The sequence below is a fragment of the Bradyrhizobium mercantei genome, assembly GCF_001982635.1.
Taxonomy (GTDB): Bacteria; Pseudomonadota; Alphaproteobacteria; order Rhizobiales; family Xanthobacteraceae; genus Bradyrhizobium; species Bradyrhizobium mercantei.
The window spans coordinates 115,343-173,013 of the sequence record NZ_MKFI01000009.1 but is presented as its reverse complement, the minus strand read 5'-3'; the positions used below and the strand labels follow the sequence as shown (position 1 = coordinate 173,013).

Here is a 57,671-nt window from a genome sequence, read left to right as displayed (position 1 = left end):
TTATTGTTAGTGCTTGCGCAGCCGCATGGCGGATGCGGCGGGAATTGGTCAGCTTGCCAGACGCGCGCCGCCGCTCGCGCTATGCCCGAGCGCCTGGGCAAGCACACGGCCGAGCGTTCCGGCCTGTGCGGCACTGCCGCGCCAGGCCACGATCTGATCGGGACGGATGAGTGCGAGGTCGGCTTCGTAGAGGTCGCGCAGGGACTTCGGCAGCGTGACGAGCTTCACGTCGACGCCGAGCACGCGGGCGGCCTCACCGAGTTGCGCTTGAACGGACGCGACCTCGCCGAACTGGAGCAGCGTCCACTCGAACCCGAACAGATCGTACAAGGACACGCCGTCCTCCAGCCACGCATGCGGCGCACGGCCGCCGGGACAGGCACTCGGCACATAGACATTTGCAGCATCAGGCGGCGGCAGGCTGCCGTCGGACACGACGATCGGTGATCCGTCGTAACGTCCGCCGAATGTGACACCGGGAATGTTGAATTCGGCACGGGCGTGCTGCTCGAGATAGATCCCTGCCGTCCGTCTCGCGTCGCTGCCCGCGTCCGTGGCGTCTTCGATCTCCAACGCGGGGGCGAACAGGCCAAGGGAATCTGCGAAGCGGCGCGCATAATTGGTGTTGCGCAGCGCCACCGGACGCCGCTCGACCTCATAGCTGTCAAGGAGTGCAACAGGGCTCGTCCCTTTGACGGCGCTTGCGAGCTTCCAGCCGAGATTGACCGCATCCTCGATCGCGGTGTTGTAGCCGAGACCGCCCGTCGGCGTGAACAGATGCGCCGCATCGCCGCCAAGGAACACCCTGCCCCGCTGCATGCCATTCGCGACCAACGCGTGACCTGCGGTCCAGGTGAGGAACGAGAGCACCTCGCAGGCGATCGGCGCGCCGCAAGCGCGCTGGAACGCGGCCCTGGCTTCGTTGACGGTGATTGCACCCTCATCTTCGCCTGGCCGGAACTGGGTATGGAACGCGAATTCATCGCGGCCGTTCACGGATGCCATGAAGGCACGGCGGTCGCCGTTGAAGCAGTTGTACATCCACGCCTTGGCATGCGGGACGCTTGCGTAGAAATCAGGCGAGCGGAGATAGACCGCAAGCATCCTTCCGCCCATGAAATCGCGCTGCGTTCCCGTCTCGCCGCCGTAGACAATCCCAAGCGACTGCCGGACCGGCGAGCGCGGCCCGTCCGCCCCCACGAGAAAGTCGGCTCGGACCTGTATGCGGTGACCGTCCTCCAGACGCTCGATCTCGCCGACGACACCGTCATCGCCCTCAACGTAGCTGATCAGCCGATGGCCGTAGTTGAGCTTGATTCCAGGCAGCCGCTCGGCATGCCGGCGCAGCACTGCCTCGACATATTTCTGCGAGACGCGATGCGGCAGTTCGGCGGCGCTCCAGGAGCCGGACAGCCCCTTGATCAGTTCGCCTGCACGTGACGATGACGGCAATTGAAACCGTGCCAGCTCGTAGCCCGTGTAGCGGGTGAAATATGCGACGTCGGTCGGATAGTCGGCGGGCAGGCCTTCGCGTCTGATCTCGTCCGCGAACCCCAAGCGCCGATAGTGCTCCATCGAGCGGGCCTGCGTCGCATTGGCCTGCGGATTGAACGCCGTGCCCGGCTTTTCATCGACCAGGACGGCGGACACGCCACGGCGGCCAAGCTCGTTGGCCAACATCAGCCCACATGGCCCACCGCCCACGATGAGCACCGAGGCCGTCAGATGAGTCTCCAAGACGCTTCTCCCTACCAGCATTATCTTGCATGGTAAGGTCGCCTGACCATATCGTCAAGTAGCCTGACTAACTGAGGTCATCGAGCGTGTCGAACTGCGCGCCATAGACCACCAGTCCCTTCAGGATCGCGTCCATCGTTGGCTTGCCGAGCTCGGCGCGCATTTCCTGCTCGGCGATGTCGACCGCATCGCGGAAGGCGTCGAGCCACTTGCGGCCCGCCGGCGTGAACATGACGATGCGCGCGCGCCGATCGCTCGGGTCCGCCACGCGATCCACCAACCCAAGCTCGGCGCATTGATCGACCAGCTCGCCCATCGCCTGCTTGCTCATCGAAGCTCGCCGGGCGAGCTCGGTCAGCCGCGTCCCCTCCACGTCGAGATTGCGGGTCAGGCTGACATGGGCGATACGCGTCTCGACGTGTCCCCTCTCGCCCATCAGCTCGAGCACACGTGCCTCGAAACGCCGCACCGCATTGTTGAGCAGGCGACCGACATTGGCATGTCGCCACGCCGTACCGGATGTCTTGGTTCTCAAGGGTTCTGCTTTCGAATCGAACGGCCGGAATTGGAAGGAGTGTGCGTCGTCTGCCTCGTTGCGTCCATCCAGATCCTTGCGTGCGAGTGCTCGCGGATGTGATTGACCAGAAAATCGGAAAACACCCTGATCTTGGCGGGCAACCTGACGCGGTTCTGGTAGGCGATGTTCATGGTGAGCAAGGGCAGCTCCCAGTCCACCAGGAGCGGCATCAATTGTCCGGCCAGAATGTCGCCCTGCACGATATAAAGCGGCTGGATCAGGATGCCGAGGCCCGCAAGCGCGGCGGCGCGGATCACTTGGCCGTCATTGCTGTCGAGAGTCGGCGCAATGCGAACGGTCTCGGCCGCACTGCCCTTGCTGAGGCGCAGCGAATAAGGGTCATTGGCATGGTTATAAATCAGCATGTCGTGGCGGGCGAGATCGGCCGGATGCTCAGGCCGTCCACGCCTTGCTAGATAAGCGGGCGCCGCCGCGAGCACGCGCCGCATCTGACCGATGCGACGGACGACGATGCTGGAGTCCGGCTCCTGCTCGCGGGTGCGGATCGCGACATCGATCCCCGCTTCGATGAAATCGGGATAGCGATTGGCGGCGATGATCTGCACGGAGAGCTTCGGATAGAGCGCGCGGAAGGCTGGCAGCATCGGCGCCAGATAGATCATCGCAAAGGACAGCGAACTCGTGACGCGCAACATGCCGTTAGGCGACAGCGCGCGGTCCGAGACGGCGCCTTCGGCTTCGGCAAGTTCGTTCAGAAGCGTGCTGCAACGCTGCAAGAACTCGTGGCCCGCCTCCGTCAGCCATTGCCGGCGTGTATTGCGCTCGATCAGCCGGACCGCGAGCCGCTCCTCCAGCGCGCTGAGGTGTCGGCTCGCCGCCGCGTTCGACATCCGTAAGGTCTCGGCGGCCTTTGAGAGGCTGCCGAGCTCGGCCGTTTTCGAGAAGACCTCAAGTTGGAGAAGACGGTCCATTTTTGCACTAGGCGGAAAAGAGACTTGCGCCCTTTGGCCTTTATTTCCGATTTCTGCAAGGCAAAATGTTGGTCTCGGAGAGAACAAACAGGCGAGGAAATCGAAAATGTCGGCCCCGATCAGGCACATCGTGATGTGGCGGTTGCGCGGGGAAACCGCAGAGGAGCGCGCCGAAGCACGCTCGAGGGTCAAGACCCTGTTTGAAGATCTCAAGGGCCGGATCGATGGGCTTACTCATATCGAAGTCGGCATCGACGTTAGCAACGTCGACTATGCGTGTGACGTGGTACTGATCTCCGAATTCACCGACAGCGCGGCACTGAAGGCTTACGCCAACCATCCGGAACATCTGCGCGTGCGCGAGGCGTTGGGCGATTTGCGGATCGGCCGCTTCCAGGTCGACTACCCCTCGCAAGGGCCGGCACATGATCCCCTCGTTCACCCTTGAAACTCTGCCTTGCCGCGTCGTGTTCGGCAGCGGCGCGGTTGCCGATGCCAAGACTGAGGTCGAGCGGCTCGGCGGCAGGCGTGCCCTGGTGCTGACCACGCCGCAGCAGGAAGCGCAGGGCAAGAGCTTGGGCGCAACGCTCGGTCCGCTCTATGCCGGCTTGTTTTCCGGCGCCACCATGCACACACCGGTCGAGGTCACCGAACAGGCGCTCGCCGCGATGAAGGCGTGCGAGGCCGACTGTGTCGTCTCCCTCGGAGGCGGATCGACCACCGGTCTCGGCAAGGCGCTCGCCTTGCGGACCGGCGTCAATCAGCTCTGCATTCCTACAACCTATGCCGGCTCGGAGATGACGCCGATCCTCGGCCAGACCGAGAATGGCCTGAAGACCACGGTACGGAACTCGGCGGTGCTGCCGGAGACCGTGATCTACGACGTGGACCTTACGCTCACCCTGCCCGTCGCCCTGACCGTTACCTCCGGCATCAATGCGATCGCACATGCTGTAGAGGCCCTCTACGCACGCGACGCCAATCCCGTGACCTCGCTGATGGCGGAAGAAGGCATCCGCGCCCTCACCCATGCCCTGCCCGGCATCACCGAAAAGCCCGGCGATCGGGAAGCGCGCAGCGAGGCGCTCTATGGCGCCTGGCTTTGCGGCGTGTGCCTCGGCGCCGTCGGCATGGCGATGCATCACAAGCTCTGCCATACGCTCGGCGGTACGTTCGACCTGCCGCATGCGGAGACGCACAGCATCGTGCTTCCGCACGTACTGGCCTACAACGCGCCGGCCGCACCTGACGCGATGACGCGCATTGGGCGGGCGATGGGCTTGAGCGATGCAGCCCGCGGCCTCTACGATCTCGCACGACGGCTTGGCGCCAAGCTCACGCTTCGCGACCTCGGCATGCCCGAGGACGGCATCGACAAGGCGGCCGACCTCGCGGTGACGAACGCCTATTGGAATCCGCGCCCCCTCGAGCGCAACGCCATCCGCGACCTGATCGCCCGCGCCTGGTCGGGCGAACCGCCGACGACGGCCAGCACCGCCGTCTGAACCCCTGGACGCCCCCTTCCCCCCGACCTTTGTTCCGTGGAGGCCTCATGCGTAATTTCGACGAGAATACAATTACCGATGCGGTGCTGGCGCGGATCGCCGGCGCGAGCGATCCGCGCGTCAGGCAGATCAGCGAAGCCTTAGTTCGCCACCTCCATGCCTTTGTGCGCGAGGTGCGTCCGACCCAGAAGGAGTGGGAGTACGGCATCGATTTTCTCACCCGCACCGGCCACATGTGCGATGACAAGCGCCAGGAATTCATCCTGCTCTCGGATACGCTCGGGGTCTCCATGCTGGTTGACGCGATCAATCATCCCGTTCCCGAAGGCGCGACGGAGACCACCGTACTCGGCCCGTTCTTCGTGCAGGCGGCTCCCGAAAGACAGGTCGGCGACGACATCTCCGGCGGCATGGAAGGTGATCCGCTGCTCGTGACCGGGTCGGTCTCGGCGGTCGATGGTCGGCCCCTTGCCGATGCCGTGGTCGACGTCTGGCACTCCGACGATAATGGCTATTACGACGTGCAGCAGCTCGACAAGATCGGCGATCTCGCGATGCGGGCGCGGTTTCGTACTAATGCCGATGGCCGTTTCCATTTCTGGTCGATCAAGCCCGCCGCCTACCCGATCCCGCATAACGGCCCCGTCGGCGAAATGCTGGAAGCGCAAGGTCGGCATCCCTGGAGACCTGCCCATGTGCATTTCATGATCTCCGCGCCCGGGTTCGAACAACTGGTGACGCATGTGTTCGTCGATGGCGACAAGTACCTCGACTCCGACGTGGTGTTTGGCGTCAAGGACAGCCTGGTTCGCGAGTTCGTCCGCTATCCGGCCGGACGCGCAGCAGATGGCCGGGTCACGAACACCTCCCACTTTCACCTCAACTATGATTTTGGGCTGAAACGGATCGCCGCGGCCAAGCAGGAGTAGTTCGCATCCTAAAAAGGTGCAGAGCCGGGGAAGGTAATGGCCGAGGCGTCTGACAGTTACCGACGAAGGCGTTGTGCGCGGCTGTGTGGAAGATCGTTTGCGCCGGCGATGTCCCATCGAAACAGCTGAGCACGGATTACAAACTCAACTTATTGATGGCCAATGTATGCGCGCGAGATCAGATCTTCTCGGAGCGCCATTTGCTTGCCGCCGCCTGGTCCACAACGCAAGCATCCGACCGGTCGGCGGCACTTTCGCAGTTCGACAAGAACCACCTCTTGTGCGCGGTCTATCTAATATTGCTGAATATCGCCGAGCAGATCAAATGACGCTCCCAGATGAATGCAGCGCCACCAGCCGCAACCAAAATCCGAGCCGCGGGAGCGCGTATCCTTGGCAGATAGAGCCGCGCGACCCGCAGATCACCGATAGCCCTTCGTCTCCACCAGCTTCGACAGTTGGGTCTTGGTTTTCAGCAATTGCTTCGTGATGTTCACTTCTTCGTTTACAAACCTCGCAGTCGGTACCGGAACTGAGATCGCGTGAGGATTACCGAGGTGATCCTTCACGGCAACTCCCGCGGCGCAAATGCCAAGCGTGTGCTCTTCTCGGTCCATGGCAAAACCGCGGGTCCGGATCTCGGAGAGTTCGGACAGCAGTTCGTTGAGGTTGGTGATCGTAGTGGCGGTTCGCCGCTCGAACGAGCGGCCCAGCAGGTTTTCGACCTCGCTGTTCTCCAACGTTGCTAGATGCGCCTTTCCGTTTGCCGTACAGTACAACGGAAAGGATTCACCGATGGCCGAAACCGTACGCAAGCGCTGCGGACCAACAATCTGATCGATGAAGATTGCGCGGTCCTTGCGGATGGCAGCGAGGTCCACCGTTTCCTGAAGATCGCCCGACAGCTTAATGAGCTGAGGCCGTGCGATCTCCGCGAATTGAGGACCCGAGGTGCGCGCGAGCCGTAGCAGCGCAGGACCAAGCACCACGCTCCCGGCTGCGCCCGCCATAAACAGCAAGCCCTCAGCAACCAGCGCATTGACGATCCGCTGCACAGTCGAGCGCGCCAAGTCCACCCGGGTCGCGATTTGACCGAGACTAAGACCCGTCGCCTCCTCCTCCACAACGCGAAGGATGGCGGCCGCGCGGGAAATCACCTGGATCTGGTTCTTGTCAGCGGCGGGGATGCCGTGACGCTGGACAGCTTTCTTCTTCATGGTGCTTTCGTAACTGGATCGGACGCGAAAGAGAAGCGCCGCGGACCTTGCGAGCATAATCGCTGTATGATACATGTATACCGCATTACGGTACATGCGGATCAGGCGCCGGTTAAACAAGAGCGTCCTCGGAGGAGATGCGGAGAGGATCGAAGGATGGCTTGTCGCCTGATCCCTTGCGTTCAAACAGTCATCGACGCGGCACACCTCTCGCGTGCGGCGAACGGTGCCAGCGGATGCCTGCACAAGACCGAAAAGAAGATCTTCGACATCTGAGATCGACAATGTGACTCGCGGCCAACGCGAGCGAAATGACCGACTGGAGACGGCCTGCCCTGCAGGTATCGAGATCCAGAGTGTGGAAATGCAGGAGGATTAACATGCCAAGGGCTCCTTCTTCGTCGCTCGAGCTCTTCACCACTGACGCGCTGCTTGACCCGTTCCCGGTCTATCGGAAATTGCGCGATCTCGGGCCGGTGGTGTGGCTCGACGCCTACGGTATGTTCGTGCTGCCACGCTATGCCGAGGTGCGCGGCGCACTTGAGAACTGGGAAGTGTTCTCGTCGGCCGGTGGCGTGACGATGAACGATGAGATGAACGAGAAGCTGAAGGGCGGACTGCTCTGCAGCGATCCACCGAACCATGAAACACTGCGCAAGGTGATTGAGCGCCCTCTCACGCCAAAGGCGCTGTCTTCGCTGCGCGAGCGCGTGACGGCCGAAGCGGAGGCGATCGTGGAAAAGGTCGTCGCCAAGGGAACATTTGACGTCGCGTCCGAGCTTGCGCCGCACCTGCCCGTCTCCATCGTCTCCGAGTTGGTCGGCCTGCCCGAGGAAGGGCGCGAGCGCATGCTCGACTGGGCACCGGCCAATTTCGATTGCTTCGGGCCGATCAACGCGCGGACCACGGCCGCCTTCCCCGTCGTCGGCGAGATGGTTCATTACGCCTTCACCCAATGCGTTCCGGGCAAGCTCAAACCCGGCGGCTGGGCGCAGATGATCTGGGATGCGGCAGACCGCGGCGAGATCGATCCGACGATCTGCCCGTTCCTGATGAATGACTACATGGGCCCGTCGCTGGACACGACGATCTTCGCGACTATCAGCGCGATCTGGCTGTTCGCGCGGCATCCGGCGGAATGGGACATCGTGCGCGGCAATCCCGCTCTGCTGCCGCAGGCGATCAACGAGGCAATCCGGATCGAAAGCCCAATCCAGGCTTTTTCGCGCTACGTCGCGAAAGATCACGAGATGGACGGCGTGCGGCTGCCCAAGGGTTCGCGCGCCATCTTGCTGTTTGGCTCGGCCAACCGCGACGAGCGCAGGTGGGATGATGCCGACCATTTCCAGGTGAACCGCCGCGGCACCAACGAGCATCTGGGATTCGGGTTCGGCGAACATCAATGCGTCGGCAACAACCTCGCGCGCATGGAGATTCGGGCGCTGCTCAGCGCGCTTACCAAGCGCGTTAAGCGTTTCGAGCTGCTCGAGATGGAGCGCGGTGTCAACAACGTGCTGCGCGGCATCAGGAAGTGCGTCGTATCGGTGCATTGAAGACGCACGACCAGGATAAATAAATTGCAAGCGGTTGAGGAATCCATGAACCCTCGCACGACAGATGTGGGTGCCTTGATCGACGGGTCCCGCTTTAGCCCGCTTCAGATACGCATCGTCGCGCTGTGCGGGTTTACATCGATTATCGACGGCATCGACACGCAATCGATTGGGATTGCCGCACCCGAACTCGCCAAGTTGCTTTCGCTGACGCCGGCCGGCTTGGCACCAATCTTTTCGGCCGGCCTTCTTGGCGCGCTCACCGGGGCGCTGGGACTCGGTACACTGGCCGACCACATCGGTCGAAAGCTGACGATGATCCTTTCGGTGTTGATTTTCGGATTTTTTAGCCTCTTGACGGCCGCCTCGACCTCGTTCGAGACGCTGCTGGTATTGCGCTTTCTGGCGGGCCTCGGCCTTGGCGGCGCGGCGCCTTGCTTCACCGCGCTTGCAGCCGAATACACACCATCCCGCAAGCGATCGCTCGTCATAGGCCTGATGTGGGCCTGCTTCCCGCTTGGCGGCATGACCGGCGCCTTCCTCGGCTCCTGGCTGATCAAGGCCTATGGATGGTCGGCGATCTTCTATGTCGGCGGCATCGTTCCAGTTTTCCTTGCGTTCGTTCTAGCCTTTGCAATTCCAGATTCGCTGCGTTTCCTCGCCTTAAAAGGCAAGTCGCGGCAAACCGTACGCCGGATCGCCGAGCAGATCACGGCACGTCCGATCGGCGAGCGCGAGGAATTCACGGCGGTCGATCACACCCATGGACATGCCGGCGTGCGAAGCCTGTTTGCCGAAGGCCGGCTGACGACGACGCTTCTGCTCTGGGTCATCTTCTACATCGCGTTCACGATCCTTGTGTTCATCCCATTGTGGGTTCCGACACTGCTTGTGCAGCCGAACGGCCTTCAGCACTCGCAAGCTTTCACGACGGTTGCCCTGAACAATGGTGGCGCCGTCTTCGGCATGATGCTGTGCGGCGCCCTCATCTCCAAGATTGGACCATTCAAGCTGCTGACCGGCGCTTTCCTGCTCGCCACCATCTTCACTATGGCCGTCGGGCAGATGCCCGGCTATCCCGGGCCGACTAACGCCGCCGCCTTCCTCAGCGGCTTGTTCGTGGGTGTTGGGGGCGTGGGCGTAATCGCACTTGCAACGGTGTTCTACCCGACGCTCGTGCGATCGACCGGTCTCGGCTGGGCAATCGCCGTGGGACGGGGCGGACAGGTCTGCATGCCCTTGATCACCGGCGGGATGCTGCGTGGCGGATTGAAACCGAGCGAGATCTTCATTGTGCTGGGCTTGCTGCCCTTCCTGGCGGCCGTGGCAGTTGTCTTGCTCAGTCGTGACAAGAAGAGGCTGCCATGAACCCCGTCCTGAACGTCGTCGCGCACTGACAGAGCAAGATCGTTTCGAACAGACCCGAGCTGGAGGCAATAACTGATGCGCAAGATCGCCCTTGAGGAGCACTTCATGGCTCCGTCCTTCATTCCCTATTTTAGGAGCACCTCGGCGAATATCAGCCCCGATCTGTTCGACAAGGCGCTGGATGCGCTGGCCGATTTCGGAGAGCGGCGGCTTGCGGCAATGGATGCTAACGACATCTCGCATGTCATCCTTTCGCTTGCCGGACCCGGAGTTCAGATCGAGAAGGACACGGCGACTGCAGTGCGGCTCGCGCGGGAAGGCAACGATTACCTCGCCGAACAGATCAGACGCAACTCGAAGCGCTATGGCGGGTTCGCCCATCTCGCTCTTCAGGATCCAACGGAGGCGGCCGCCGAACTCGAGCGATGCGTCCGCGATCTCGGCTTCGTCGGCGCCATGATCAACGGCCAGACCAATGGCGCCTATCTGGATGATCCCCGGTATTTTGGCCTGTGGGAGCGCGCGGAAGCGCTCAACGCGCCGATCTACATCCATCCCGGCAATCCCACCGACAAGCCGGCGATGTATGCGGGCCATCCGGAACTTTGGGGGCCGGTCTGGAGCTGGGGCGTCGAGACGGCCAACCACGCTCTGCGCCTGGTGTTCTCCGGACTGTTCGACCGCTTTCCGAAGGCGACCTTGATCCTCGGCCATATGGGCGAGGCGCTTCCCTTCCAGCTATGGCGACTGGACAGCCGCTGGGAGATTTCAAACCGCGGCGCGAAGCGCCTGTCGCTGGCGCCATCCGATTACTTCAAGCGGAATGTCGTCGTGACAACATCAGGGGTTTGCTCGACCGAGCCGCTGTTGTGCGCGCTCGGCTCCCTCGGTAAGGACCGGGTACTATTCTCGGTGGACTATCCGTTCGAGCGCTCCGACATCGCGTCGAAGTTCATCGAGACGGCACCGCTCCCGGATGACGTCCGCCGCCTGGTCTGCCACGGCAATGCGGAAGCCCTGTTCCGTCTTCGACCCTGAAAGCTAGTCCAGACAGGCGAGTTTAATTCGCAGGTCCGGACTTCTCGACCCGAAAGCCCAGCGGAAGCAATTGCACGCTCCAACGGGATCGGACGAAGCCACCAGATGCCCGCGTCTCGATTAGCATGACGGCGATAGCCGCCGCGCCCAGGATGATAAGGTAGACCGGCCTGAACGTTGAGAGCGTTTCGTCAAGAAAAACGTAGATCAGCGCGCCCGGGATCGGTCCTTCGAACGTTCCGATGCCTCCGATCATGAAGTTGATCATGGCGGTGCAGTCGTTGACGCTGAATCCCGCATCCACGCGGAGCCGCTGCAGGAAGATTAGCCCGCCGACCATTGCGGTGGCCGATCTCGCGACGATTTGGATGACGAGCTTGATGCGGTCGACGGTCACGCCATTGCTGCGCGCGGCGGCCTCAGCGCGAGTTCCGCAACCGGCCCGCGAGGCTCGGCGGCCAGCGGCAGTGGGTCAGGCCGCCCCGCTCCGCGCGCTCCGATATCGGCAAGTATCTGCTGTTTCGGCTCGAGATACTCCGGCACCGCCTCAACGACGAGATCAGCGTCGGCGACGCGACGTCCCAGCGTGTTGGACGCTTCGATCCTGACAGCGCAGACTCGTCATGGCCGAGGGCGTCTAAGGAAGCCTTAATGCGCGGCAGAATCCCTTCCCGCACTTCGCGCATGGGATCGGTGATGCGGAAGTGGTGACCAGCGCTGGCAAAGACCTGCGCGATGCCATGCCCCATCAGGCCGCCCCCAGAATCGCGATCCACACCGTCAGGACTTACCCCGCCGTATAGCCGCCGTCGGCATAGAGGATATGGCCGGTGTAGAAGTCCGACGCCCTCGAGGCGAGGAACAGCAAGGGACCCGAGAGGTCCGCGGGTTCGCCAAGGCGCCCCTTCGGCACGCGCGCGAGAAACCCTGCCCGTGTTGTCGTGGCCCGCTCGTCGTCCCCGAACATCCAGGCAGTCAGTGGCGAGCGGAAAACAGTCGGCGCGATGGCGTTGACGGTGATTCCCGTCGGTCCCCATTCGCATCCAAGCGCCCGCGTGATGCCGTCCACTGCGGATTTCGATGCGCAGTAAGCGGTGTAGCCAGCGGGGTGCCCCAAAAGGCCGCGCGCCGAAGACATCAGGATGATCTTGCCTCCCTCGCCTTGCGCCAGCATCTGGCGGCCGGCAGCGCGCGACATCAGCCAGCTCTGCGTGACGTTGGCGTCCATCAGCTCGAGAAAGCGCTCGGGCGCCATGTCGACGATCTTCGCCACATCGTTCTTGCCAGAAGCAACGACGAGAATGTCGACGCGACCGAACCGTTCGACCGCCTTGGCGACGATGGCATCGCAGACCGCTTCGGAGGTGGGGCGACCGGAAATCTCCTCGACCTCGGCGCCGCGCGTTCGGCACTCGGCGGCAATCTCGGCGAGTTCCTTGGCCTTGCCCGCCGTCAGCACCAGCTTGGCTCCAGCCGACGCAAGCGTCTCTGCGGCAACGGCACCGAACGCGCCAGAGCTACCGGTGATGATGGCAACCTTGCCCGCCACCGAAAACAGCGAGAGCGGATCGGTCGGCGCGCCGGTCATGGCTTCGCTCCCGTCGGATAGGGAATCACGACGAGCATCTTGCAGATGTCGTTCTCGCGGTTGACGATCTCGCGCACCTCGCCTGGCGCGATAGTGCAGGAGTCCATCGGACCCAACACCGTCTCCCGCCCGTCGACGACGACCGTCATGTGCCCTTCCAGAACAACATAGACCTTCTCGAACGGCGTGGAGTCGGGCCCCGCGCCGCCGCCGGGCAGGAATAGCGAATAGCCGACCCATTGATTGGTGGGACCGCCGGCCTCAAAACCCTGCAGTCGCAGGCCGACCACACCGCGATGGTTCGGCGCCTCATAGGGTTTGGCATCGGCAAAGCGCTTCACATGCATGCACGTCCTCCCGCGTTCTGACGTTGGTACGCTCGCGCCTTATGCGGCGGGGCCGAAGCTAGTGCCGCCCTCGATCCGGTATTTCTGCGATTTGTCGATCATAGCGACGAGGCGAATGATGCAGCCGTCACCGCGGTCCCAATTCCAGGGAAAGAACGCGAAGGTGACACGCTTACCGGTGACTGCGTCGAGATCGCCGCCCACATTCTCGATGCCGAGAATGCCGTTGGTGAAGAGCTTGCGGTGCACGGGCTCCCACTCGGGATGATCTTCCTTCCAGTCCCGCCCGCCGGACCACTTCTTGTATTCGTCCGCCAGGTGCGGGTGCAGCGGGCCGTTGCGGTGCGGACCGATCGCGGTAGCGAGCGGATGATCATTGGCCTGGGTATCGTGGCCGACCACCTTCACTTTCTTCTCGACGAACCAGTCGCCGGCGGACGGGACGAACCCCGGGCACTTGCAGAAATACTCCTCGCTGTCGCGATACCTGTGGTGCCAGCCGGTGTTGACGATCACAACGTCGTTGGGCCGCACCGCCTTGCCGGCCGCTCTTTCGAGATCGTCATAGGTGATCGGCTCCCAGTAGTTCTTCGGGATCGAGACAACGATGCCGGAGCCAAAGAAATGCGGCAATGGCACCTCGTCGATAAAGGGCGTGCCCTCCACGACGTGCGCGGGCGCGTCGATGTGGGTGGTGTTGTGCATGCTGGTCGTGATGCGTTGCGACAGCACGCCCGACTTCGCCATGTAGTGGATACGCTCGATCTTGACGTCTTCGAAGTACGGCCAGTTCGGCGACTGGAAGCCGAAGCGATGGGACAAATTGTAGAATTCCAAGCCCATCGGATTGTCGAGATTGGCCTGAAACTCGATACCTCGGACGTTGATCGACATGCATTTCTCCCTAGCCGCTCGACTATCGCTCTGGCGCCTGTATCGCTAATCAATACATCTGTATCGTATTTCGGTCAAGAATGCTTGAGGCCTGATGGATATGACCTCTCACCAGCAGCCCCTGCGCAGCACCAATAGAGGACGAACGCATCTGCTGAGGAGCCGCTTCGCGCGCCTTGCCTTGCTGGCGCGCTCCATGGCGCTCAATGTCCATTGCTAGTCACAGCGTCGTCTCGCATCGGCCGCACAATCGCGGCGATCGAGCCGCGAGGATGTCGTGAGCGATGGTGCAGTGTGCCGCACCATCGACGAGGGCGGAGCGGCTATCGCGCGTAAGGATTAGGCCGGCATCGCCACGCTCTGCAACGACGGGCCAGGCTGGCGCCGCCCGATGCACCTATCGTTGCGGCGAGGACGCTTGTGAGACGAAGCCAACCGCTCTCACGAGAGCCAGGCCAGCGTCAAATACCTTGTCGTCTGGCGGAAGGGCGCAGACGCAAGTGATGGCTGCATAGCGACAGCTGGAATAGCCGCCGGCGGGCTGGCGAAGCGCGGTCCGGGCCGTCGGGTAGTTATGCCTCCGCGCCGATCCGATCCGGTGGGTGGCGCTCGGCTGCAATCAACTTCTCCATGATACGCCGCCATCTGACCACCCCGAGATCGGTCTCCAGCATTACACGTTCCAGCTGGTTTGGTGGGGTCATGTCGATGATCCGCTGCTGCGCCACGATCATGGGCTGATCCTGCTTCTCGAAGGCAAACCGGCGGAGGTCCGAGATCTTCTCCCGCATCTCTGCCGTCTGGGATTTGGCGTGGATATTCCAGAGCGTCGCCGCGAAATGATAGTGCGTCGTGCGCGCTGTCTCCGGAGTGAGAATATGCGTGCCGAACAAACCGGTGCCCTCTTGCTTCGGTCGCCCCGGCGCCGTCACGCCGACGTCGAGCAGAAGACAGCTCGGTGGATCCCACCGGAAGTCGGTCCAGCAGTCGACCGGCGCACCATCCTGCCGGAACAGCATGTCGAACATGCCGGGCGGCGGGACCTTGCGAGCATATCGGATCACGTTGATGGTGTTGCCGCTTTGCGTGATTTCGGTCGGAGCCGCGATCATTGGCTCGTTGCCGAGAATGCCGTCATGTAGGAAGCTCGTGTGGCTGCAGTCGAGCAGGTTGTCGACAATTAGCTCATAACTTGCGTCCATCACGATGTAGTCGCGGCGCGTCACGCTAGTCCCGGTGTCGTCGAGCCTGGAGAAATCGGGAATGAGCGAGGGATCGGCGGCGCGCTCGCCAAACCAGATCCAGACGCCGGAATGTCGCTCAACAATGGGGTAGCTGCGCAGCCGCGCTCCGGGCGGAATTCTTCCTGACGGATGAGGATTGCGCACGCAGGCACCGGTGAAATCGAACTCAAGGCCGTGATAGCCGCAGACGATGCGGCCGCCTTCGAGCCTGCCCATCGATAGCGGCGACGCACGGTGCGGACAGCGATCGTCGAAGGCGACGAGGGCTCCATTCTCCGGCCGGATAAAAACGAGAGGGCGATTGAGCAGCGTCCGCGTAAATGGTGTGCCCTGCTTGATGTCCGCGCTCCAAGCGGCGAAGTACCAAGCGTTCAAGAGAAAATCCATGACGCTCCTCCTTTTGGGTTTCTCATTGCCTTTGCGGGTCGCACCTCATGCCAGAAACCCGGACCGCGCATGTACCGCCAAACAATGCATCTGTATCGCAATATGGTCAAGTCGTATCGCGGGGAGTGTCAAACGAGCTCTGACAGGCGGGACCGCCCACATTGAAAGCCGAACGAATCTGACGAGGAAAAACTGCTTTGGTCAGATCCGCTGTCTAGCGGAGGGCGGCTTCATCCATGACCAACTCGTCCATCAGGGCTGCAAGCCGATCCGGACACGAGAAGAAGGGAGAATGATCGGAATCCAGTGTGGTAACTCGGGCAACCGTGGCCGCGCGATGCATGCGGCGTTGAGCCTCGATCGAAATCGCCTTATCTTGGAGACATTCCACATAGAACTTCGGGATACGGTCCAATTTTCCGGAAAGCGAAACCGGGGTGATTGCTGGCAAGCTGGCCTGCACTCGCGAAAGTCTGGCTAGGGCTTTCTTAAAGGAACGCTCGTCGCACAGGCTATAGAAGCATTCACGGAGATGCTCTTCGGGCACCCTAGCCGTACCATTCGCTTGATCTTGAACCATCACGGCGTTTAACCGGCTCTCGCTGTCCGCCATAGCTAACTGTATCAACGATTGACCGTGAGCCGGAATGAACGCGGTGACATAGATGAGGCCCTTCAGGTTATCGGTCACCCCTTCGGCCGCCTGCGTGATCGGAATTCCTGCCATTGAATGACCGACGAGCCACAGCGGCCGATCTATCCGCTTGACTCGATCGGTTACGCACGAAATGTAAGCATCCAACGTCACGTCGCCCAGCGGCGTTCTGTCGTCGCCGAGTCCCGGCAGATCCATAACGTGCGCCGCGTGTCCGCGCGCCGCAAGAAAGGGAATCAAGTCGTCCCAACACCAAGAACCGTGCCACGCACCATGTACCAAGAGAAACTCGGCCATCCGAACACCTCATGTTTTGGTTTCAAGCTGCCTGTTTCGACGTCCACACCCGCGCGCTTCCGCATACTCGAGATGATTCCGGACATTAGGTCGGTGCGGCGCCGATGATCGGGCCAATACGGCATCACTGTTAGTCCTGGGAGACCCGAACAGTTGGATCAGAACTTCATCGTGATGCCGGCGTAGACTGTCGATTCAGTGCAGGTGTTGGTGTTTTGACCGGTCGCTGCGATCGTACAAATGCCGGGTGTTGCGTTATGATCGAAGCCTAACCTGTTCTGCCAGTACCGATAAGCGACCCAGAGGTCGACAAAGTGCGAATATTTCTCGCCCCAAGCCGCTTTCGAGGCATCAAACGTCAGTCGGATCGGTTCGCTATTCAACTCGATCTTCGACGCAGTGCTGAAGCGGCCCGGACCAGAACTCGCGGGCAGGCCCAATGAATCACCTTTCGGACCATACCAGCCGGCCCGGCCGCTGATCGAGAAGTACTGCATGGACGGCGGCAAGAATCCAAGGTCCATGTAGTAATTTATCTCGGCGGCCCAAGTAGGCTTGTACGAGATGTTGCCGTCAGGATTGCAAGTTATCCCCGCCACGCCAGGACCGAACAGACCACATTGTGTGAATCCGGAGTGTTCTGCGAATTCCCAGTACAACAACGGTGCGACGTTGATGTAACCCTTGTACGGGAGATCAAAAGCGAACTGCAAGCCAGCAACGACATCACGCGTGGCCGCGGCCACAAAATTGTTCGAAGTGAAGGCGTCCATGCCAACTTCGAACGAGATGTTGTGCAGCGGGCCGACCGTGAAGGCCTGCGTGTTGAAGAGCTGATTCCAGCCGAAGGTGGAACGAAATAGACCGTAAAACTCTGTGTTACCGGCGCAGCCCCCAGCACCACCGGTGACGGTGATCCCGGACGCGACGCAAGGCACCGCGGGAGCGTTGTGATCCGACTTGTACATTGAGATGGAAAAGAAGTTCGTGCCGTACACCCATGCATCGAAGTGAGTAAACGAATAGACTTGCTTCGCGTTAGTCCCGTTGATCGAGCCATCGGGGTTAACGGAAAAGAACCCTGCATCGGCGCCCTTGGGCATCCATGAAAAGGTCACCCGGTTATCGTTTACGAAGAAGAACGGCAGATCGGGGACGGGTTTTACGGGTTTGACCTTGACAGGCTGCTCTGCTGCCACGGCCTGACTGACTGCAGCGATCGAGACTGCTGCCGCTACGCCCAGGATCCTCTTCACCACCAAGACTACGAATGCGGCGTCCATTTCATTTCCCCCAAAATGCAAGTTGCGATCCGTCTCCATTCCCGTCAAACGAGATGGGATTGACGCAATGCTCGAGCAGAGCGCCAATCGTCGCACGAGCGACGGGTTATGCTCTCCACCTCAATCAATGGCTGTCGAAGATTTCCTGGTACTTGGCCTTTGCCGCCATGAACTGAGCCATCTCTTCGCGCGTTGGCTTCCCGGGGTCTGCGGCCGCCGGCAGTGAGCCAAGCTTCATGAGGCATGCCATAAGTAGCAGCCGCGCTTTTGTCGACGTCAGGTTCCGACCCGATATCGTGAACGGCATCGGATCGGGGAAGCCTTCTGGAAAACCACGTCCGACGCGCACGACTGGAATGCCAGACAGGCAGGCGCGGTTCAGCATCTCACCGCGAACGTGCGAAGGAGCGATACCGTAAGGCGTAGCTCCTTCTTGAACAAATCCCGCCAGGCGGCTGGTGCTGAGCCGGTGTTGAATCAAGAAATCCAAATCGGGCTCCGTGGCCGGGTCGTCGCCGTACGCATCGGTCACATAGTAACCGTCCTTAAGGATTGTGACGGACGGAATGGCATCGGGAAGCAATTTGCCCGCGGCATCCTTGATTTGCACCTCGACAAGCTCGACACCGCATTCTCCGCGGCGGATAGCTTTCGTCGAATTCGGCAGGCGCGTAATGTTCACCTCGGACTGAGATGTATGCTTATAGGCCGGCACGTACATCAAGAAGGGAATGCCGGTATGGGTGAGCTGACCAAGAATACCTCCGTGTCCGCCAGTAGCCGTGTAGCCACCTGGGCGCGCATCGACCTTAGCGACCTCACGCGCCGCAAAGACCTGCTGCTCCTGGATTACGACGGCGCCACATCGGTTGTTATCGGCGGTGTCTTTCCAGATTCCCGACTCGATGAACGAAACGGAATCCACGATATTGCGTGGACCGTCGTTACCGATCTGCCCGTGGGCGCGTTGCGCGGCGTTGCAACAAATCAGCTTGTTGGTATCGATCAGCAGGCTGAACCAATAGGCTGATTCCTCAATATACGGCGATCCTTGCGTGAAAATCGCCCCCTCATACTTTCCTGAGGCCATCACGGCTTGGACACGATTGGTCATCTCGGCCAACGCCGGGCGGGATGGTCCTTTAGCAAGGTGGAACGGCTTATACGCATAGAAATCGCGGCCCATTTTCTCCGGCTGAATGTCTCCTTCGCCGACATCGGTGCGCTTGTTAGCCGGTAGGCCCTTCGAATAGCCGCCGGTTGGTAGGACGCGATAAAAATCGATTTCAGCTCGCGTGCCGATTATGTTTACTGTGCCGTCGTCGCTGATCGAGAAGCGGTCGATCTCCTCGAAGCTGCGGGATCCGTCCGGGAAGAATCCTTGTCGAGCAAGCGGACTGAACGGCGCGATGGATTCCTCTTCCCACGCCGATCCATCCTTTTGCATCGCCATATATGGAAGCGGGTACAGCCCGTCTTCCGGCAGCAACTCAATCTCGTAGACGGGCTTATCGTTCGGGCTCTTCCGCTCGCGGCTGAAAGTGCCGTCAACGTCGATGTAGCCGTCGGGCGGACCATAGAGCTCCGCGCTGTCCGCCTCGAGCGGATGCGCCGAGAACTGCTCCACATAGACCTTTACGGGTGCGGCCAGACGTTGCGCTCGCAATGCGTCAAACTTAGCGTCGAGACCTTTGTCGGCGCTGCGGGGCGGCAGACCCTTGCGCACCCGGGCCTTGTTGGAGGTTACCAATGGAGGCGTGTTCTGGATCGTTGCCTCGGGACCGGCCAGGTGGGCGATGCGAATCTTGCTCATGCGGATCTGCCTTGCGGGCCCAACAGTTTGATGGCTCAGTAGCCGCGGCGGCTTTTAGTCAGAAGGGGCCTGCACAAGCCTCTTGAAGGAAAAAAAATTTGCGCATTCATGACACTCAGGCAACGCGAAAGTCACGAACATAAAAATCATGGCCAGCTGAGGATTTTTCAGTACATGCTTCAGACGCCGCAAAGAGGTGGATCCAGTCGACCGGTGTGCGAAATCGAAAACTCTTGGAATAGATTCGACTGCGCACGATCATCGGTCGGATCTGGCCTCGAGTTCTGAGGCTCTGAAACAAAGAGATCAGTGATCGTCGTACATCGACAGCTATGTCTCAGCGAACGCATTCAGGATGTGTCGCCGGGCGTGGGACGATGGCCGTGGAGATCGATGAAAACGCCCCGCGGCCACTCATAGGACTTTAACAGCCGAGAGATCTCCTCGAACTCGGACGAATTTGATTTCTCCCGAGCTGCGCTCCTTTGTTCCGTTCGAGGATGTTGCGCAGCGGAGCTAGCTTTTTGCTAGTCAGAGCATCGAGCATGCCAATACCTTCGAAGGCTCGTATCGCTGAATGATCCATTGCTCGATTGGCGGTCGCAAGCGTCCGTCCGCGCTGTGCCGGAGCTGTCCATAACGTTGGACGTGAAAATAAGACAGACGCAATGCGCGACGCCCAGGCCAACTCGGGGTGACCGATCTGGATAAGAATCTCGCGGCGAGGTCTTGGCACAATCGGCTCTTGCGCCGCTTCGGCAATACCCTGTGGTGCTGCGTTGCCATATTCAGTGTGCGACGCACCAGGACTTCTTAGCTCGCTAGATTTGCGACTAACTCATGCATCGCGGCACAAAAAATCATTTGTGACGATTAGTGCCGAAACGGAATATCCAGCTGGGACTTTTCGCGATCGCAAGGGGATTGTATGTCAAGCATATCTGTCAGGAGCAGTGGTGAGCCGATCGGCGCCGGCGCGATTAACGTCACTGAGATCATCGACAACACACGGCTAGGTGGCCGCCAGATTGCTATCATCGCAATCTGCATGTTCGTCGCGATGATGGACGGTTTTGATTCTCAAGTAGCTGGGGTTACTGGTCCGGGCATTCTGGCTGCGCTGAAGCTACAGCCAACACAGCTCGGCCTCGTGTTTTCCGCGAATTCATGGGGGTTCATCTTCGGTGCGCTTATCGGTGGGCCGTGCGCCGACAAATTCGGCCGAAAACCGATCCTATTACTCTCAACCACGCTATTTGCGCTCTGCACTTTCGTCACGCCGCTGATTCTGCAATTCGACCTCTTTATGGTCGTGCGCGTCCTCGCCGGTGTCGGCTTTGGCGCCGCAACACCTTGCTTCGTGAGCATCGCAACAGAGTGTGTACCGCGAAAATGGCGATCTCGTCTGGTGACGATCCTTTGGGCCGCAATTCCGGGCGGCGGTGTCGCCGTCGGATTTTTGGGACCAATAGTGCTGCCTTCACTTGGATGGCAGTGGCTCTTTTACATCGGAGGAGCCGCTTCTTTCGTGGCCGCCTTGCTTGTCGCGTTAGCTCTTCCCGAATCGGTAATTTTTGCTGTTATGCGCGGGTATCAAGCAAGCCGCGTCAGCAGGCTTCTTGGCCAATTGACGAGGTCGGACTATTCCGACGTCTCCCGCTTTTTCGTCGAGGAAGAGAGACATCTTGGCGCACCGGTTAAGCTTCTATTCGTCGACGGTCGCGCGCTCACGACCATTCTCGTGTGGATAGCGTTCTTCGCCGATTATTTTGTGCTCTTCGGCATGATCGTCTGGACGCCCACTCTATTGGGCCACCTGAATGTAACACCTGCGCAAGCCTCCGCAGTGCTGGCGTTCAACAACATCGGGGGCATCATCGGCGCCTCGCTCGCGGGCTATCTCATCTACAACTTTGGTCCTTATCGCACGCTCATCACGACTTTCGTCGTTGCCAGCGTCACAATCGCGCTCACCGGCCTGGCCGCGCCGGAGTTCGCGCCTGTCGTCATGCTCCAGACACTGAGTGGATTTCTTGCCGGGGGCGGGCACGCCGGCATGGTTGCTCTAGCCGCGATGCTGTACCCGACCACGATGCGTTCGACCGGGGTGGGCTGGGGGTTGGGTGTGGGTCGCCTTGGTGGTGCAGGCGGACCGATTGTGATCGGCGCGTTGGTCGGCGCCGGCTGGTCAGCGTCCAGCGCTTTCGCAGCAATCGGATTTGCGGCGCTACCAGTAGCGTTGATCGTCGGCGCGTTGCGGCTTTACGCTGCAAAGGCGCCGGCGGCCATAGCTGCAAAAACACCAGCTGCGAGTTCTGACTTCGTCGAAGCCGAGCATATGCAAAAGGTTGAGAGTCGCGCCTCTTGAGCGTCGAAGGTTAACCACTCGGACGAAACGCCTGCGCGACCGGCAACCTCAGGGGGCCGGTCGAGCAGTTGGTTCAGACTCGCGGCAAATGCGAGGCGACAGGCTACTATTTCCCGCTCTTCCACTCTGTATATCGGCGGACAAACTCAGGGCATGTGGAGGCTAATCGATCTGGGGCGACCCGGCCGGATCGGCTTATGTATTCGTGTGCGAACTCCCATGGTGCGAGCGCCATATTCTGATCGAAATGTTCGTACCAATTGGCGCTCCTGGCGGCCGCGTCGAGCAGCTTTTCCACGACCGGCCGTCGCTGCGTTTCATACAGGGCTAACGCGGCTGGAATGTCGCCTTGCGAGGTTTCTATGGCGTTCACCAGCGCCTGAACATCCTCCAAGGCAAGCCGAGTGCCCGAACCAATTGAGTAGTGGGCAGTTCGAAGAGCATCACCTACCAGGACCATATTCTTGTAGGACCAGCGGGCGTTGGTAATCTTCGGAAACTGTCTCCAGATAGAGCGGTTTGAGACAAGCTGGGCGCCTTCCAAGACGTCGGCGAACACCTTCTCGCAGAACCCGCGAGACTCCTCGACCGAAAATTTCGCCAGCCCGCAACGTTCAAAATTTGCGGCTGTCGTCTCAACCAGAAAGGTGCTCTGGGTCGGCGAGTAACGATAGTGATGGGCATTGAACGGTCCGCTGTCCGTCACCTTGAACGTTTGTGTAAGGGCATCGAACGGACGCGAGGCACCAAACCAAGCAAACCAATTCGTAAGCATCTCGATCTTGGTTCCGAACTCCAACTCATTTTTGCTGCGCACGAGCGAATTTGCTCCGTCCGCCCCCACAATGAGGTCAGCATCACCAAACTCGGAGAGGTCCGTGATCGCCTTTCCAAAAATGGGAGCTAGTCCAACCTCCCGGAGTTTATCGTTCAGGAGGCGCAGCAGAATGACACGACCGATTGCGGTGAATCCGATGCCATCGATCCGGATGCGCTCGCCTCCTATTCTGATTTCGATATCTTGCCAAGATTCGAGGCCGCCAGAGATCGCGCGCACCAGTTCGGGATCGTCGTCCGCCAGGAATTGAAGGCCCTGCGCCGACAGCACAACACCAAAGCCGAAGGTAACATCCGGGGGGTTCTGTTCGACGACGGCAACATCAGCGGTCGGGAATAACCGCTTGAGCCTGTAGGCAGCGTACAAGCCGGCCGGGCCGGCGCCCAGGATCCGGATCTTTCGCGGACGCGAATTCGACATCATGGACTTACTCCGCGGTTTCGGGCTGTTTCCGGGCGTTCAGGATCTCAAGCACTTCAGGCGGCAAAGGGCTCTTGCGCAGACCGTGTTCTCCATGGACCGCCCAAACACGAGTATCGAGTGCATCGGCGAACGAGCGTCCATCCCCTGAAAAGCAATGACGAATTGTAAATGACGTCTTACCAACCCGTTGAACCGAAATCTGGTGAGACACCATCGCGTGGAGGAGCGGCGCATCGAAGAAGCGCATGTTGAACTCCACGCATGGAATGCCTTCGGTCCCGCCATCCGGCAATTTGCGGTTTGGGATATAGCCGTCGGACTGAAGCATCTCGTTGAGCCCATCGACCGCCCACTTGGCGTAATTGGGAAAGAATACGATCCCTCCGGGATCGCATTCGCTCCAGTTCAGACGGCGGTAATAGGAATAGGCGCTCAAGCGAGCACCTGCCCGACCTGCATCTCGAGTTTCCCAATTCGCTCGACTTCGGCCACCAGCCGGTCACCCGGCACGATTGGGCCGACGCCTTCGGGCGTTCCGGTCATGATCACGTCGCCAGGGTAGAGAGTGTAGAACGAGGACGCGTACTCGATGAGGCGAGCGACATCGAAGATCATAAGCCGGGTATTCGACTTCTGCTTGATTTCGCCGTTGACGCTGATCGATAGATCCAGCGCGTCCGGATTCGGCACCTCATCCGCCGTCACCAACCATGGGCCGAGCACGCTGTAAGTATCGGCTGACTTTCGAAAGCCTGGAAATTCCTTTCCGCGGACGGTGATGTCCAAGCCGATCGTGTACCCGAACACGTGCGCAAATGCGTCTTTGCGTGACACGCGACTGGCCTTCTTGCCGATCACTACGGCAAGCTCAACCTCGTGGTCTGTGCGCCGGTCCGCAAATCTCGGATGGATGGTTTGCGAGGGCCCGATGAGCGAACTTCCTGCCTTCAGAAACAATCCGTATTCATCCAGCGACGTATAGGTCTTTCCCTGATTGATCTCGCGATCGGCATTCGCCTCGTCGATGTGCGCTTTGTAGTTGATCGGCGCTCCGATGATCTTACCCGGATTTGCGATGGGACTATCTAACCTGACATCCGTGAGCGAAAGGGGAAGGCGAGACGAATACTGCCCTCCCTCTTTTAGAGAAGTCAGTTGGGACATGACCCATTCTCCGGGCGGCGTCGGCCACTTCGAATTCAGATCGAAATTATCAGTGATGTCCACGACGGAGCTGCCCTGCACCACGCCGATGCGATCAGAGTTAAACCGGCAGATCCTCATTGTTGTCCTCCTCGCCAAATTGCTGCATTTGCATTTATTGCATATGCAGTATATGTTCCGTGACGGAACGTCAAGCTGCGTGAAAGTTCCGCGATCGAAGCGGGCGAGAGTGATGAGGAGGAGACGTAATGCTGAGGCTGAGAGTTCTGGCGTTGTGTGGAGCAACCGCAGTTTGGTGCGGAGCGGCCAGCGCGGAGATTTCCGATGGTGTGGTCAAGATTGGCGTGCTGAACGACACGTCGGGCATTTTCCAGGACACCAATGGCCCTGGGTCGGTCGAGGCGGCCCGTATGGCCGCAGAAGACTTTGCCGGCGACGGGAACGGCATCAAAGTCGAAATCCTGCAGGCAGACCACCAGAACAAGGCCGATGTGGGAAGTGCCATCGCCCGGAAATGGCTCGACGTCGAGAAAGTTGACGCGATCGTCGACGTCCCTAACTCGGCTGTTGGGCTCGCGCTGAATTCACTTCTGCGCGGCACCTCGATGACCTTGCTCGCATCGAGCACGGCAAGTTCGGATCTTACGGGCCAGTACTGCTCACCCAACACAGTTCAGTGGGTCAACGATACCTGGGCCACCGCGCATGCGACCGCTTCAGCCATGATGAAGAAGGGCGCCAAGAGCTGGTATTTTCTGACCGCCAATTTCGCCCTGGGACAAGCCATCGAGTCAGAGGCGACGTCTTTTATCGTCGCACAGGGCGGAACGGTGAAGGGTTCATCCCGTCACCCATTTGCCACGGCAGATTTCTCTTCATTTCTTCTGAGTGCGCAAGCATCCAAAGCGGACGTGGTTGGGTTGGCGAACTCGGGAACGGATACGATCAATGCCTTGAAGCAGGCTGAGGAGTTCAATTTGCGCCAGGACGGTCAGTCTCTGGTTGCCTTTCTCATCTTCATCAACGATGTCCATTCCGTCGGTCTTAAGACCGCAAAGGGTCTATTGCTGACAGAGTCCTATTATTGGGACATGAACGACGACACGCGCGCTTTCGCCAAGCGTTTCGCGGCGCGCATGGGAGGCAAGGTTCCGAGCGCAAATCAAGCGGGGGTTTATTCCTCCACCCTTGCCTATCTGCGGGCAGTCGCGGCGATCGGATCCGACAGCGCGGAACTCGCTGTACCCGAGATGAAGAAAGGTCCAATCAAGGACCCGCTGTTTGGCGACCTGACCGTGCGCGCCGATGGGCGCGCCGTGCATCCGGTGTATCTCTTTCAGGTCAAGGCCCCGGAAGAAAGCCGATATCCTTACGACTACTACAAGCTGATCGACACCATTCCTGCGGAGCAAGCCTTCCGTCCTCTTTCGGATGGAAATTGCCCTCTCGTTCAGGGAGCAAAAAAATGACTGGCCCGCGCACACCCCTTCAGGGCGCCGTATACGCTGATTCAGCAACGGCGGCCCGATATTTCGAGAGCGGCGCCTGGCTCGATCGGCGTATCGACCAGCAACTGAGACTCTGTGCCGAGCGATACGGGGACAGGCCAGCCTTTATTTGCAACGATATGGTCTTGAGCTTTGGAGAACTCGATCGTCGCGCTGACGCTTTGGCGATCGCTCTCAGGGAGAGTGGCCTGCAAGTAAACGACCGTGCCCTATTCCAGATGGGGACCACGCTCGAGACGGTGATTGCGTTCTTCGGATGCGTGAAGGCCGGTATCATACCTGTCTGCACGATCCCGCAATATCGCGAGCTGGAGATGCACAAATTGGCGGATCTCACCCGTCCCGCAGCTTACTTTGTTCAGAAAGATGGCGGCTCGTTCGATCTGATCGCATTCGCCAAGAAGGTCGCGCGCGAGAAATCGATCCCACATGTGTTTGCGTTCGGCGAACCGTCAGAGACCAGCCTAGTCGAGCTTGGTTCGCAAACCATCAGCACAGGAGCCCGCACTCCAGCGCTATCCTCTTCAAGTGAGGATGTCGTTGCCCTCCAGCTCTCGGGAGGATCAACGGGCGTGCCGAAGATTATTCCGCGATTTCACGCCGAATATATGGGGCACGTCCGGCAATGGTGCGACAGGTACGCCATGAAGTCGGGCGACGTCGGCATTTGGGCACTTCCCCTTATGCATAACGCCGGCATGATGTTCGCCCTGGTCCGGACCGTGGTCTATGGTTGCACGACTGTGCTGATGTCGCGCTGGGATCCTGAGCGCTTCTTCGCCCTCATCGAGCACTGGAAGATCAACCACGCCTTCACCATCGGCCCGCACGCTCCCGCCATCGCATCCTTCAAGCAGATCCAAAGCTACGATCTGTCCTCTTTGCGGTTCTTCTTCACTCTCCAAGGGGCCGGCCCCATCGAGCGAGCCACGGGCGTGCCCGCAACCAATATGTTCGGCATCACCGAGGGGCTCGTTTTGACAAGCGGACCGGAAGATCCTGTCTTGGCGCGACATGAAACGGTGGGCGCCGCCTGCTCGGAGTTTGACGAAGTCAAGTTGCTGCACCTCGACTCTGAAGATGAAGTCGCCGAAGGCGAGGTTGGCGAATTGTGCTTTAGAGGCCCCTCTTCGCTCCGCGGCTACTTCGCGGCACCAGAACTCTCAGCTGAATGTCTGACCAACGACGGATTTTTCCGCTCCGCCGACCTGATGCGGCGTGTTCGCATAGAAGGTCGCTCCGCCTATGTGTTCGAGGGGCGCACTCGCGACAATATCAATCGCGGTGGAGAGAAGTTCGGCACCGAGGATATCGAGCGCCTCATCGCCCTTCACCCGGACATCGCGGATGGCAAGGTCGTCGCAATGCCAGACCCGATCTACGGCGAGAAGGCATGCGCCTTTATCATACCAAAGCCTGGGCGCGCATTGCCGTCCATCGCCGAGCTCGGGTCATTTCTCATCGAAAAGGGATTGGCGAAATTCAAGCTCCCCGAGCGCATCGAACGTACTGAAGCTTTTCCGACGACGCGGGTTGGGAAATTGGATCGCGCCGCGCTGCGTGCGATCGCCGCCGACCGGATCGGAAAAGGGATCGAGCCGAAGTAGCAAACAGGATCATCAAGGAAGAACCGAATCATGAATGAAACAAGCGCCTTGAAGAACAGCGTCGACCGCAGCGCGTTCTACAAAGAGCTCGATGCGCTCAACTTGGCTCCGTTATGGGAAGTTCTGAGGGGCCTTGTCCCCACCGACCCCCGACCTGCCGCGGTGCCTTACGCCTGGCATTGGAGGACCGTTCTTCCGCAGCTGCTGGCAGCCGGCGGCTCGATTACTGCAGAAGAAGCAGAACGCCGTGTGCTCGTGCTTGAAAATCCTAAGTTGCGAGGAAAATCGCAGATAACGGACACACTCTACGCCGGCCTGCAGCTCATCCTGCCCGGCGAAGTTGCCCCTGCGCATCGCCATACCCAATCGGCGCTCCGTTTCGTGCTGGAAGGAAGCGGCGGCTACACGGCGGTCGCCGGCGAGCGGACAACCATGCAGCGCGGGGACCTCATTCTGACTCCCTTCTGGACCTGGCACGACCATGGACATGACGGAGAAGGTCCGGTGGTCTGGATGGATTGCCTCGATGTTCCCCTGGTGAGCTTCCTGAAGACTGGCTTTCGCGAGGAGCATAGCAAGACCGCCCAGACAACATCGAGGCCCGAGGGATACTCTGACGCCCGATATGGAAGTGGGCTCCTTCCTGTAGGATACCAGCCGACATCGGCGACATCTCCCGTCTTCAACTATCCGTACGCTAGAACCAGGGAGGCCTTGCACCGGCTTGCTCAAAGCCAGGAACCTGATCCTCACATCGGGATCTGCCTGCGATACGTCAATCCGGTAAACGGGGATTGGGTCATGCCGACGCTCGGACCCAGCATGCGATTGCTGCCTGAGGGCTTCTCGACATCGACGTATCGCTCCACGGACAGCGCAGTTTTCGTTGCGCTGGAAGGCGAAGTCAGCATCGAAACCGATGATCAGCCGTCGGTAAAATTGGAGACCAATGACGTTTTCGCAATGCCGGGATGGTGCCCGTATCGGATTCGCGCGTTGCGAGGCGATTGTGTCCTATTCTCATTCTCTGATCGACCGGTGCACGAAAAATTGGGACTGTTTCGTGAGGAGAAAAACCACACTTAGGGTGACTACCAGCCTACTCGATTGCCCACAGCCCTCACCGCGTCCGCCTTGCCTCGCCACGAGCGCAAGAATAAGGTGTGGCTTTATAACCGGCCGTCCATGAAAAAGCTCAACTACTCCCTCGAACGCCGGATTCCGTATCTCACGAATCGACTTGGATCAGCGATCAATGAGATCTTTTCGCTGGATTTGGCCGAAGAGAAGCTCACAATCGCGGATTGGCGGGTCTTGTCCGTCCTCCACGACATCGGCGACCAGAAGCTGATCGAGCTTTCGATCCACACCAGCATCGATGCCTCAACGCTCTCGCGTTTAACCGAGAGTATGCAGCGACGGCGATTGGTCGAAAAAAAGCGTTCCAAGCTCAGCAAGCGGGAAATTACCGTCTCTCTTACCAACCGAGGTAAAGAGCTGGTGGAGGCACTTACGCCGAAGGCGCTCGAATACGAAAAGATCATCGTCGAAGGATCATCGGACCAGGAAGTCGAGACCATGCGCAAAATGCTGCGCTTGATGTATCAGCGTATTGTGGACTTTAGCGCCTCCCTACCAGGTCGCCGGAGCGGTCAACCGGCCGCTCGGTCGCGGACCTTCCTCCCAAAGGATTGAGAGCAGGGCCATCACGAATTGGGCAAGAGCAGCACTCTATTCGGGTGAACGAAATGCCCTTACAAAGGTCCTCGGCTTTCGCGCTGATGCGATATACGAAGAAGGTCTTGGCCCGCTCAGTCAACGAAAGCTGCCGGGTGTTGCGCTCGAGAGCCAACCCTGCTTGCCGCTTGCGCGCAACAAGATGACGGCAGCGAGCAGCTCTCTGATACCTCAGTGCGTCACACCTTCAAGATACTCGAGGATACATCGGTTGAATTCTGGCGCGTTCTCGAAATAGGCCGAGTGGCCAGCGGCTGGAATCTCACGGTATTCGGAGTCCGGGATCAACTTATGGAGCGAATGCATCAGTCGCGGGGTAAAGTGACTATCGTCCTTGCCAACCACGATCAGAACTGGAACGCGTGTTGCCGCCAACTCGGCAGGCGTCCAAGGCGCCCATTCGCCTTTGACAGTCTTGAACGTGACGCTATTGAAACTTGCTATCTGAAGATAGAGAAGCGTGCTCTCAGGATCCTTCTCCCGAATGATTGGGCCCAAGACCCGTTCGACCTGCGTTAGACTCGCCGCTTTTTCATAAACCTTCGCCAGTTCGTGGTCCAAAGGAGACGGCAAGACGGCGCCCACAAGCGAGTCGGCTATGACCACGGCCGCCACTCGCTCAGGATAACGGCAAGAAAAGGCCGCCACAGTACCGCCGCCGAGCGACTGACCGATCAGGATGGCCTTGGCAATCTTCAGTTCGTCCAATAGCCGAAGAAGATCATCCAGGAAGCCACTTCTGCCAATTCCTTCGACGTCGTCTGAATTTCCGAACGCCCGCTGGTCGAAGACGATTGTTCGGTAGTGCCTGGAGAACGTCGGCACTTGCTTGAACCAGCTGGCATGGTTCCCGCCGACTCCATGCAACATGATCAAGGGTGGACCTGCCCCGTACTCCTCGTAATACAGCTTGCTTTTTCCTGCATCGATGTACGGCATTAATCATCTCTCTCCTGCATTGCAAATGCCACCGCAGGCCAGTAGCTATCTCTTCAACAGACACCAAGATCTTGTGCGTGCATCATTCGATGTCACGCATCGACGCAGTCGCAGGCTGTCGTACGGTGCTTCATTGGGTCGCCATCGTGCTACATATCCAGTACAAGCTTGGCGCTCTTGGCACCCGAACAGCAGATCATCATCGTCTTGTTAGAGGCTTTCTCGGCAGGCATCAGCACGGAATCCCGGTGATCAGGAATGCCATCGAGCACCTTCACCTCGCAGTTCCCGCAAACGCCCTGCATGCAGGAATACCGAGCATCCACGTTGTGGTCGAGTAAGGTGTCCAAGATTGTCTTGCCGGGCGGGATGACGAAGCTCTTGCCACTTCGCTGCAGGACCACGGTGAATCCGCCTTCGACAGCGGCCTCTTCCGCTGCCACGAAGTATTCCACATGCACATTTTCCCGCGGGCGACCGAGCTCCCTCGCGCTGTCCTCGAACGCCCTCAACATCGCGTTGGGCCCGCAGCAATAGAGATGCACATCTTCCGGAAGCTTGCTAATCAGGGCCCTGAGGTCAGTCACCTTACCGCCCGGCTCCTGGTCGAAATTGATGTGCACGCGGCCGGGCTTCTGGTGCTCAAGGGCGTTCAGCCGCTCGCGAAATGCACACATCGCTCGCACGCGAGCGCTGTAGTGGATCTCCCAGGACCGGCCAAGCTCCTCGAGGCGCTGGATCATAGCGTAGATCGGCGTGATTCCGATGCCACCGGCAACAAACACCACGTGACGCGCATCCTCGACCAGCGGGAAGTTGTTGCGCGGCTCCGAAACCTTGATCTTGTCGCCGGCCTTCAGGGTATCGTGAATGAACTTGGAACCGCCGCGGCTCTGCGGATCCCTGTTGATCGCTACGACGTAGCGATCGAGTTCACGCTGCGAATTGCACAGCGAGTAACTACGAACCATCCCATTGGATAGATGCAAATCGAGATGCGCCCCAGCGGTAAAGAGTGGCAGCTCGCCGCCATCAGGCCGACGGAGCTCCCAGGCATTGATGCCCTCCGCCTCGTTGGTGACGGATTTGACCAATACTTCGATCATCAAAGTCATATCCTCCTTAGCGGCCTCGCCCGGGGCGCCACGCGGCGATTCAAACGTACTAACAAGTTTTGATAGTCGGGATACTGGACTGCTGGCCATTCAAGAAGCGTTTCCCAGCATCCCGCGTCACAGGGCCAGCTTCATCTGCGAACGCTGTTCGGAGAACTGAACAACAATGCGTCTCCGATTGCTTTTCTATTGGATTGATATCAGTTAGTGCCCAACTCTCGCGCAAGTCAACCGAAACGGCGATACGATTGCAGGCCAATTTTGGAATGATGCTCTGAGTATTTCTCATCTACGCGCGCATCGCTCCGCGAACCATTTTCGACGGAGAACAACACCTCCGTCACTCGTCCTGAGGCCGACACCCTTGACAGCCTGGATACATCCTAATTGACCGAGCGCCTTCGGCTGGCACTCGTTTCAGTGCCAATGCGAACTTCCGCTGTCGGCGGAAACGCATCGACGCCTGGTCACGGCTGCCACGGGCAAACCGCGAGGCTCGACCAGTGGCAAAGCAATGCACTCGATGGCACGCTCGCCAATTTCCCTCGGTCTGTTCCCACCCAAATGGCCGCAAGCCATGATCCCACAAGCTCCTTCCGAAACCTCGGTTCGCCGGAGGCGAAAGTCCGGCGAACGTTCCTGGTACGCAGCGTCATCCCGCGAAAGCCGGACAGCGGCTACTTCATGTCAGATCAATATTGTGCTGGCTGAGCCGGCGCTCCCGGCAGGTTGCGCGGCACGGCCACCTGCGTATCCTCGGGCATCAAGGCAAACTGATCTCTGAAAGTCTCCGGAAGTGGCCTTTGGTTGGAGTGCCTGGTTGACGTTTTTGCCGGTAGATTGGCGTTCCGATCAGCCGCGATGCGCACTTGGGTATCCTGCGCGAACGACGTCGTCGCCAGAGATGCAAACACAACGACACTCAGCGTGCGAGCGATGAACTTCTTGATCATAGACATTCTCCAGTCGCTACGGGATCCCGACGATCCTGAGCTCTTACGTTGCTCTTGTAGTTGCGACCGAAATATTGGTCCAATATAAGATACTTCACGCTGTGATATCCGGAATATATCAATGGAGCTGCGGCATCTCCGCTATTTCGACATTCTCTGTCAGGAGCTCCATTTCGCGAGAGCTGCAGAGCGCCTGCACATCGCTCAGCCGGCGCTCAGCATCCAGATCAAAAACCTTGAGCAAGAGCTTGGAACCAGGCTGCTGGCGCGAACCCGACGGAAGGTGGAGCTTACCCACTCCGGTCAGTTGTTTCTCGCGGAGGCGAGGAAGGTCTTGGCTCAAGCTTCGAAAGCAATCGATACGGCGAGGCGAGCCGAACGCGGCGAACTCGGCCGCATCACGATCGACTTCACTCGCCATTCAGCACATGCGGGTGTGCTCTCCGCCTGGCTCAGTGTATTTAACAAGCGCTTCGCCGGCGTCGAGCTTCTCCTGCGCGAGGTCTCGCCAATTGCCCAATTCGATGGTCTTGCAGACGGAACCGCGGATGTTGCCTTCGTAACAACCTTTGAAGATGTCGGAGCTCTCGGCCTTTCGATCCGACGCCTGGCCGAGATTTCGATGGTAGTTGCCATCCCAGTCTCGCACCCGCTAAGCAGGCGCAAACGGGTGGACGTCAAATCCCTTCGTTCAGAGCCTTTCGTGGCACTGAACGTGAGAGAGGCATTGCCAGTCCTGGACGTGCTCGGCTTCACCCCCAAGGTTGTCCAGTCCGTAGCAAGCGAGGCCGCCCTGTTCAATCTCGTCGCGTCAGGGTTGGGCCTGGCCATCGTCCCGCAGACCGCGTCAACTTATAACATGTCGGAGTCGCTGAAATTTCGGCCGTTGGAGCCTCCCGGGCCCCAAATTTGCGTGGGACTTGCTTTCCGTGCAGGCGTGCTTGAGCCCGTTGTCAACGCGTTTCTGTCTTGTACGCCGGAGATCTAGCTGGCTGAGTGGCCGGCCCGCAGTGAAGTTCATCATCCAACATGCAGGCTGACGTGTGAGACCTCTGCGTGTGGTTTTGACGCAGCGCCGCCATCCGTCGAGCCTACCCGCCGCCAACTGGACTGGACTTGTGCACCTACAAATAAAGAGGCGTCGCGGGGCATCGCGACGCCTCTTGGTGGAGAAGGAGCTATTGGATCAGAACTTCAATGTCACGCCAGCGTAAATCGTCTCTTCGGTGCAGGTGTGGTTATTTTGCCCCGTCGCTGCAACGGTGCAGAGGTTGGGGGTTGCGTTATGGTCGAAGCCCAACCGGTTCTGCCAGTACCGATAGGCGACCCAGACGTCGACAAAGTGCGAGTATTTGTCTCCCCAGGCGGCCTTCGAGGCATCGAAGGTCAAGCGGATCGGTTCGCTATTGAACTCTGTGACAGTTGCAGTGCTGAGGCGCCCCGGACCGGAATTTGCAGGGAGCCCGGATGCATCACCCTTCGGGCCATACCACGCGGCCCTGCCACTGACCGAGAAGTATTGCATGGAGGGCGGCAAGAACCCCAGATCCATGTAGTAGTTGATCTCGACGGCCCAGGTTGGGCGGGACGAGTAGTTGCCATCGGCATTGCAAGTCACGCCGGGGACGCCGGGACCGAACAGGCCGCATTGCGTGAAGCCGGAGTGCCCTGAGAACTCCCAGAATGCCAACGGTGCGACGTTGACATATCCCTTGTACGGGAGGTCGAACGCGAACTGTAAACCACCAACGACAGCGCGCCTGGACGAGGCGGTCATGTTGTTCATGGTGTTCGCGTCCGCACCGACTTCGAACGAGATGTTACGCAGGGGCCCGGCTGTGAAGGCTTTCGTGCCGAATATCTCATTCCAACCGAAGGTCGACCGAATGATGCCCACGATATCTGTTTCACCGGCGCAGTTCCCACGACCGCCGGTAATGGTGGTTCCTGGCAAGACGCAAGGCACCGCGGGAGCGTTGTGGTCCGCCTTCTGCATTGCGATCGAGAAGAAGTTCGTGCCGTAAGCCCAGGCATCAAAGTGAGTAAACGCATAGACTTGCTTGGCAGTGCTGCCGTTCAGTGAGCCATCCGGGTTAACCGAATAATATCCGGTCACCTTCCCGTCGGGCATCCATGCGAAGGTGACGCGGTTATCATTCACGAAGAAGAACGGTATAGCCGGAACGGGCTTCACCTCCTTGACCTTGACCGGCGGATCAGCTTGGTCGGCCGCCACCGCCTGACCAACAGCAACGAAAGAGATTGTCGCCGCCACTCCTAAGACTCTCTTCGTCAGACTTCCAAATACGTTGTCCAATTTCACTTCCCCCTCCAATGCAAGCTGCAATTCACTTTTATTCCCCCTCAAGAAGCGAAGACCTGAACAGCATCCTCATCACGAGGCGCGCCGAGCGCTAGTGCATCGGCGCTGCATGCCGTCGCGTCTCCAGACCGCACGCTATTCGTGCAGTCAGTCAGTGCAATCGGTGCGAGATCATCTACATGGTCACGTCCCTTTCCTTTTTCGGATACATTGCTGCAATAAGCTTCGCGTGCCAGTCTTCGTCCTGCTTGAACACGCCTTCAGCAGGCAGCAGATCGTAGTACGTGGCATCCACGCCGCGCGGAGTTTCGTTTTTTTCCAACGCTTCAGTCGCCTCGCGCAGCAGACGTCTCGTCGCGACGACAGCTCGATCGGATGGGCCAAGGCGCTCCTTTGACCGATCGACAATAAGTCCCATGCTTTCTTGCACCGCGCGATCTTGCTGATTGACGCCATCGATGCCTGTGAACGTTTCGGTCTTCTGCATGGCGCGATCGATCAACCAGTCGTTTGACCTATTGCGAATCGACTTGAAGCCGTCCTTTGGATCGACGTGCGAGCCATAATTGTTGCCCCGCCCCGCCAACGCCTCTTCGTCTTTTTCGGTTAGCGGGTTGCCCTCGTAGTCTGCGTAGAAGTTCCAGACCATCGTGTTATGGTCATCCATCGGAACCCAGAAGTGACCGTGCACCTGCTTTCGGCCCGGCCCGGGTGGGCGAAGCTGGGTGAATGGCATCACAAAGTGATATCCTCGAACATAGACTGAGTTGTCCTTGCCGCTGCGGATGCCAAAATAGCGATAGCCGTAGTCCGTGGGCTCCAGCTCCAAGCGCGTTGGGCCATTGAGTGCGATAGCCCACTTTTTTGGTTCAAGCCCTTCCTGGAGAGGATTGTCCCGCAACGCACGATGAAGAATGGAAAAATGCGAGCTATCGAGGCCGCCTTCGAGCGCCTGTAGCCAATTGCATTCCTGAACGACCTTTGTCACGGTCCGCTGAGCGGCCGGCACCTGCGTCCAATCGAACTTTGGAAGAGGTGGCTTCTTGTCGCTCGGGCCAAGATAAGCCCAAACGACTCCGCCGATCTCCGCCGTGGGATAAGATGTCGTACGAACCTTGTCGGCGAACGAGTTGGGCTCGTTCATCTGATGGACACATTGCCCTTCCGTATTGAACTTCCACCCGTGATAGACGCACCGAAGTCCATTCTCTTCGTTCCGGCCGAGAAACAGCGAAGCACGTCGATGCGGACAGTATTCGTCCAGTAGCCCAATGCTTCCATCGGTCGCACGGAAGGCGACCAGGTCCTCACCTAGAAGACGAACGCGAACGGGCGGAGCATCAGCCTCGGCAAGCTCCCATGACATCAGGATCGGCATCCAGTAACAGCGCATCAACTTGCCCATCGGCTTGCCCGGTCCGACCAGCGTCAGTCGTGCGTTATCATCGATGTCTGTCATGCGCTTATCCTAAGTTGGGTGCTGAAGTGAGATCTTCTTGGAGCTGTTGAACACGGAGCTCGAGAAAGCTTGCGGCCCGTCATTCGTCGACAGAAGTTTGCCATCGGCTTTCCAATGTTTCCTCGCGGCGACCGATCGGTTGCGCGACTGCACAAGTCCGGCCATCATTAGAACGAGCATAATAAAAAATTCATATGCAAGAAAAATGCTATTTCTCGATATCGTGTTATCCGATCTACGCATAACGTTGGAAGAACCGCAGCGAGTAAAGCGATAGACATCGCAGCCGCCGGCACGTCAGCGGTTCTCATCTCCAACTTCAGTCAGGCAACGCTAAGCAACAGGTTCCGGGGCTTCGCGATCGTCCGCCACGATACTTGCATGCGACGCGTCCAACCTTCTTTCCTGAGTACTCCGACGGACACGAATCGCATTTTGCTCTTACAGCACAACCGCCAATGCAGAACAGGCCGCGAGATGCTCGACGATATGAACGCAACCGCAAGATCCATCTAGCCCGCTATGGGGCGGCTTGTCCGAGCAACAAGCAACGTTCGAAGCGCGGGTGGTCGAACGCATCGAACATCGCGCTTCTCGACCAGGGGTAAGCGACATTCAGACCATTCGAGCATCGGGGAATGCGTGTCCCAGAATCCGCGCCATGATGGATCATGGTCCTGGCCGCGCTGCCAACTACGGCGCCAAGCCGGTGCTGCTTGTCGGCGACCTTATGCTCATCCCCACCGCGTTATGGGCGACCGATTCGCTAGACGGCTCTGAGGGGTCCTTGACCACCGAAGCTCGACTGCTGTTTCTTGCCGCTCGCGAGCCGTGCAAACGGACAAGGGGCGGCAGTCGGCGTTATTCGTTCACGCAGATTACTTTCTGAGCGTCTGGTCCGTGGACTATTGTAGTGAAGGGGCGTGGCACTGCAACCGGCCCGCAGCCTACTGCTCGGCAGCATCCGCCGCCGTCATCTGATGGTTACGTGTCCCAGCCCTGGAACGTGTTCTGCTTACAGCCGATCGGGCGCTTTACTCAAACCTGCCAAGAAGCGACAACTCCAAAGTCGATTGACGATCGTTCGGAGTTGTCGCGCTACAGGGACGGCGCGCGGCAATGACGGATGCCACGAATACGCGAGAGCCAAGAGCTTACCGGCTCTCATGGCCTAACGGCGAACATCACAGTAGAGCGAGCGCTTCCTGCCTGCCCAGTCCCTGCAATAATTCTGGCCGCCAATCACGATTTCCGAAGAATTGCATCCGGATTCCGTCCATGGCGATGATGGTCAGTGCCTCGCGGGCCGGATGTCTTGTTTCGGAGTCAATCTTGATATCCCTCTTCGCGAGTTCAGCCTTCGCGGAGTCGAGCTTGTCTACATCGATAACTTCAATGCCGATATGATGCAGCCCCGGCTCCACTCCATCGAGGGGGCGGTGAAGGACCACGTCATCCCCGTCGCTGTGAGTCCCACCAAGGATGACGAAGTCGCTGGAACGGTCTCCGAAGAATGGCACTAAGCCGAGGTACCCCGTGTAAAAGTCGTACATGGCTTCATGATCCTTGGTGATCAGCGAAACATGAGCCGTCCTTTTGGGATGGAACAACGCTTCCTTAACTATCAGGATCTCGGGCTTGGTCGGATAGAATTCTTCGCTGACAGGTTCAAACGTCTCTCCGGGGATATATTTTGCCCCCGCCTGTACACGCTGCTTGTCCGTATGGGTTTTCTTGTGGACCACGCCACTGCGCACAGCGCGCCAATCTGGCACGACGTCCGCATAAACTTCGGCGAAGTTGCCGTCCGGATCCGCCCGAAAAGCGGATCGTGCGACCTCGAAGTTGGAAAGCCACGCAAACTCCGCCCCACTCTCCTTCGCCTTGCGGTAGCCATCGGCCAGATCGACTTCGTTGCGCAGTTCGAAGGCGAAGTGACCAAGCCCCGTCTTCTGGCCTGCCGGTGCGAGATGGCTCGTTACGTCGCTCAGCGCGAAGTCGTGATAGGTATTGTTGTTAGTGACGAACGCGCCCTTGATATTTGGTTGAGTATATGCATGCTCGAAACCCAGTACATTGCGATAATAGTCATAGGCCCGCTCATAGTCGCTGACCCACAGATTCACGTGCCCCAGTCGACGTGCCCGGAAGGGAGCGGACCGCGGTTCGAGTTGCTGTAAATCTGTATTGCCCTGCATGCCAATGCTCCGTGAATGACCTCTGTCGTCTGTTATAGACAGAACGCCGTGATTTTGCGTCATTAGCCGGGCAGCGTGTACTGAAAAAAAATCAGCTGATCACGACATTTTTGCCGCCGCATTGAGCACCCGGCTGCCAGAGGGGCACGATCAATGTCGACCTGCCCTCCGCAGACCAAATTGACTGCTCAGGAAATTTTGTCCCGGGCCTCAGCTGCATGAGGTAACATCTTAATTGTAAGCCGCAATTTTCCGGTCGCGGAGTGATCGGCGGGCTCGCTCGCTCACCGACTCATCGAAGGCAGGATGGCTGCCCGCGGATGGAGACTCTCCGACTGCACGCCAGACACGAGAAATTGAGGCATCACCCACCAGTCGGTTTCCTCCAAATCTGGAGCTGCGGCTGAAGACGGTTTTCAATCTCGCTGTTTGATGCGAGGAAGCGGTTCGCTCAAATCTCCGCACGAGAGAGCCCGGGGAGTCCTCGGACGAGGTCGGATGCCTTGTCTGCAAACACAGTGACCGCGGCATTGATGTTGCCGCCTATGGGCAGCGGCAACACAGAAGCATCGATAACCCGAAGACCCTGCGTTCCATTCACGCGGAACTCGATATCGACGACGGACATGGAATCCGTGCCGATCTTGCAAGTTCCACCAGGGTGATAGACCGTTTGCATCGAGCTTCGAATAAAGCTGTCGATCTCCTGATCGCCCTCCAGTTGGGCGCTGGGCCAAAATGCACCGGCAAGGAGTTCCTTCAAACCCGGGGATCTGGCGAGATCGCACATGGTCTTGTAGCCTTGGCGCAGTGCACGGCGGTCCGCTTCCGAGGACAGGAAGTTATTCACGATACGCGGCGCGCGTCGAGGATCAGCCGATATCAAATCGACCTCGCCGCGGCTTTCCGGCCTGAGATGGGCGCAATTGATGGAGATCGCTTGTGGAGCCGGCTTCCGTATAAGCGGAAACCATTCGTGCATCGCTATCGTCCCGTCACGGCAGAATAGCTGTAGATCGGGTATTTCATGTTCTTTGTCACTGAAGACAAATGCTGTTCCGCTTGAATAGTGCTCGCAGGCAAACCCGCGCCGAAGGAAAATTCCCTTCAGAATGCTCCTGGCCAGACGGTCATATCGCAAATTGCGATGAATATAGCTCTCCCCGATACGGCTCCAGACAGTGGTAATCATCGGATGGTCCCACAGATTCTGCCCCACCCCTGGCAAATCGACGATCGGTTTGATGCCGACATTTTTGAGTTTCTCTGCCGGCCCGATCCCAGAGAGCATCAGGAGATGAGGTGAATTGAACGCGCCTCCCGCCAATATGACGTCCCGAGCAGCGTAGGCTTTCAGCACTCGTCCACCCTGGGAATACTCCAGGCCGACAACGCGATCGCCCTCAAGCAGGAGACGCGTGACGTGCGCGCTTGTCTCAAGCCTCACATTCTTTCGCCTTAGGGCCGGATGCAGAAAGGCGGCCGCATTTCCCCACCGCCGGCCTCGATGGATCGTATGCTGATGCGCAGCGAAGCCGACCTGGTCAGCGCCGTTATAATCTTCGTTTTTCGGATAACCGAGGTGCTGGCCAGCCTCTCGAAATGCATCAAATAGTTCGAAGTGATAAGGACCACGGCGAACGTGCCATGGGCCGTCGCTACCTCGGTAGCTGTTCTCGCCGGCCTCGTAGCTTTCGAGACGCTTGAAGTACGGCAAGACGTCGGCATATGACCAGCCCTTCAGCCCAAGTTGCGGGAGCCGATCGTAGTCGGCGCGGTGTCCTCGCACGTAAGCCATCGCGTTGATCGCGGACGATCCACCTATCGTCTTTCCGCGCGAATGCTCAATCCTTCTTCCGTCCAAAAAATGCTCTGGTTCCGACTGGTATGACCAGTTGTACCGGGGGTCTCGAAACACCTTCGCGACGCCAAGTGGCATGCTCAGCAAAAGGCTTCGATCGTGCCTCCCGGCTTCGAGCAGGAGGATCTTTGCATCACGGTCCTCACTGAGGCGATTGGTCAAGACGCTGCCAGCTGACCCAGCTCCCACGATGATGTAATCGAATGTGCTTTGCGGTCCACTCATTGGCGCTGCGCTCTTTCCCCGAGGAATTCCGGAATGACGATCGCAAGATCGTACGGGCTATCCTTGCAAGCGGCGCTGATGGGCCGGAGCACGCGATGCGACGCCCCATCCTTTCGGCCCGCCGGCGTATGTCTTACCGATCGAGAGCTCATAAAGGCAATCCGATCAAGGGCTGAACATCGGGCGGAGCTCGCTTCTTGCGCGAGTCCGGCGCTCAGAAGACGCGGCACGACCATAAAAGGGCACGCGGCCGCATCTACCGTGTTGGTAGGCACGGGCGCCCCGAAAGCGTCTGGCTCTTGAAGCAGCTTAAACGTGCCCAAACTGCTTAAGTGCCTCTTTTAGAGTCAAACCTTTCGCAAGCTCACTGCGGATCGTGATTTCCTTTTGAGTTAGAGCCTCGGCCTTTTCCAGGACCTCGGCCGTTATACCCTGGGGAATGACGACCAAGCCATCCTCATCACCGAGGATCAAATCTCCCGGATGAACGACGACCGTCTCGCTCGTGGCGCCTCGCACATAGACGGGTTCTTGCCAACCATTAACTCTCCACCTCCCGATCGATTGGGTAGGCGTCCGATATTTGGCGTAGACGCTATAGTCGTCGATCCTAGAAAGCCATTTGATATCACGTATGCCGCCATCAATGACGGCGCCGACACTCCCCCGCTCTCTCATACCGAGCGCGATTAGCTCTCCGAAGTAGCAGATGCCCTCGCCGTCGCCGCTCCAGACACTGACCTCGCCAGCACCGATACCGCCGCAGGCCTCCATTTTTTGGGCATCACCACCGCCTTTGTACGGGGTCATTTGCCCGCGAATTGTATAAGCCCAGCCAGCCAATGTACTCCCGACGTAACGGCCGATATCCGCCGCAAGGCTCTGATCGGGATAGCCGATCTCGTCCAAAACGTCACATACGTTCGATGTGTCAACGGCGAGATACCTTCTGCGGAGGCTCTCTCGGCTTTGAGCATTGCTGGCGTTCGACATGCGGTTCTCCTGATTGATGTGGCCGCCTAAACCGTTGGGATCAGACCACCATCGACGCGAATGACGCTTCCAGTGATGTATGAGGCTCTGGCGCTCGCAAGAAATGCCACCGCGTCGGCGTATTCCCGCGGCAGGCCGTACCGATGCATCGGAATTGACTTCCGGCTCTCGTCCTCGACTTCGGCCGCCGTCTTGTTCTCGCGCTGCGCTCGTGATTCATCAAGATGCCGTATGCGGTCAGTGCCAATGCGCCCGGGGACCGTAACGTTCACCGTGACCCCGAACGGCGCCACCTCCCGCGCAAGCGTCTTTGACCAGGTCACGAGGCTCGATCGCAGGCTGTTGGATAGGATCAAACCAGGAATCGGCGCAATCACTCCGGACGAACTGCTCGTGATGATCCTCCCCCAGCCGCGTGACTGCATGCCAGGAAGCACAGCGTCGGCCAGACGAATGACCGAAAGCACCATCGCGCTGAAACTATCGCTCCAGAGCGAGCCGGACACCCCCACCGCGGCGGTCGGAGGAGGTCCTCCAGTGTTGTTGACCAAGATATCGATCTGCCCCAAACTATCCTGGACTTGGCTGACGACCAACTCGAGCTGATTAAGCTCCTTTAAGTCGCAGTAGAAGGCCTTAGCCTTCGCTCCCCGATCGCTGATGGATTTTGCGACCCTTTGGGCAGCTTCGAAATTGATATCTGCTACCGCGATAGATACCCCTTCTTCGCTCAGAACTTCGGCGATTGCACTACCGAGACCGCCGCCGGCGGCCATTACCAAGGCAACTTTTCCTTTGAGGCGAAGATCCATGGCTTGCCTATCGTAAAGTTTTGAAGCGCCAAGAAAGCGCTACGAGGAAAGAACGCCGGGACGCGATGGTCCCGGCGAGTTAAGAGAGAGAGAACGCTAACAAAGTCACGGGTATCGAGCTGCTCGCCTGTCCACAAACGAATATTTTAGCCGATGCCGATGCCTTAAACTCATGCGTTCGAGCGTCGCTCCGAATATCGTCCGGGCGATTGCCTGCACTCAGCGTCGCCTGAAGTACTCCCTCGTCATTTGCGCCCTCGAAGCGAAGTCCACGAATCGGCTCGAGGGTGCCGCGAGCAACTACATCCGCTGCGAGCAGCTTGGGACGTATGAATCTGACTCATGCAAGGGCAACATTTTGGACCTTTGAAGGATGAAAGCGTCATCCTAGGATTCGCTGGGAACTCAGGAGATGGTCCATGCCGTACATGAACTCAGGTAAGAGCAAGCTGTATTACGAAGAGTACGGGGACGGTCCTCCCCTAATCCTGGCGCACGGCGTCGGCGGAAACCATGCCAGCTGGTTCAAGCAGATCCCAACGTTCTCCAAGCACTACCGAACGATCGTGTTCGACCAGCGCTCATTCGGCAATTCCGACGACATCGAAGGGGTCGGCAGGAGCGGCTTCCAAGATGACCTTCTTCGACTGCTCGACGAACTGAAGATTGACAAGGCCATTTTGATCGGTCAGTCGCTCGGAGGCGGTGCTGTGGCGGCCTTTTCCTGCCGCTTTCCAGAGCGGGTCGCGGCTTTGGTCATTGCCGATTCGCTCGTAGGAGCCATGTTGCCGCCTCCATTGGATCAGGAGTTGGCGGAGGTCTACAAGAAGGCTGCGAGTCTGACGCAGGTCGAACGGGTCTTGGGGCCAATCATCCGAGAGAACGACCCGGAGAGCACGCTTCTCTATCTTCAGATAGCAAGCTTCAATAACGTTACATTCAAGACTGTTAAAGGCGAGTGGGCGCCCTGGACGCCCGCTGAATTGGCAACAACACGCCTGCCGATCTTGATCCTGGTTGGCAGGGACGAGATCCTCTTCACGCCGCGATTGATGCATGCGCTGCACAAACTGATCCCAAACTCCGAATACTGTGAAGTTCCGGCCGCTGGCCACTCAGCCTATTTCGAGAATGCGCCGGAGTTCAATCGATCGGTCCTCGACTATCTCGACCGTGTTTTGAAGGGTAACGCCGCGGCCTGACCGCGATGGCCGCCGGTATACGTATCGGCGGCCATGCCGTACCGTGGGCTCATTGCAGACGTCACCTAAAAAAGTCGACCTTGCAAAGAAGCTTGACTCTATGGTGATGCGCGCTTTGCTTGGAACTGGTCGATTGTGGCCCACGCCTTCCCGTATCGTGAGTCCCGCGTGCCGATGCGGCGGCCCAGGTGACCGTACCTTCAGGCAAGACCATGCGCTCGCCTTGGCCAAGCGGCAGCAAGCATCAGCGCCGCTTGCGCAAGCGCACGACCATGTCGATGCGGGAGATCTCGTAGCCTTCTGGCACCTCCGGCATCTTCGATAGTTCCAAATTTACGTCAGGAATGTCCATCAACTCGTACTTGTTCTCAAGGTAGAAGTGATGATGCTCGGTGACGTTGGTATCGAAATAGGTCTTGGTGCCATCAACGCTGACCTGGCGCAGGAGGCCGGCACCGGTCAGCTGGTTAAGCGTATTGTAGACAGTCGCGAGCGACAGCGGAATCTTGGCCAACAGCGCTTCCTCGTAAAGCATCTCTGCAGTCAAGTGGCGAGGGCCCTTGCCGAATAGCAACCAGCCCAATGCCATGCGCTGACGTGTCGGGCGCAAGCCTGCTGATTTTAGCATTTCGTTGACATCGTGCCAGGGGCATCCGGTCAAAGACGGCAACCGACCATTGCGCAGGGCTACAAGGGAGGCATCATCACCGGGGCTGGTTGCCCTATCATCCAATTCCACGTCCACCACCAGATAGCTACTTTGTACTTATCAGCTTTAGCTCTTTGCACACGGCGAAGGGCCGACAATTAGCTATTCGATACTCGAACGAGACATCGCCTCGCACTTCCTCAAATGCTTTGCCGGCCCTCCTGTGTGACCCGACGGATGTTTACTCCGCCGCGTTGGATGCCATTCGGCTCTCCTCCTCGATCCTACGATTCAGGTAACGGTTCATCTGGACGCGAGCGACATCGCTCGGAATGTCGACGAGGCGCGACTGATCATAGCCATCGAGGCGAATCTGTTGTTGCTCAATCATATCGGCATCCTCCCGGAACACCTGGAATGCCAACTTTCGCGTTGCCTCTGCGCCTCCATATCCGCCAGACATCGCGAAGAAATAGTGGCAGGTCTTGTCAGTTTCCGGAGTTATCGTGTGAACAATGCGGTTGGATTCGCCGCCCTCGCGAACGCCCTTGTCGTACTCACCCGCGTTAACCGCGCCGCTCCATTGCACAATACACGATGGTGCGACGAACTCGAACTCGGACCAACGATCCACAAACCCTTGAAAGTTGTGCCGTTGTTTGGAAGCGTTCGATGGCGTCGCGTTCCGCATCAGCCTTAGAAACTTTACGCCTGTCTTTGTAGGATTGATATCCATCGATGCGTTCGCACTGTCGTCTGCCGAACTACCGATACTGTTCTTATGCAAGAATGAAAGATGCGACAGATCCATCAGATTCTCGAGGAGGTAGATATAACTCGCCTTGATATGAATCATTCCGTGGACGCGGGGCGCCTTGATCGGATCGTCGGGCGGACAGTCGATGATTTGGCTTGGATCCGCTATCGTAGGCTCGCCCATCCAGATCCAGACGAAAGCGTCCTTTTCAAAGACCGGATAGGACCGCACGCGTGTGCGCTGACGCAGGCGCTCAGGGATCTCCCCCTTGTTACCCGGGATATGGACGCACGCGCCAGCCCCATCGAACTCCAGGCCGTGGTAGCCGCAAACGATGCCACGCTCGCCTTGCCATCCCAGTGAGAGCGGCGCCCCTCTATGACAGCATCGATCTTCCAGTGCTGCACAGACACCATTGCGATCCCGAAACAAGACGATCGGCTCGTTCAGAAGCGTTCTCGCCAACGGCTTGTCGGTAACCTCCTCGATGCTGGCAGCAACATACCAAGCATTGCGTAGAAACATAGAACTCCCCTGATGACTTTGGTGGTTGTTTGAAGAAAGAATAATAACAAAACGATATGCAAGAACAATGCTATTTCTCTATATGAAGTTATCCTAATCCGGCATAAGAGGTGATTGGTCATGGATTTTCGTCAGTTGCGCCTTTTCGTCGAAATTGCTCGAACAGGCAGTCTTAATCAGGCAGCGCGCAATCTGCACATTTCTCAGCCGGCTGTGTCGCGCCATATGCAAGCGCTTGAGCAAGACATTGGCGTGCAACTCTTCGAACGCCGCAAGACTGGCATGCTTCTGACGAAGGAAGGGCAGCGGCTCGTGAGCATTGCCGAAGATATGCTTAAAAGAGCTGACTCATTGCGACAGCAGATCGCAACAGGCGACGGAACCGTCGCAGGAGACATTACCATCGGCGCAGCGCCCCCTGTGGGCTACTCGTTCTTTGGACCCGTTGCACAACGGGCGGCGGAAGAACATCCGAGAATCAACCTTCATTTTACCGAAGGTCATGCGTACGACTTGCTCGCCGGTCTTGAGAAGCACGAAATCGATATTTCACTAATGATCGATCCTGATCCGCAGAAGGCGTTGGAATTGATACCGCTCTATTCAGAACCCGCCTATTTGCTGGGACCGCCGAACGATCCAGCTTTCAAGCGAAAAGCGATCGCTCTATCCGAGCTTAAGCACTTCCCACTCGTACTTTATCCAAGGCTAACGGCCCCGCGAAAGGCAATCGACAAAGCCGTCCTCCGCACCCGCTCGACCCTCAACATTCGGTATGAATCGAACCATCCGCCGACCATGGTGGATTTCGTTCGTCGACGATTGGCCTATGCAATTGTACCAGCCACGCTTCTTGGAGAGAAGAGCAGCTTCTCACGCATGGCTATCCAAAATTTTGAGTTCGTCCGATCGCTAGTTTACCTGCGCTCTCATCCGCGTACTCCGGAGTTTATGATCGCCTTGGACATGTTGAAGTCGGAGACAAAGCTCCACGTCTCACGGAAACGACACGAAGGTCTACGACTTATGCTCCGCTCGTCGTGATGGCCAACCGAGGCGCCCGGTCAGCAAGGTGACGCGTCTCTCATGGACGCTTTGCAAGTATGATGCAGTCGCACTGCTAGGCTCTTCGTGCGCCTGCCCACTGCCGCTTCATCGCCGCCCTCGGCACCAGCTTATTTTCTACGGCTATGGAGAGGCAAACCACTGACGGCCGCTCTCCGCTCACGCCTTCGCTCCAAATACCTTATGTTTTGCATCTTTTGACCCGACGATAGCTGGACGCCCTACTCCGTGGTCCAATCGCAGATGCCGAGATCTTCTGTCATTAGGATCGAAGCGCGTACTGAAAAATTCTCATTTCGGCATGACTTTAATGTTGGTGATCCGGCGCGGTCTGCGTGCCAAGAAGTCGGTGGTCACTTTCAACCTGTTTGCCGGAGATCAGTCATTGACCGCCACGGATATTGCCCACAAGCGCCAACCGCATGAAGTATCGTCCCGACCGAATGCTGAGCTGAATGTCGCTATCGCGGGTCTCGGAGCGATCGGAAAGGTCTTGGCGCGCAGACTCATCGCAGGCATACCAGGACTTCGTCTGAGTGCAATTGCCTCGCGAAGACCGCAGGACGCTGAGGCGTTCCTGCAAATGACGGGCTCGGCAAGTGGCGTTTCGGTTGTCGGTCTCGGAGAGCTCCCCAACGTCGCTGACGTGATTGTCGAGTGTCTTCCCGCAAGCGTATTCGACGATGTCGCGCAACCCGTATTGCGCGCAGGCCGCACATTGGTCGTAATCAGCGTAGGAGCGCTCATTGAGCGACCTGAGCTATCGAATTTGGCTAAGGCTCATGGCGGGCGTATCGTCGTGCCGACCGGCGCCCTGCTCGGCCTCGACGCAGTTCAGGCTGCAGCCCAAGGCGAGATCTTCTCCGTTCGAATGGTGACGCGGAAGCCTCCGAAGGGCTTGGCGGGAGCGCCATACCTCGTTGAAAACGGCATCAGCGTTGAAGGGCTTACCAAGCCACTGAAGGTCTACGAGGGTGCCGCGCGACAAGCTGTCATCGGCTTCCCGGCGAATGTCAACGTCGTTGGCGCATTAAGCCTTGCGGGCATCGGGCCCGACCGCACCGTCATCGAAATATGGGCTGATCCCGGCGCCGCACGCAATCAACATACAATTACCGTTGACAGCGACAGTGCCTCGTTCTCGATGGAGATTCAGAATATTCCGTCTGAGAATCCAAAGACCGGCAAGATCACCGCACTCAGCATACTGGCCGCTCTTCAAAAACTCACGGCTCCTGTCAGCATCGGCACGTAGCCCACCTGAACGTGATTTTGGTCCGTTGGGAACCATTTAAATCCGCGGGAACAGATGAATTGCGCCGCGGATCCGAGGCTCAGCATGGTGCTGTCTAGGGCGCGGAATGTAGGTTCATGCCATTGGCAAGAGCCGGCAGTCGCGTGCCTCCTCAACTCACTCCAAGCATGGCGCTCATGATTCGCGACCGAAGTTCCGCGTTTGGTGAGAGGCTGCACTTAACGACGGCTCTGACAGCAACTCGCAGAGCCTCCTCTTGCGTCGTCCTCGGTGGCTTTCGCAAAGCTGAGGGATGAACGATAGCCTTTCGGCATCGCTACACCAGGGTTCGATCCCAACCAGGGCTGCAATAGAGGCGAACGGTCGGGATTCCGCGGCTCGCTGACCATCCTGCTACCCACCGCACGGCTCCCCAAGCACCTATTGGCGCGATTGCAGGCAACTCGAAAATCGAACATAATTCGGCTTGTCATTCAACACGATAGCTGAAGGTCCATGAGCTCATCTTCGTATCGCGCGCGACAGTTGCCGCCGCTGACGTCCTTGCGGGCCTTCGAGGTGGCGGCTCGCCATATGTCACTTACCGTGGCTGCATCTGAGCTGAATGTCACTCAGAGCGCAATCAGCAGGCAAATCAGAAATCTCGAAGATTTTCTGGACGTTGAATTGTTCAAACGTCTCCCCCGCTCGCTCGAACTTACTGTTGAAGGGGCGCGGCTTGCTGCTCAGATGCACGAAGCCTTCGAGCTCCTCTATCAAGCAACTGAATCAATGCAGCATCAAAGTCGACCGACGACATTGACGATCAATGTGCTTCCAACGTTTGCCATGAAGTGGCTGATTCCGCGCCTCCTTCACTTTACAGCTGACAATCCGAACATCGAAGTGCGGATGATCAATTCTATTCGGCCCGTCGACTTTGGGACTGAAGAAACTGACATCGCGATCCGGGTGGCGCCATCGTCAAAGTACCAGCATCAGGAGAAATCGCCGATCGACCTCGTCATGACCCAAGATTGGTCGGGCGTACGCTCGATCCCCTTTATTCCTGACACCTTGGTCGCAGTTTGCTCGCCGACGCTGCTCAAGAAGGGCCCGCCGCTGGATACGCCGGCGGATCTGCGCCATTACAAGCTGCTGCATGTTGCTACACGAGAGAAATCTTGGCGATATTTTCTTCAGTCTTGCGGGCTCAACCCTTCGGAATTCGGCAATTTTGCGACTTACGGCCATTTCTTTATGACGATTCAAGCAGCAATAGAGGGAAACGGAGTCGCATTGGTGCCGAGCATCTTCATTGAAAGCGAACTGAAATCGGGCCTGCTGGTGCCGCTGTTTGGCAGCGCCGGCTTCGAAGCAGGTGCCTACTATTTTCTTTCTCGAACAAGCTTGTGGGAAACATCGAAAATCGTGAAATTCCGGGAGTGGCTAATTCAGGAAGCAGGAGCCAAATCGGAAGTTGGTTCGACGTCCTAGATCCGCGAAGCACATGCTAGCGCAAACAAGACGCCAGCTAAACTAGTGCTGGCGATTTGTCGGTCGGGCTCGATTGCGACTGCCGGGCGTCCCCACGACTGCTCACGACCACGGGCTTGCTGAGATGGTCAAGGATGCTATCGCTTTGCCTCGGCCGCGCGAAAACGCCTGTCGAACGCCACAACGATACGGGATTGATCTGTATCAAGACAATCGTCGGAGCCCGCGATCATCTACTCAATGCTTTGTCAAAATGTGAGAGGTCTCAAATGTCCTTCCATACAAATTCATGGCGAACGCTCGTCGTCGCCGTCATATTTGTGCCAACAACGACATCCGCACAAGGCGTGGCGCCCTCGACCACTCGTTCCCAAGCCACGCAGGCTCATGATGTTCGCCAAATTCCGCCATCGGCTCACGGGGGCAGGCTCGGCATCGTCCTGAGGCAGGACCTGTTCGACCGCAACAACCTGAACAACCTTCGCTCGGATTACCCGGCTCCCCCCGCTCAACCCGGCCAGTTCTGATTATTATCTCTTGGAGGTGATGGCACTTGGTCAGAAGGGTCCCCTTATGACCGGGCGGTGCAGCAGCGCCAGTGTGTCCCAAGCCCGATCATACAGCGCCGCTTTGGGAACGGGACGGGGCCAGAGGACCGTTGCTAGTCAGCGCTGTGCGATTTACTCATGCGTCGCGGTGTTAAAACTCGTTTGCGGCTAATCCGATTGTTTCGTATGCGCCATTAGCTCGCCTGAGCGGCGGACCGAACCGGAGGAGACGCAAAACATGAAGCTCGATCCGTTCATTGGCGGGACCAGTGTTGCGCCATCTTCCGGGCGATATCTCGCGAAACTCGACCCTCGCTCAGGCAAGCAAATCGCCGAAGTCGCAGATGGCAACTCAGCAGACGTCGACGCAGCCGTCGAGGCTGCCCAACAGGCATTTGTAGAGTGGCGCGATCGTCGTCCGATTGAGCGCGGGCGATTGCTGCTGAAGGTAGCTGAAAAGATCCGCGAACACATCAAGCATTTGGCGGCTCTGGAATCCTCCGAAACGGGAAAGCTTCTTTGGCAGTCGCCTTTCGAGATCGAGACGGCGGCACAATACTTCGAATTCTACGGGGGCTTGGTGAACGCAGGCCACGGCGAAGTCATCGATATTGGTCCCAACTATCACTCCTATACGCGGCGTGAACCGTTCGGCGTGGTCGGCGTCATACTGCCCTGGAATTCTCCACTCAATCAAGGTGGGCGGGCGATCGCTCCAGCGCTTGCGGCGGGCAACACGGTTGTCGCCAAGCCGTCGGAAGAGACTTCGGCATCGCTCCTTGAGCTTGCCCGGATTGCGGTCCAGGAATGCGGGATGCCGGCAGGCGTATTGAACGTTGTCCTTGGCACGGGGGCGGAGACTGGGGTTGCTTTGGTGAAACATCCCAAAGTCCGCAAAGTCGCATTCACCGGAAGCGTTCGTGCTGGACGTGAAATAGGTCAGATCGCCGCCGAGCGCATCATTCCATTAACGCTGGAGCTCGGCGGAAAATCACCCAACATCGTGTTCGAGGACGCGGACCTCGATGCTGCTGTTCCTGGGTCCGCGCGTGCCTTCACGCTAAACGCCGGTCAAGTGTGTCTGGCAGGTACAAGGTGCCTCGTTCAGGAAAGCATTCACGACGTTTTCGTGGAGCAACTCGCTAAGGCGGTCGCAAAAATCAAAGTCGGTCCGGCGGAGGACGCAGTGATGGGCCCGATCACTACACGTGCCCAGTTCGACAAGGTTGTCGGGTATTTCGATGTGGCTCGTAAAGAAGGCGCGCGACAGATATTAGGCGGCTCGGCGCTTAGCAGCGAAGAGGGACATGGAGGCTGGTTCGTCAATCCTACCATATACGCCGGGGTCACGAACGACATGCGAATCGCTCGGGAAGAGATTTTTGGTCCAGTTCTCGCGGTCATTCCATTCAAGGACGAGGCTGATGCAATTCGAATCGCCAATGACAGCGAATTTGGCCTAGCGGCCGGCATCTGGACTCAGAATCTCGGACGCGCGCTCCGCGTCTCCGCGAAGCTCGAGGCAGGGCAGATCTACGTAAACGAGTACCAAGCGGGAGGCGTCGAGACCCCTATCGGCGGGTACAAGCAAAGCGGATACGGCCGCGAAAAAGGTCTCGAAGCGCTGCATCACTATACGCAGCTCAAATGCGTAACTATCAGGATTTGAGGAAGGTTGCAGCTGGCAGCCGACATGTGCGGCACAATCGAAGTAGCGAACCCGAATAGCTGGAACAACTCAGACAAGATCTGCAGCCTTCCCACGCGACCGAATGTCTTCAGGTCTTCGAACATCTCGCGAGCGGAATCCCGTTGTCCCCCGCCACCAAGAGCCGGTTGAAGCCTGCAGTCCTACCCAAGGGCACAACGACCCTCGACCTCGATTGCTATGTCTCGGCCCTGGTTACCTTCATCGCCAACAAACTGCACAGGACCACGACCGCAGTCTATCAGCGAGAGTTTGGTGTCACCGCCATAGAATGGCGCATCATCGCATTGCTCGCGATCGAGCCTGGCATTCCAGCCTCGCGGATTTGCCACGTCATAGGCGTCAACAAGGGGGCCATGGGCCGGACGATCGGGGCGATGGAGAGGCGCAGGCTGATCGCGATCAGCGCGGACCCGAACGACGGGCGCAGGCACAGGCCCTCGCTGACGGCCAAGGGCCGTCTTGCCTATCACAAGGTGATTGTCTCCGCGCATGAACGCGCACGGCGTCTCCTCTCATCCCTGTCGGTGTGTGAGCAGAAGGCACTGATCGATCTGTTGCAGCGTCCGCACGAACATCTGAGCGCGTCAACCGACGGCCCCAACATGCGCGGTACTGACATTGCACAATCGCGAAACAGCCTTTCGCGAAACAGCCTTGCCGAGCACAAGCCAGGTGCGCTCGACGCCGCTCTCCCGCCCGGGCCGCGCAAGAGCGCCAATTCGTCCACCAGCGCTCAAGTTGAGGAAAACTCCTAAACTACTTGCTTCCGCCGCAAGACTTCAGACCGGTTCTTGGCAGAACTATAGGCCTGATCTCCCGCACCGGACGGTCTGATTGCCATAGCTTCGCCAACGCGAGCTTTCCGCTGATCCCAGCTAGGCCGTGCGGACGTTGGTGAGAAACTCGTTGACCTCGGCCTTCAGCCGGCTCGAATCTTTCGACAGCAACTGCGCCGCCGACTGCACCTGCGATGAGGCAGTGCCCGTCTCGGCCGCGCTGCGCCGCACGTCGCTGATGCTCGACGAGACCTCCTGGGTGCCTAATGCCGCCCGTTGCACATTGCGGGCAATTTCCTGGGTTACCGCACCCTGCTCTTCCACGGCAGCCGCGATCGCTGATGAGACCTCGGACAACCGCTTGATCGTCGCGGAGATCTCATTGATCGCGCGTACCGAGTCACCGGTCGACTGCTGAATGCCGGCGATCTGCTCGCCGATTTCGCCGGTCGCCTTCGCGGTCTGCTCGGCAAGCGCCTTCACCTCAGATGCGACCACAGCGAAGCCGCGGCCGGCGTCGCCGGCGCGTGCCGCCTCGATGGTCGCGTTCAGCGCCAAAAGGTTAGTCTGGCCGGCGATGCTGTTGATCAGTTCGACCACGTCCCCGATGCGGGTCGCCGCCTTGGAGAGTTCGCCGACCCGATCCGTTGTGGCACGCGCCTGCCCGACGGCATCGCCGGCCATCCGGGCGGATTCCTGCACCTGCCGGCTGATTTCGCCGATCGACGAGGCCATCTCCTCGGTCGCAGACGCCATCGACTGAACGTTGGTAAAAGCTTCTTCCGAGGCAGTGGCGACGGTGGTCGCGATTCGTTCCGAACGGTCCGCGGTCAAGGTCAGGATCGAGGCAGATGCTTCGAGTTCGGTCGAGGCCGACGACACAGTCTGGACGATCTCGCCGATCATGGATTCGAATTTGCCGGCGATATTGTCGATGCGGCGGCCACGCTCGATTCTAGCCGCGGCGTCGCGGGCGGCGGCTTCGTCAGCCAGTTTCTTGGCAATCAGAGCCTCCTTGAAGACCTGGAGCACGTCGGCCATGGCGCCTATTTCGGTCTTTTCTCCACGGTGCGGAATCTCAGCAGACAAGTCGCCTTTGCCCAAAGCCTGCATCGGCTCGATGATTGAATTGATGCCGCTGGAAACTGCGCGGACTAGACCGAAGCTGACGGCGCCACCGATCGCGATGGCCGCGCAGAGAATGATCAACACCAGCATGAAAGCGTGGGAATAACTGTCGGCGGCGTGTCTGGCAGCTTCATCACCTCCCTTTGTGGTGAGCTCGATATGCTTGGTCAGGACTTCATCCGACCGCAAACCGATCCTGTTGACTGTATTGACATTCAGCTCTTGCGCTTCATGCGGGATCCTGCCGGCTTCTTTGCGCGACAGGGCCATTACCTCTTCGGTGCCCTTCTTGTACTCGTCCCAGATCCTGACCCATTCGTTGTACCGCGCCCAGGCCTCCGGAGAGGCAAGCATCGGTTCATAATTCTTGCGCGCGATGAGCTGTGCCTCCGCGACCGCGGCGACAGCCTTCTCAACAGCAAGTTTGTCCTGGAGAGTCTCGGCCAACAAGTGTTGACGAATTCCGTTACGATAGGTGATGACGCTCGCCCGGAGATCGCCGAGCATCCGGACGCTGGGCAACCAGTTGTCGCTGATGTCGGCGGTATTAGCATTCATCGCGTGCATCTTCCAAACGGCAACCAGGCCCATGCCGGTCATTGCGACCAGCAGAAACGCTACTACGCTGATGATCTTGGCGCGGATAGAGATCTTGGCGAACATCTCAGATATCTCTTTGGGTTGGTGAGCCCGGCTAAGGCGAGGACAATTGGATTGGTTGCGATCAAGCCAAATAGAGGGAGCAAATTTTCGTCACACCAAAATGAGCGTGGATAGTGAATAAACGTCTACGATAGGCGCGGCTCACGCCTCCCAAAAAGTTGGGAAGGCATGATTAAATGTTCTGCCTTGTCGCAAGCCAGCGTTTCGCAAAGCCGGAGCTTCCCGTGCGATTCACTCATGCGTTTCGGCACAAAAAGTCGCTTGCGGCCGTTGGCTGTCAGAAATATGCGCAATGGCATGACACAGCCCCTCGAAACAACCCTCGCACCTGATGACTGGACTGAGCTGCGCTATGAGCAAGCTTATTGCGCCGGCAATTGGCTGGGCTCGCGGCCAAATGAGCGCATCGACATACAAAATCCCTCTACCGGCGAGGTCATAGGTTCGGTCCCTTGCCTAGGCATCGAGGAAGCGCGGGATGCCATTATCGCCGCGCGAGCGGCCCAGCCGGCTTGGCAGGGTCTGCTCCCGCGGCAACGCGGCGATGTCCTGATGCGCTGGCACGATCTGTTGATGCGCCACCGCCGCCAACTTGCGGCGCTCATGACCAAGGAACAGGGCAAGCCGCTGGCCGATGCGATCGGAGAGATCGAATATGGCGCGAGCTTTATTAGGTGGTTTGCTGAGGAAGCGAGCCGTCTCTATGGTGAGGTCATCCCCAGCCATCTCAGCGCCCGTCGGCTGTTCGTGCAGCGAGAAGCGTTGGGTGTGGTAGGCCTGATTACACCTTGGAACTTCCCCTCCGCGATGCTGGCACGTAAGGCCGCTGCGGCGCTTGCGGCTGGATGCTCCGCTGTCGCCGTTCCATCCGTACTGACGCCGTTTTCGGCTCTCGCGCTTGCCGCACTGGGAGAGAAGGCCGGACTCCCGCCCGGCATCTTCTCGGTCCTGACCGGCAATCCGGCCGTGCTCGGCGGCGAGCTCTGTCGCAATGACGGAGTACGCGGCATTTCCTTTACTGGATCGACCGAGGTGGGACGGTTGCTGATGGCGCAATGCGCGCCGTCCATCAAGCGTCTCTCCCTCGAACTCGGCGGCCATGCACCGTTCATCGTGTTCTCGGATGTCGACGTGGAGAGTGCCGCCAAAGCTGCGGCCGAGGCAAAGTATCAGACCGGTGGGCAAGACTGCCTGGCAGCCAACCGCATCTTTGTCCATCGTAGCATCTATCAGGGTTTTCTGGATGCCTTTGTGCGGGCGGCCAAGTCCATTCGCGTCGGCGACGGGTTCGATCAGGCGACCGATATGGGACCGCTGATCAATCGGCAGACCCTAGCCAAATCCGAAGCGCATGTCGCCGACGCGGTCGGCAAGGGAGCCCGTCTTCTGACAGGAGGACGGCGCTTGCCGCAGGGCGAACTATTCTATGAGCCGACCGTCCTGGCTGACGTCACATCCGAGATGAAGATCATGCACGAGGAAACATTCGGACCGGTGGCCGCGATCACGGCTTTCGACGAGGAAGCAGAGGTTCTGGCCGCGGCCAACAACACCGAATACGGCCTCGTCGCCTACGTTTTCACCAGCGACCTGTCGCGATCACATCGCGTCAGCGATGCGCTGGAATACGGAATGGTGGCTGTAAACACGGTGAAGCTCACTGGAGCGCCAATCCCCTTCGGCGGCATCAAACAGTCTGGCATAGGGCGCGAAGGCTCGCGCTATGGCCTGGATGAATTCACAACCCTCAAATACGTGTGCACGGCGGTCTAGATCGATGTCCAAGAAAGATGAAACCGGTATGCAAGACACCAAGGTCGCGACGATCGTCGTCAACGCCCTACAGGAGATTGGTGTCAAATACGTCTTTGGCGTGCCGAGCGGCGGATGGATCGACTACATGGAGGCGCTGCGCAAGGCCGACGGTATGGAGTTTATTCTCGCGACCCACGAGGGCGGAGCCGCGATGATGGCCGACGTTTGCGGCCGGCTTAGCAATGTGCCCGGGGTCTGCTTCGGAACGTTTGGCCCGGGCGCCACCAACCTGTCGACAGGCGTCGGCGAGGCTCTGCTGGACCGCTCCCCGATGATCGCGCTTACCGACGAAATGCCGGAATCGATGCGCGGCCGCACCACGCAAATGGGCATCGATCATCAGGCGCTTTTTGCCCCATTGACGAAGAAGACCACCCGTCTGCGCGCTGACTCGGTCAAGTCGATCCTATTCGACGCAGCGACCGTCGCGCTCAGCGGTCGCCCTGGGCCGGTGCACGTAGGCCTTCCAGTCGGTCTTTCTGCGGAGCAGGCTAGCGCCGAAAACATCGCATTCAAGCGACCACTAGCAAAGGAAGCCGCAAGACCACAAGTTCTCGACCAGGTGGTGCAGCAGTTCAATCAAGCAAAGAGGCCGCTTCTTGCGATCGGCCTCGGCGCCGTCCATGCCGGTGTGCGGACCGAGATTACCGAGTTCGCACACAAGCATGGGCTGCCCGTGGTGCTCACGCCCATGGCCAAGGGAATGCTGCCAGAGGACGATGCGTCCTATACTGGCGTACTCTTCCATGCGCTGAGCGACATGGTTGGCATCACCCATCAGGAGGCCGACCTCGTGATCGCCGTCGGGTACGACCCTGTTGAATTTAACTACGAATCCTGGCTCTCGCGGAACGCCACTCTCGTCAACTTGGACGTCGAGCCTGCCGATATCGACCGCAATATCTACAAAGTCGGTGCTGAAGCTGTAGGCGACATTCGCTCCTCCCTGAAACGGCTGCTCGAGGTTCCGCCAAAGAAGACCGACTGGGATATGGACGCCATGGCCATGCGCCGGGCCGCCATGTTCGCCAAGCTGCAACCGCTCGATCGTTCATTTGGACCGAAGGGCGCACTGCAGGTTCTCCGTGAAGTTTTGCCGAGCACTGGCATCATGACCTGCGACGTTGGTGCCCACACACATCTGATCGGCCAGCTTTGGCCAACGCCCGCCCCTGGTCTGCAGATAATGACCAACGGTTGGTCAACCATGGGCTTCGGTATTCCCGCCGCCATCGCCGCCAAGCTTAGTTGTCCTGACAAGGACGTGTGTGCGGTTGTCGGGGACGGTGGCTTCCTGATGACGGCCGGCGAACTGGCCACGGCAGTTCGTTACAAATTGAAGATCGTCGTTGTAGTGCTCACTGACAACGATCTCGCCCTGATCCGCATCAAGCAGGAAAAGAAGGGCAATCCAATTTATGGCACACCGGTGCGCGAGACAGGCACGATCGGCGGGCCCAACATATTCGGTGTTCCTGTCCTCGTGGCCCGCGATGCCGTCGAACTTCGTGAGCAATTGCGTGCGGCATTTGCTGCAGATGGCCCCGTTGTGGTCGAGGCTCTGGTCGACAGCCGCGAGTACGACAACCTCGTACTGAAAAAGGATAAGCCGGCATAGCGAATGCCCTCCATTAGGGAGACATCCGGAGCTTCGCCTATGTCCTATGTGGCAGCCGGACCATCGGACTCTTTTTATCAATCCAAACTCGTTTGGATCGAAATCCGCCGTCGCCAGCGGAGCTGAGCAAGGCCTCAGCAAAATGGCTACCACCCCTGTTGGGGCGTTCCTCCCTGACTGCCGAGGTCTCAGAAATGAGATCTCGGCAATTTTTCCAAACAACTGCCGATACCGAGTCCCGATATCTGGCGACAACAAGCATCCGACACCGAGCGCGGCATTTTCGATCGACCTTCCCAGGTCTGATATCCGGAAGCGCTCGGCCTTGAGTCGCGTGCACTTGGTTACAACGATGAGATCACAATCGACAACGACGCGAAGATCGGTCCGCACTTCGTGTAGCGGTGGCCTATGCGTGCCGTAATCGAAACCGATGCCTATCAGAGATCGGCAATCGCCGCAGGTCTATCTGAGGCGGAGAGACTGAAGATCTCCAGCTACATCTCAAGCAATCCGACAGCCGGAGAAATCATGCTGGGCACCGGCGGCGCCCGCAAAGTTGCGTTTGATGGAAGAAAAAAGAGTAAGCGCGCCAT

50 protein-coding genes and 2 pseudogenes (1 of these 52 cut by a window edge) are annotated in these 57,671 nt (G+C 58.7%); 22 read left to right on the top strand and 30 right to left on the bottom strand.

Features of this window, described 5'->3' with window-relative positions:
• Positions 1-48 precede the first annotated feature (48 nt).
• Genes BI327_RS35655 through BI327_RS35645 form a run of 3 tightly spaced genes read right to left on the bottom strand, consistent with a single transcriptional unit; the run spans position 49 to position 3,246 of the window.
• Positions 49-1,758: an FAD-dependent oxidoreductase gene (locus tag BI327_RS35655; RefSeq protein ID WP_076866035.1), complete on the bottom strand. Its 1,710-nt coding sequence runs from the start codon at positions 1,756-1,758 to the stop codon at positions 49-51.
• A gap of 46 nt (positions 1,759-1,804) precedes the next feature.
• Positions 1,805-2,272: a MarR family winged helix-turn-helix transcriptional regulator gene (locus tag BI327_RS35650; RefSeq protein WP_076866034.1), complete on the bottom strand. Its 468-nt coding sequence runs from the start codon at positions 2,270-2,272 to the stop codon at positions 1,805-1,807.
• Positions 2,269-3,246, bottom strand: coding sequence for a LysR substrate-binding domain-containing protein (locus BI327_RS35645; RefSeq protein ID WP_076866033.1), 978 nt, complete (start codon positions 3,244-3,246; stop codon positions 2,269-2,271). The genes BI327_RS35650 and BI327_RS35645 overlap by 4 nt, the downstream gene beginning before the upstream one ends.
• Positions 3,247-3,352: 106 nt before the next feature.
• Here BI327_RS35645 and BI327_RS35640 point away from each other — a divergent pair, with 106 nt between their 5' ends.
• The 4 genes from BI327_RS35640 to BI327_RS35625 all read left to right on the top strand — a co-directional run bounded on the left by BI327_RS35640 (position 3,353) and on the right by BI327_RS35625 (position 6,009).
• On the top strand, positions 3,353-3,694 hold the full coding sequence (locus tag BI327_RS35640; RefSeq protein ID WP_076866032.1) for a Dabb family protein: 342 nt from the start codon (positions 3,353-3,355) through the stop codon (positions 3,692-3,694).
• Positions 3,672-4,751 carry a maleylacetate reductase gene (locus tag BI327_RS35635; RefSeq protein WP_076866031.1) on the top strand — a complete coding sequence of 360 codons (1,080 nt, stop codon included), beginning with the start codon at positions 3,672-3,674 and terminating at the stop codon, positions 4,749-4,751. The genes BI327_RS35640 and BI327_RS35635 overlap by 23 nt, the downstream gene beginning before the upstream one ends.
• A gap of 47 nt (positions 4,752-4,798) precedes the next feature.
• Positions 4,799-5,680 carry an intradiol ring-cleavage dioxygenase gene (locus BI327_RS35630; RefSeq protein ID WP_076866030.1) on the top strand — a complete coding sequence of 294 codons (882 nt, stop codon included), beginning with the start codon at positions 4,799-4,801 and terminating at the stop codon, positions 5,678-5,680.
• 83 nt (positions 5,681-5,763) lie between these two features.
• The gene (locus tag BI327_RS35625; RefSeq protein WP_143271754.1) at positions 5,764-6,009 is read left to right on the top strand and encodes a hypothetical protein; all 246 of its coding nucleotides are present in this window, start codon (positions 5,764-5,766) and stop codon (positions 6,007-6,009) included.
• A 93-nt stretch (positions 6,010-6,102) separates the two neighbouring features.
• On the opposite strand, the gene BI327_RS35620 is transcribed toward BI327_RS35625, so the two are convergent.
• The gene (locus BI327_RS35620; RefSeq protein ID WP_076866121.1) at positions 6,103-6,897 is read right to left on the bottom strand and encodes an IclR family transcriptional regulator; all 795 of its coding nucleotides are present in this window, start codon (positions 6,895-6,897) and stop codon (positions 6,103-6,105) included.
• A gap of 311 nt (positions 6,898-7,208) precedes the next feature.
• Here BI327_RS35620 and BI327_RS35615 point away from each other — a divergent pair, with 311 nt between their 5' ends.
• The 3 genes from BI327_RS35615 (at position 7,209) to BI327_RS35605 (ending at position 10,856) form a co-directional block, all read left to right on the top strand.
• Positions 7,209-8,450 (top strand): cytochrome P450, encoded by a 1,242-nt coding sequence (locus BI327_RS35615; RefSeq protein WP_210191244.1) that lies wholly within the window; start codon positions 7,209-7,211, stop codon positions 8,448-8,450.
• A gap of 45 nt (positions 8,451-8,495) precedes the next feature.
• Positions 8,496-9,818: an MFS transporter gene (locus tag BI327_RS35610; protein ID WP_083742343.1), complete on the top strand. Its 1,323-nt coding sequence runs from the start codon at positions 8,496-8,498 to the stop codon at positions 9,816-9,818.
• Positions 9,819-9,893: 75 nt separating this feature from the next.
• A complete protein-coding gene (locus BI327_RS35605) occupies positions 9,894-10,856 on the top strand; it encodes an amidohydrolase family protein (protein WP_076866026.1) in 963 nt (320 codons plus the stop codon).
• 22 nt (positions 10,857-10,878) lie between these two features.
• On the opposite strand, the gene BI327_RS35600 is transcribed toward BI327_RS35605, so the two are convergent.
• The 11 genes and pseudogenes from BI327_RS35600 to BI327_RS35560 form a co-directional block, all read right to left on the bottom strand.
• The gene (locus tag BI327_RS35600; RefSeq protein WP_076866025.1) at positions 10,879-11,253 is read right to left on the bottom strand and encodes a hypothetical protein; all 375 of its coding nucleotides are present in this window, start codon (positions 11,251-11,253) and stop codon (positions 10,879-10,881) included.
• On the bottom strand, positions 11,250-11,459 hold the full coding sequence (locus tag BI327_RS43825) for a hypothetical protein (protein WP_394329909.1): 210 nt from the start codon (positions 11,457-11,459) through the stop codon (positions 11,250-11,252). Before BI327_RS43825 ends, BI327_RS35600 begins: the two co-directional genes overlap by 4 nt.
• A 38-nt stretch (positions 11,460-11,497) precedes the next feature.
• Positions 11,498-11,605 (bottom strand): annotated as a pseudogene (locus BI327_RS43820) (3-hydroxyacyl-CoA dehydrogenase family protein); the annotation flags it as partial.
• Between the two features lie 38 nt (positions 11,606-11,643).
• Positions 11,644-12,444 carry an SDR family NAD(P)-dependent oxidoreductase gene (locus BI327_RS35590; protein ID WP_076866023.1) on the bottom strand — a complete coding sequence of 267 codons (801 nt, stop codon included), beginning with the start codon at positions 12,442-12,444 and terminating at the stop codon, positions 11,644-11,646.
• A complete protein-coding gene (locus BI327_RS35585) occupies positions 12,441-12,791 on the bottom strand; it encodes a cupin domain-containing protein (RefSeq protein WP_076866022.1) in 351 nt (116 codons plus the stop codon). Before BI327_RS35585 ends, BI327_RS35590 begins: the two co-directional genes overlap by 4 nt.
• Before the next feature lie 39 nt (positions 12,792-12,830).
• Positions 12,831-13,685, bottom strand: a complete 855-nt coding sequence (locus BI327_RS35580; RefSeq protein ID WP_076866021.1) for a cyclase family protein — start codon at positions 13,683-13,685, stop codon at positions 12,831-12,833.
• Positions 13,686-13,734: 49 nt separating this feature from the next.
• The gene (locus BI327_RS42520) at positions 13,735-13,899 is read right to left on the bottom strand and encodes a hypothetical protein (protein WP_159450515.1); all 165 of its coding nucleotides are present in this window, start codon (positions 13,897-13,899) and stop codon (positions 13,735-13,737) included.
• A 358-nt stretch (positions 13,900-14,257) separates the two neighbouring features.
• Positions 14,258-15,316 (bottom strand): aromatic ring-hydroxylating dioxygenase subunit alpha, encoded by a 1,059-nt coding sequence (locus BI327_RS35575; protein ID WP_076866020.1) that lies wholly within the window; start codon positions 15,314-15,316, stop codon positions 14,258-14,260.
• Positions 15,317-15,530: 214 nt separating this feature from the next.
• Positions 15,531-16,268 (bottom strand): alpha/beta fold hydrolase, encoded by a 738-nt coding sequence (locus tag BI327_RS35570; protein ID WP_076866019.1) that lies wholly within the window; start codon positions 16,266-16,268, stop codon positions 15,531-15,533.
• A gap of 158 nt (positions 16,269-16,426) precedes the next feature.
• Positions 16,427-17,551: a hypothetical protein gene (locus tag BI327_RS35565; protein WP_076866120.1), complete on the bottom strand. Its 1,125-nt coding sequence runs from the start codon at positions 17,549-17,551 to the stop codon at positions 16,427-16,429.
• A 124-nt stretch (positions 17,552-17,675) separates the two neighbouring features.
• Positions 17,676-19,364 (bottom strand): asparaginase domain-containing protein, encoded by a 1,689-nt coding sequence (locus tag BI327_RS35560; RefSeq protein WP_076866018.1) that lies wholly within the window; start codon positions 19,362-19,364, stop codon positions 17,676-17,678.
• Between the two features lie 928 nt (positions 19,365-20,292).
• Here BI327_RS35560 and BI327_RS35555 point away from each other — a divergent pair.
• Complete coding sequence (locus tag BI327_RS35555; protein WP_076866017.1) at positions 20,293-21,732, top strand: MFS transporter; 1,440 nt, start codon at positions 20,293-20,295, stop codon at positions 21,730-21,732.
• A gap of 106 nt (positions 21,733-21,838) precedes the next feature.
• On the opposite strand, the gene BI327_RS35550 is transcribed toward BI327_RS35555, so the two are convergent.
• The 3 genes from BI327_RS35550 to BI327_RS35540 are packed head-to-tail and all read right to left on the bottom strand — an operon-like array spanning position 21,839 to position 24,277.
• The gene (locus BI327_RS35550; RefSeq protein ID WP_245335031.1) at positions 21,839-22,993 is read right to left on the bottom strand and encodes an FAD-dependent monooxygenase; all 1,155 of its coding nucleotides are present in this window, start codon (positions 22,991-22,993) and stop codon (positions 21,839-21,841) included.
• 4 nt (positions 22,994-22,997) lie between these two features.
• Entirely contained in the window at positions 22,998-23,429 is a 432-nt protein-coding gene (locus BI327_RS35545; RefSeq protein WP_076866016.1) for an acyl-CoA thioesterase, read from the bottom strand.
• Positions 23,426-24,277 (bottom strand): fumarylacetoacetate hydrolase family protein, encoded by an 852-nt coding sequence (locus BI327_RS35540; protein ID WP_076866015.1) that lies wholly within the window; start codon positions 24,275-24,277, stop codon positions 23,426-23,428. The genes BI327_RS35545 and BI327_RS35540 overlap by 4 nt, the downstream gene beginning before the upstream one ends.
• A 128-nt stretch (positions 24,278-24,405) precedes the next feature.
• On the opposite strand from BI327_RS35540, the gene BI327_RS35535 reads away from it, so the two are divergent.
• The 4 genes from BI327_RS35535 (at position 24,406) to BI327_RS35520 (ending at position 28,967) form a co-directional block, all read left to right on the top strand.
• Positions 24,406-25,626: an ABC transporter substrate-binding protein gene (locus BI327_RS35535; protein ID WP_076866014.1), complete on the top strand. Its 1,221-nt coding sequence runs from the start codon at positions 24,406-24,408 to the stop codon at positions 25,624-25,626.
• Positions 25,623-27,272 carry an AMP-binding protein gene (locus BI327_RS35530; RefSeq protein ID WP_076866013.1) on the top strand — a complete coding sequence of 550 codons (1,650 nt, stop codon included), beginning with the start codon at positions 25,623-25,625 and terminating at the stop codon, positions 27,270-27,272. Before BI327_RS35535 ends, BI327_RS35530 begins: the two co-directional genes overlap by 4 nt.
• A gap of 30 nt (positions 27,273-27,302) precedes the next feature.
• On the top strand, positions 27,303-28,358 hold the full coding sequence (gene gtdA, locus BI327_RS35525) for a gentisate 1,2-dioxygenase (protein WP_076866012.1): 1,056 nt from the start codon (positions 27,303-27,305) through the stop codon (positions 28,356-28,358).
• A gap of 99 nt (positions 28,359-28,457) precedes the next feature.
• Complete coding sequence (locus BI327_RS35520) at positions 28,458-28,967, top strand: MarR family winged helix-turn-helix transcriptional regulator (RefSeq protein ID WP_076866011.1); 510 nt, start codon at positions 28,458-28,460, stop codon at positions 28,965-28,967.
• Positions 28,968-29,180: 213 nt separating this feature from the next.
• On the opposite strand, the gene BI327_RS35515 is transcribed toward BI327_RS35520, so the two are convergent.
• From BI327_RS35515 to BI327_RS35505, 3 genes are all read right to left on the bottom strand, one after another.
• Positions 29,181-29,948 (bottom strand): alpha/beta fold hydrolase, encoded by a 768-nt coding sequence (locus BI327_RS35515; RefSeq protein ID WP_076866010.1) that lies wholly within the window; start codon positions 29,946-29,948, stop codon positions 29,181-29,183.
• A gap of 149 nt (positions 29,949-30,097) precedes the next feature.
• The gene (locus tag BI327_RS35510) at positions 30,098-31,054 is read right to left on the bottom strand and encodes a PDR/VanB family oxidoreductase (RefSeq protein WP_245335030.1); all 957 of its coding nucleotides are present in this window, start codon (positions 31,052-31,054) and stop codon (positions 30,098-30,100) included.
• Between the two features lie 701 nt (positions 31,055-31,755).
• Positions 31,756-32,016 carry a hypothetical protein gene (locus BI327_RS35505; RefSeq protein WP_143271752.1) on the bottom strand — a complete coding sequence of 87 codons (261 nt, stop codon included), beginning with the start codon at positions 32,014-32,016 and terminating at the stop codon, positions 31,756-31,758.
• A gap of 121 nt (positions 32,017-32,137) precedes the next feature.
• Here BI327_RS35505 and BI327_RS35500 point away from each other — a divergent pair, with 121 nt between their 5' ends.
• Positions 32,138-33,004 (top strand): LysR substrate-binding domain-containing protein, encoded by an 867-nt coding sequence (locus BI327_RS35500; protein WP_076866007.1) that lies wholly within the window; start codon positions 32,138-32,140, stop codon positions 33,002-33,004.
• Between the two features lie 198 nt (positions 33,005-33,202).
• Here BI327_RS35500 and BI327_RS35495 read toward each other — a convergent pair whose 3' ends face one another.
• The 6 genes from BI327_RS35495 to BI327_RS35465 form a co-directional block, all read right to left on the bottom strand.
• Positions 33,203-34,312, bottom strand: coding sequence for a hypothetical protein (locus BI327_RS35495; protein ID WP_076866118.1), 1,110 nt, complete (start codon positions 34,310-34,312; stop codon positions 33,203-33,205).
• A gap of 202 nt (positions 34,313-34,514) precedes the next feature.
• Positions 34,515-35,798 (bottom strand): Rieske 2Fe-2S domain-containing protein, encoded by a 1,284-nt coding sequence (locus BI327_RS35490; RefSeq protein WP_076866006.1) that lies wholly within the window; start codon positions 35,796-35,798, stop codon positions 34,515-34,517.
• A 1,184-nt stretch (positions 35,799-36,982) separates the two neighbouring features.
• Positions 36,983-37,996: a VOC family protein gene (locus BI327_RS35480; RefSeq protein ID WP_076866004.1), complete on the bottom strand. Its 1,014-nt coding sequence runs from the start codon at positions 37,994-37,996 to the stop codon at positions 36,983-36,985.
• A 451-nt stretch (positions 37,997-38,447) separates the two neighbouring features.
• Positions 38,448-40,082 carry a GMC family oxidoreductase gene (locus BI327_RS35475; protein WP_076866003.1) on the bottom strand — a complete coding sequence of 545 codons (1,635 nt, stop codon included), beginning with the start codon at positions 40,080-40,082 and terminating at the stop codon, positions 38,448-38,450.
• A gap of 309 nt (positions 40,083-40,391) precedes the next feature.
• Complete coding sequence (locus BI327_RS35470) at positions 40,392-41,075, bottom strand: RraA family protein (RefSeq protein WP_076866002.1); 684 nt, start codon at positions 41,073-41,075, stop codon at positions 40,392-40,394.
• A gap of 26 nt (positions 41,076-41,101) precedes the next feature.
• On the bottom strand, positions 41,102-41,887 hold the full coding sequence (locus BI327_RS35465) for an SDR family oxidoreductase (protein ID WP_076866001.1): 786 nt from the start codon (positions 41,885-41,887) through the stop codon (positions 41,102-41,104).
• 419 nt (positions 41,888-42,306) lie between these two features.
• Between BI327_RS35465 and BI327_RS35455 the strand changes: the two genes are divergently transcribed.
• Positions 42,307-43,089, top strand: a complete 783-nt coding sequence (locus tag BI327_RS35455; RefSeq protein ID WP_076865999.1) for an alpha/beta fold hydrolase — start codon at positions 42,307-42,309, stop codon at positions 43,087-43,089.
• A gap of 244 nt (positions 43,090-43,333) precedes the next feature.
• On the opposite strand, the gene irrA is transcribed toward BI327_RS35455, so the two are convergent.
• Both irrA and BI327_RS35445 read right to left on the bottom strand, forming a co-directional pair.
• The gene (gene irrA, locus BI327_RS35450) at positions 43,334-43,828 is read right to left on the bottom strand and encodes an iron response transcriptional regulator IrrA (RefSeq protein ID WP_076866117.1); all 495 of its coding nucleotides are present in this window, start codon (positions 43,826-43,828) and stop codon (positions 43,334-43,336) included.
• 151 nt (positions 43,829-43,979) lie between these two features.
• Positions 43,980-45,020 (bottom strand): aromatic ring-hydroxylating dioxygenase subunit alpha, encoded by a 1,041-nt coding sequence (locus tag BI327_RS35445; protein ID WP_076865998.1) that lies wholly within the window; start codon positions 45,018-45,020, stop codon positions 43,980-43,982.
• A 120-nt stretch (positions 45,021-45,140) separates the two neighbouring features.
• On the opposite strand from BI327_RS35445, the gene BI327_RS35440 reads away from it, so the two are divergent.
• The 5 genes and pseudogenes from BI327_RS35440 to BI327_RS35420 form a co-directional block, all read left to right on the top strand.
• On the top strand, positions 45,141-46,064 hold the full coding sequence (locus tag BI327_RS35440; RefSeq protein WP_076865997.1) for a LysR family transcriptional regulator: 924 nt from the start codon (positions 45,141-45,143) through the stop codon (positions 46,062-46,064).
• A 322-nt stretch (positions 46,065-46,386) separates the two neighbouring features.
• On the top strand, positions 46,387-47,340 hold the full coding sequence (locus BI327_RS35435) for an aspartate dehydrogenase (RefSeq protein WP_245335029.1): 954 nt from the start codon (positions 46,387-46,389) through the stop codon (positions 47,338-47,340).
• 495 nt (positions 47,341-47,835) lie between these two features.
• Positions 47,836-48,816 (top strand): transcriptional regulator GcvA, encoded by a 981-nt coding sequence (gcvA, locus tag BI327_RS35430; RefSeq protein ID WP_076865996.1) that lies wholly within the window; start codon positions 47,836-47,838, stop codon positions 48,814-48,816.
• Between the two features lie 786 nt (positions 48,817-49,602).
• Complete coding sequence (locus tag BI327_RS35425; protein WP_076865995.1) at positions 49,603-51,033, top strand: aldehyde dehydrogenase family protein; 1,431 nt, start codon at positions 49,603-49,605, stop codon at positions 51,031-51,033.
• Positions 51,034-51,176: 143 nt separating this feature from the next.
• A pseudogene (locus BI327_RS35420) lies at positions 51,177-51,665 on the top strand (MarR family winged helix-turn-helix transcriptional regulator); the annotation flags it as partial.
• Between the two features lie 285 nt (positions 51,666-51,950).
• Here the strand turns inward: BI327_RS35420 and BI327_RS35415 are convergent.
• Positions 51,951-53,642 carry a methyl-accepting chemotaxis protein gene (locus BI327_RS35415; protein ID WP_076865993.1) on the bottom strand — a complete coding sequence of 564 codons (1,692 nt, stop codon included), beginning with the start codon at positions 53,640-53,642 and terminating at the stop codon, positions 51,951-51,953.
• 237 nt (positions 53,643-53,879) lie between these two features.
• Here BI327_RS35415 and BI327_RS35410 point away from each other — a divergent pair, with 237 nt between their 5' ends.
• From BI327_RS35410 to BI327_RS35400, 3 genes are all read left to right on the top strand, one after another.
• Positions 53,880-55,415, top strand: coding sequence for an NAD-dependent succinate-semialdehyde dehydrogenase (locus BI327_RS35410; RefSeq protein WP_245335028.1), 1,536 nt, complete (start codon positions 53,880-53,882; stop codon positions 55,413-55,415).
• Positions 55,416-55,419: 4 nt separating this feature from the next.
• The gene (locus tag BI327_RS35405; RefSeq protein ID WP_210191243.1) at positions 55,420-57,075 is read left to right on the top strand and encodes a thiamine pyrophosphate-binding protein; all 1,656 of its coding nucleotides are present in this window, start codon (positions 55,420-55,422) and stop codon (positions 57,073-57,075) included.
• A 411-nt stretch (positions 57,076-57,486) separates the two neighbouring features.
• On the top strand, positions 57,487-57,671 hold the 5' portion of the coding sequence (locus tag BI327_RS35400; protein WP_076865992.1) for a hypothetical protein. It continues 184 nt past the right edge of the window; the window shows 185 of its 369 coding nt (coding positions 1-185); its start codon is at positions 57,487-57,489; its stop codon lies off the right edge, out of view.

Coding starts and splice junctions, on each gene's coding strand:
- BI327_RS35585 (WP_076866022.1), bottom strand. CDS start 12,791: ATGCATGTGAAGCGCTTTGCCGATGCCAAACCCTATGAGGCGCCGAAC.
- BI327_RS35575 (WP_076866020.1), bottom strand. CDS start 15,316: ATGGATTTTCTCTTGAACGCTTGGTACTTCGCCGCTTGGAGCGCGGAC.
- BI327_RS35505 (WP_143271752.1), bottom strand. CDS start 32,016: ATGATCAAGAAGTTCATCGCTCGCACGCTGAGTGTCGTTGTGTTTGCA.
- BI327_RS35470 (WP_076866002.1), bottom strand. CDS start 41,075: ATGTCGAACGCCAGCAATGCTCAAAGCCGAGAGAGCCTCCGCAGAAGG.
- BI327_RS35610 (WP_083742343.1), top strand. CDS start 8,496: ATGAACCCTCGCACGACAGATGTGGGTGCCTTGATCGACGGGTCCCGC.
- gtdA (WP_076866012.1), top strand. CDS start 27,303: ATGAATGAAACAAGCGCCTTGAAGAACAGCGTCGACCGCAGCGCGTTC.
- BI327_RS35530 (WP_076866013.1), top strand. CDS start 25,623: ATGACTGGCCCGCGCACACCCCTTCAGGGCGCCGTATACGCTGATTCA.
- BI327_RS35500 (WP_076866007.1), top strand. CDS start 32,138: ATGGAGCTGCGGCATCTCCGCTATTTCGACATTCTCTGTCAGGAGCTC.
- BI327_RS35440 (WP_076865997.1), top strand. CDS start 45,141: ATGGATTTTCGTCAGTTGCGCCTTTTCGTCGAAATTGCTCGAACAGGC.
- BI327_RS35560 (WP_076866018.1), bottom strand. CDS start 19,364: ATGAGCAAGATTCGCATCGCCCACCTGGCCGGTCCCGAGGCAACGATC.
- BI327_RS35415 (WP_076865993.1), bottom strand. CDS start 53,642: ATGTTCGCCAAGATCTCTATCCGCGCCAAGATCATCAGCGTAGTAGCG.
- BI327_RS35515 (WP_076866010.1), bottom strand. CDS start 29,948: ATGCCGTACATCGATGCAGGAAAAAGCAAGCTGTATTACGAGGAGTAC.
- gcvA (WP_076865996.1), top strand. CDS start 47,836: ATGAGCTCATCTTCGTATCGCGCGCGACAGTTGCCGCCGCTGACGTCC.
- BI327_RS35520 (WP_076866011.1), top strand. CDS start 28,458: ATGAAAAAGCTCAACTACTCCCTCGAACGCCGGATTCCGTATCTCACG.
- BI327_RS35410 (WP_245335028.1), top strand. CDS start 53,880: ATGCGTTTCGGCACAAAAAGTCGCTTGCGGCCGTTGGCTGTCAGAAAT.
- BI327_RS35605 (WP_076866026.1), top strand. CDS start 9,894: ATGCGCAAGATCGCCCTTGAGGAGCACTTCATGGCTCCGTCCTTCATT.
- BI327_RS35425 (WP_076865995.1), top strand. CDS start 49,603: ATGAAGCTCGATCCGTTCATTGGCGGGACCAGTGTTGCGCCATCTTCC.
- BI327_RS35510 (WP_245335030.1), bottom strand. CDS start 31,054: ATGATCGAAGTATTGGTCAAATCCGTCACCAACGAGGCGGAGGGCATC.
- BI327_RS35635 (WP_076866031.1), top strand. CDS start 3,672: ATGATCCCCTCGTTCACCCTTGAAACTCTGCCTTGCCGCGTCGTGTTC.
- BI327_RS35480 (WP_076866004.1), bottom strand. CDS start 37,996: ATGCAGGGCAATACAGATTTACAGCAACTCGAACCGCGGTCCGCTCCC.
- BI327_RS35615 (WP_210191244.1), top strand. CDS start 7,209: ATGACCGACTGGAGACGGCCTGCCCTGCAGGTATCGAGATCCAGAGTG.
- BI327_RS35570 (WP_076866019.1), bottom strand. CDS start 16,268: ATGGCCGAGTTTCTCTTGGTACATGGTGCGTGGCACGGTTCTTGGTGT.
- BI327_RS35490 (WP_076866006.1), bottom strand. CDS start 35,798: ATGACAGACATCGATGATAACGCACGACTGACGCTGGTCGGACCGGGC.
- BI327_RS35655 (WP_076866035.1), bottom strand. CDS start 1,758: ATGCTGGTAGGGAGAAGCGTCTTGGAGACTCATCTGACGGCCTCGGTG.
- BI327_RS35630 (WP_076866030.1), top strand. CDS start 4,799: ATGCGTAATTTCGACGAGAATACAATTACCGATGCGGTGCTGGCGCGG.
- BI327_RS35435 (WP_245335029.1), top strand. CDS start 46,387: ATGACTTTAATGTTGGTGATCCGGCGCGGTCTGCGTGCCAAGAAGTCG.
- BI327_RS35580 (WP_076866021.1), bottom strand. CDS start 13,685: ATGTCGATCAACGTCCGAGGTATCGAGTTTCAGGCCAATCTCGACAAT.
- BI327_RS35645 (WP_076866033.1), bottom strand. CDS start 3,246: ATGGACCGTCTTCTCCAACTTGAGGTCTTCTCGAAAACGGCCGAGCTC.
- BI327_RS35455 (WP_076865999.1), top strand. CDS start 42,307: ATGCCGTACATGAACTCAGGTAAGAGCAAGCTGTATTACGAAGAGTAC.
- BI327_RS42520 (WP_159450515.1), bottom strand. CDS start 13,899: ATGGACATTGAGCGCCATGGAGCGCGCCAGCAAGGCAAGGCGCGCGAA.
- BI327_RS35465 (WP_076866001.1), bottom strand. CDS start 41,887: ATGGATCTTCGCCTCAAAGGAAAAGTTGCCTTGGTAATGGCCGCCGGC.
- BI327_RS35640 (WP_076866032.1), top strand. CDS start 3,353: ATGTCGGCCCCGATCAGGCACATCGTGATGTGGCGGTTGCGCGGGGAA.
- BI327_RS35540 (WP_076866015.1), bottom strand. CDS start 24,277: ATGAGGATCTGCCGGTTTAACTCTGATCGCATCGGCGTGGTGCAGGGC.
- BI327_RS35535 (WP_076866014.1), top strand. CDS start 24,406: ATGCTGAGGCTGAGAGTTCTGGCGTTGTGTGGAGCAACCGCAGTTTGG.
- BI327_RS35550 (WP_245335031.1), bottom strand. CDS start 22,993: ATGATGTCGAATTCGCGTCCGCGAAAGATCCGGATCCTGGGCGCCGGC.
- BI327_RS35475 (WP_076866003.1), bottom strand. CDS start 40,082: ATGAGTGGACCGCAAAGCACATTCGATTACATCATCGTGGGAGCTGGG.
- BI327_RS35620 (WP_076866121.1), bottom strand. CDS start 6,897: ATGAAGAAGAAAGCTGTCCAGCGTCACGGCATCCCCGCCGCTGACAAG.
- BI327_RS35565 (WP_076866120.1), bottom strand. CDS start 17,551: ATGGACGCCGCATTCGTAGTCTTGGTGGTGAAGAGGATCCTGGGCGTA.
- BI327_RS35555 (WP_076866017.1), top strand. CDS start 20,293: ATGTCAAGCATATCTGTCAGGAGCAGTGGTGAGCCGATCGGCGCCGGC.
- BI327_RS35590 (WP_076866023.1), bottom strand. CDS start 12,444: ATGACCGGCGCGCCGACCGATCCGCTCTCGCTGTTTTCGGTGGCGGGC.
- BI327_RS35405 (WP_210191243.1), top strand. CDS start 55,420: ATGTCCAAGAAAGATGAAACCGGTATGCAAGACACCAAGGTCGCGACG.
- BI327_RS35445 (WP_076865998.1), bottom strand. CDS start 45,020: ATGTTTCTACGCAATGCTTGGTATGTTGCTGCCAGCATCGAGGAGGTT.